The organism is Paraburkholderia sp. UCT2, from assembly GCF_014397665.1.
Classification (GTDB): Bacteria; Pseudomonadota; Gammaproteobacteria; order Burkholderiales; family Burkholderiaceae; genus Paraburkholderia; species Paraburkholderia tuberum.
In genome coordinates this window covers 1-55,793 of the sequence record NZ_VZQO01000049.1, presented here as the reverse complement: position 1 = coordinate 55,793, position 55,793 = coordinate 1, and the positions used below count along the sequence as shown (strand labels likewise).

Annotated in this window: 55 protein-coding genes and 2 pseudogenes; 19 read left to right on the top strand and 38 right to left on the bottom strand. The window is 63.6% G+C overall.

What is annotated here, in order from left to right; translation table 11 throughout:
• Positions 1–101: 101 nt before the first annotated feature.
• Together F6X39_RS29805 and F6X39_RS29800 are read left to right on the top strand one after the other, a co-directional pair.
• On the top strand, positions 102–1,340 hold the full coding sequence (locus F6X39_RS29805) for a hypothetical protein (protein WP_187619208.1): 1,239 nt from the start codon (positions 102–104) through the stop codon (positions 1,338–1,340).
• Between the two features lie 112 nt (positions 1,341–1,452).
• Positions 1,453–1,638, top strand: a complete 186-nt coding sequence (locus F6X39_RS29800; protein WP_187619207.1) for a hypothetical protein — start codon at positions 1,453–1,455, stop codon at positions 1,636–1,638.
• Positions 1,639–1,784: 146 nt separating this feature from the next.
• Here F6X39_RS29800 and F6X39_RS29795 read toward each other — a convergent pair whose 3' ends face one another.
• A complete protein-coding gene (locus tag F6X39_RS29795; RefSeq protein ID WP_187619206.1) occupies positions 1,785–2,771 on the bottom strand; it encodes a site-specific integrase in 987 nt (328 codons plus the stop codon).
• A gap of 171 nt (positions 2,772–2,942) precedes the next feature.
• Positions 2,943–3,713, bottom strand: coding sequence for a hypothetical protein (locus F6X39_RS29790; RefSeq protein WP_262414855.1), 771 nt, complete (start codon positions 3,711–3,713; stop codon positions 2,943–2,945).
• 1,248 nt (positions 3,714–4,961) lie between these two features.
• Here F6X39_RS29790 and F6X39_RS29780 point away from each other — a divergent pair.
• Positions 4,962–5,309: a winged helix-turn-helix domain-containing protein gene (locus tag F6X39_RS29780; protein WP_187619205.1), complete on the top strand. Its 348-nt coding sequence runs from the start codon at positions 4,962–4,964 to the stop codon at positions 5,307–5,309.
• Between the two features lie 493 nt (positions 5,310–5,802).
• On the opposite strand, the gene coaD is transcribed toward F6X39_RS29780, so the two are convergent.
• Both coaD and rsmD read right to left on the bottom strand, forming a co-directional pair.
• Positions 5,803–6,312: a pantetheine-phosphate adenylyltransferase gene (gene coaD, locus F6X39_RS29775; protein WP_187619204.1), complete on the bottom strand. Its 510-nt coding sequence runs from the start codon at positions 6,310–6,312 to the stop codon at positions 5,803–5,805.
• A 100-nt stretch (positions 6,313–6,412) separates the two neighbouring features.
• Positions 6,413–7,027, bottom strand: coding sequence for a 16S rRNA (guanine(966)-N(2))-methyltransferase RsmD (gene rsmD, locus F6X39_RS29770; protein WP_187619203.1), 615 nt, complete (start codon positions 7,025–7,027; stop codon positions 6,413–6,415).
• A 250-nt stretch (positions 7,028–7,277) separates the two neighbouring features.
• On the opposite strand from rsmD, the gene ftsY reads away from it, so the two are divergent.
• Positions 7,278–8,492 carry a signal recognition particle-docking protein FtsY gene (gene ftsY, locus F6X39_RS29765; protein WP_187619202.1) on the top strand — a complete coding sequence of 405 codons (1,215 nt, stop codon included), beginning with the start codon at positions 7,278–7,280 and terminating at the stop codon, positions 8,490–8,492.
• 112 nt (positions 8,493–8,604) lie between these two features.
• Here ftsY and maiA read toward each other — a convergent pair whose 3' ends face one another.
• Together maiA and F6X39_RS29755 are read right to left on the bottom strand one after the other, a co-directional pair.
• Positions 8,605–9,249, bottom strand: coding sequence for a maleylacetoacetate isomerase (maiA, locus tag F6X39_RS29760; protein WP_184062501.1), 645 nt, complete (start codon positions 9,247–9,249; stop codon positions 8,605–8,607).
• Between the two features lie 34 nt (positions 9,250–9,283).
• Positions 9,284–9,982 carry a fumarylacetoacetate hydrolase family protein gene (locus tag F6X39_RS29755; RefSeq protein WP_187619201.1) on the bottom strand — a complete coding sequence of 233 codons (699 nt, stop codon included), beginning with the start codon at positions 9,980–9,982 and terminating at the stop codon, positions 9,284–9,286.
• 222 nt (positions 9,983–10,204) lie between these two features.
• Between F6X39_RS29755 and ybiB the strand changes: the two genes are divergently transcribed.
• Together ybiB and F6X39_RS29745 are read left to right on the top strand one after the other, a co-directional pair.
• On the top strand, positions 10,205–11,176 hold the full coding sequence (ybiB, locus tag F6X39_RS29750; protein ID WP_184026863.1) for a DNA-binding protein YbiB: 972 nt from the start codon (positions 10,205–10,207) through the stop codon (positions 11,174–11,176).
• 381 nt (positions 11,177–11,557) lie between these two features.
• A pseudogene (locus F6X39_RS29745) lies at positions 11,558–12,565 on the top strand (2-isopropylmalate synthase); the annotation flags it as partial.
• Between the two features lie 176 nt (positions 12,566–12,741).
• Here the strand turns inward: F6X39_RS29745 and F6X39_RS29740 are convergent.
• Both F6X39_RS29740 and F6X39_RS29735 read right to left on the bottom strand, forming a co-directional pair.
• Positions 12,742–13,125: a nuclear transport factor 2 family protein gene (locus F6X39_RS29740; RefSeq protein WP_008921685.1), complete on the bottom strand. Its 384-nt coding sequence runs from the start codon at positions 13,123–13,125 to the stop codon at positions 12,742–12,744.
• Positions 13,126–13,166: 41 nt separating this feature from the next.
• Positions 13,167–13,748 carry an acyloxyacyl hydrolase gene (locus F6X39_RS29735; protein ID WP_187619199.1) on the bottom strand — a complete coding sequence of 194 codons (582 nt, stop codon included), beginning with the start codon at positions 13,746–13,748 and terminating at the stop codon, positions 13,167–13,169.
• A 355-nt stretch (positions 13,749–14,103) separates the two neighbouring features.
• Here F6X39_RS29735 and rpoH point away from each other — a divergent pair, with 355 nt between their 5' ends.
• The 5 genes from rpoH to cydX all read left to right on the top strand — a co-directional run bounded on the left by rpoH (position 14,104) and on the right by cydX (position 18,622).
• Positions 14,104–15,039 (top strand): RNA polymerase sigma factor RpoH, encoded by a 936-nt coding sequence (rpoH, locus tag F6X39_RS29730; RefSeq protein ID WP_090802918.1) that lies wholly within the window; start codon positions 14,104–14,106, stop codon positions 15,037–15,039.
• Between the two features lie 416 nt (positions 15,040–15,455).
• Complete coding sequence (gene cydP / locus F6X39_RS29725) at positions 15,456–15,716, top strand: cytochrome oxidase putative small subunit CydP (RefSeq protein ID WP_018419327.1); 261 nt, start codon at positions 15,456–15,458, stop codon at positions 15,714–15,716.
• Positions 15,706–17,298, top strand: a complete 1,593-nt coding sequence (locus F6X39_RS29720; protein ID WP_187619198.1) for a cytochrome ubiquinol oxidase subunit I — start codon at positions 15,706–15,708, stop codon at positions 17,296–17,298. Before cydP ends, F6X39_RS29720 begins: the two co-directional genes overlap by 11 nt.
• A 34-nt stretch (positions 17,299–17,332) precedes the next feature.
• Positions 17,333–18,469, top strand: a complete 1,137-nt coding sequence (cydB, locus tag F6X39_RS29715; protein ID WP_187619197.1) for a cytochrome d ubiquinol oxidase subunit II — start codon at positions 17,333–17,335, stop codon at positions 18,467–18,469.
• A gap of 36 nt (positions 18,470–18,505) precedes the next feature.
• Complete coding sequence (gene cydX, locus F6X39_RS29710; protein WP_187619196.1) at positions 18,506–18,622, top strand: cytochrome bd-I oxidase subunit CydX; 117 nt, start codon at positions 18,506–18,508, stop codon at positions 18,620–18,622.
• 114 nt (positions 18,623–18,736) lie between these two features.
• Here cydX and nagE read toward each other — a convergent pair whose 3' ends face one another.
• The 5 genes from nagE to F6X39_RS29685 all read right to left on the bottom strand — a co-directional run bounded on the left by nagE (position 18,737) and on the right by F6X39_RS29685 (position 26,527).
• Complete coding sequence (gene nagE, locus F6X39_RS29705; RefSeq protein ID WP_187619195.1) at positions 18,737–20,551, bottom strand: N-acetylglucosamine-specific PTS transporter subunit IIBC; 1,815 nt, start codon at positions 20,549–20,551, stop codon at positions 18,737–18,739.
• A 445-nt stretch (positions 20,552–20,996) separates the two neighbouring features.
• Positions 20,997–23,603 (bottom strand): phosphoenolpyruvate--protein phosphotransferase, encoded by a 2,607-nt coding sequence (gene ptsP, locus F6X39_RS29700; protein WP_187619212.1) that lies wholly within the window; start codon positions 23,601–23,603, stop codon positions 20,997–20,999.
• Between the two features lie 11 nt (positions 23,604–23,614).
• A complete protein-coding gene (locus F6X39_RS29695; protein ID WP_187619194.1) occupies positions 23,615–24,631 on the bottom strand; it encodes an SIS domain-containing protein in 1,017 nt (338 codons plus the stop codon).
• A complete protein-coding gene (gene nagA / locus F6X39_RS29690) occupies positions 24,615–25,718 on the bottom strand; it encodes an N-acetylglucosamine-6-phosphate deacetylase (protein WP_090802908.1) in 1,104 nt (367 codons plus the stop codon). Before nagA ends, F6X39_RS29695 begins: the two co-directional genes overlap by 17 nt.
• Before the next feature lie 74 nt (positions 25,719–25,792).
• Positions 25,793–26,527, bottom strand: coding sequence for a GntR family transcriptional regulator (locus tag F6X39_RS29685; RefSeq protein ID WP_090802906.1), 735 nt, complete (start codon positions 26,525–26,527; stop codon positions 25,793–25,795).
• 366 nt (positions 26,528–26,893) lie between these two features.
• On the opposite strand from F6X39_RS29685, the gene F6X39_RS29680 reads away from it, so the two are divergent.
• Entirely contained in the window at positions 26,894–27,820 is a 927-nt protein-coding gene (locus F6X39_RS29680; protein ID WP_187619193.1) for a bifunctional helix-turn-helix transcriptional regulator/GNAT family N-acetyltransferase, read from the top strand.
• Positions 27,821–27,897: 77 nt separating this feature from the next.
• Here F6X39_RS29680 and F6X39_RS29675 read toward each other — a convergent pair whose 3' ends face one another.
• Complete coding sequence (locus tag F6X39_RS29675) at positions 27,898–28,710, bottom strand: MetQ/NlpA family ABC transporter substrate-binding protein (protein WP_187619192.1); 813 nt, start codon at positions 28,708–28,710, stop codon at positions 27,898–27,900.
• Between the two features lie 270 nt (positions 28,711–28,980).
• On the opposite strand from F6X39_RS29675, the gene F6X39_RS29670 reads away from it, so the two are divergent.
• Positions 28,981–29,271 carry a YciI family protein gene (locus F6X39_RS29670; RefSeq protein WP_187619191.1) on the top strand — a complete coding sequence of 97 codons (291 nt, stop codon included), beginning with the start codon at positions 28,981–28,983 and terminating at the stop codon, positions 29,269–29,271.
• Between the two features lie 75 nt (positions 29,272–29,346).
• Here F6X39_RS29670 and F6X39_RS29665 read toward each other — a convergent pair whose 3' ends face one another.
• The 5 genes from F6X39_RS29665 to F6X39_RS29645 are packed head-to-tail and all read right to left on the bottom strand — an operon-like array spanning position 29,347 to position 33,466.
• Complete coding sequence (locus tag F6X39_RS29665; protein WP_187619190.1) at positions 29,347–29,976, bottom strand: SCO family protein; 630 nt, start codon at positions 29,974–29,976, stop codon at positions 29,347–29,349.
• A gap of 4 nt (positions 29,977–29,980) precedes the next feature.
• On the bottom strand, positions 29,981–30,886 hold the full coding sequence (gene cyoE / locus F6X39_RS29660; protein ID WP_187619189.1) for a heme o synthase: 906 nt from the start codon (positions 30,884–30,886) through the stop codon (positions 29,981–29,983).
• A 5-nt stretch (positions 30,887–30,891) separates the two neighbouring features.
• Entirely contained in the window at positions 30,892–32,001 is a 1,110-nt protein-coding gene (locus F6X39_RS29655; protein WP_187619188.1) for a COX15/CtaA family protein, read from the bottom strand.
• Positions 32,002–32,023: 22 nt separating this feature from the next.
• Entirely contained in the window at positions 32,024–32,698 is a 675-nt protein-coding gene (locus tag F6X39_RS29650) for an SCO family protein (RefSeq protein WP_187619187.1), read from the bottom strand.
• 51 nt (positions 32,699–32,749) lie between these two features.
• Positions 32,750–33,466, bottom strand: coding sequence for an SURF1 family protein (locus F6X39_RS29645; RefSeq protein ID WP_187619186.1), 717 nt, complete (start codon positions 33,464–33,466; stop codon positions 32,750–32,752).
• Positions 33,467–33,577: 111 nt separating this feature from the next.
• Between F6X39_RS29645 and F6X39_RS29640 the strand changes: the two genes are divergently transcribed.
• A complete protein-coding gene (locus tag F6X39_RS29640; RefSeq protein WP_008921867.1) occupies positions 33,578–33,787 on the top strand; it encodes a twin transmembrane helix small protein in 210 nt (69 codons plus the stop codon).
• Between the two features lie 159 nt (positions 33,788–33,946).
• Here F6X39_RS29640 and F6X39_RS29635 read toward each other — a convergent pair whose 3' ends face one another.
• The 8 genes from F6X39_RS29635 to F6X39_RS29605 all read right to left on the bottom strand — a co-directional run bounded on the left by F6X39_RS29635 (position 33,947) and on the right by F6X39_RS29605 (position 41,314).
• Positions 33,947–34,804 (bottom strand): cytochrome c oxidase subunit 3, encoded by an 858-nt coding sequence (locus F6X39_RS29635; protein ID WP_187619185.1) that lies wholly within the window; start codon positions 34,802–34,804, stop codon positions 33,947–33,949.
• Positions 34,805–34,916: 112 nt separating this feature from the next.
• Complete coding sequence (locus tag F6X39_RS29630; protein ID WP_018419310.1) at positions 34,917–35,126, bottom strand: DUF2970 domain-containing protein; 210 nt, start codon at positions 35,124–35,126, stop codon at positions 34,917–34,919.
• A gap of 50 nt (positions 35,127–35,176) precedes the next feature.
• Positions 35,177–35,815, bottom strand: a complete 639-nt coding sequence (locus F6X39_RS29625; protein WP_187619184.1) for a cytochrome c oxidase assembly protein — start codon at positions 35,813–35,815, stop codon at positions 35,177–35,179.
• 42 nt (positions 35,816–35,857) lie between these two features.
• A complete protein-coding gene (locus tag F6X39_RS36400; RefSeq protein WP_018419308.1) occupies positions 35,858–35,992 on the bottom strand; it encodes a cytochrome oxidase small assembly protein in 135 nt (44 codons plus the stop codon).
• 109 nt (positions 35,993–36,101) lie between these two features.
• Positions 36,102–37,715 (bottom strand): cytochrome c oxidase subunit I, encoded by a 1,614-nt coding sequence (gene ctaD / locus F6X39_RS29620; RefSeq protein ID WP_184062540.1) that lies wholly within the window; start codon positions 37,713–37,715, stop codon positions 36,102–36,104.
• A gap of 44 nt (positions 37,716–37,759) precedes the next feature.
• A complete protein-coding gene (gene coxB, locus F6X39_RS29615) occupies positions 37,760–39,412 on the bottom strand; it encodes a cytochrome c oxidase subunit II (protein WP_187619183.1) in 1,653 nt (550 codons plus the stop codon).
• A gap of 64 nt (positions 39,413–39,476) precedes the next feature.
• Positions 39,477–39,953 (bottom strand): DUF2244 domain-containing protein, encoded by a 477-nt coding sequence (locus tag F6X39_RS29610; protein ID WP_187619182.1) that lies wholly within the window; start codon positions 39,951–39,953, stop codon positions 39,477–39,479.
• A gap of 395 nt (positions 39,954–40,348) precedes the next feature.
• Positions 40,349–41,314 carry a methyltransferase domain-containing protein gene (locus F6X39_RS29605; RefSeq protein WP_187619181.1) on the bottom strand — a complete coding sequence of 322 codons (966 nt, stop codon included), beginning with the start codon at positions 41,312–41,314 and terminating at the stop codon, positions 40,349–40,351.
• 121 nt (positions 41,315–41,435) lie between these two features.
• Between F6X39_RS29605 and F6X39_RS29600 the strand changes: the two genes are divergently transcribed.
• Together F6X39_RS29600 and trmL are read left to right on the top strand one after the other, a co-directional pair.
• A complete protein-coding gene (locus F6X39_RS29600) occupies positions 41,436–42,182 on the top strand; it encodes a phosphoribosyltransferase family protein (protein ID WP_409340024.1) in 747 nt (248 codons plus the stop codon).
• A gap of 18 nt (positions 42,183–42,200) precedes the next feature.
• Complete coding sequence (gene trmL / locus F6X39_RS29595; RefSeq protein ID WP_090802877.1) at positions 42,201–42,671, top strand: tRNA (uridine(34)/cytosine(34)/5-carboxymethylaminomethyluridine(34)-2'-O)-methyltransferase TrmL; 471 nt, start codon at positions 42,201–42,203, stop codon at positions 42,669–42,671.
• On the opposite strand, the gene F6X39_RS29590 is transcribed toward trmL, so the two are convergent.
• The 5 genes from F6X39_RS29590 to F6X39_RS29570 all read right to left on the bottom strand — a co-directional run bounded on the left by F6X39_RS29590 (position 42,644) and on the right by F6X39_RS29570 (position 45,643).
• Positions 42,644–43,204, bottom strand: coding sequence for an O-acetyl-ADP-ribose deacetylase (locus F6X39_RS29590; RefSeq protein WP_187619180.1), 561 nt, complete (start codon positions 43,202–43,204; stop codon positions 42,644–42,646). The genes trmL and F6X39_RS29590 overlap by 28 nt on opposite strands.
• Positions 43,205–43,315: 111 nt before the next feature.
• Positions 43,316–44,314 (bottom strand): NAD(P)H-dependent glycerol-3-phosphate dehydrogenase, encoded by a 999-nt coding sequence (locus F6X39_RS29585; RefSeq protein ID WP_090802873.1) that lies wholly within the window; start codon positions 44,312–44,314, stop codon positions 43,316–43,318.
• A gap of 22 nt (positions 44,315–44,336) precedes the next feature.
• Positions 44,337–44,813: a protein-export chaperone SecB gene (gene secB / locus F6X39_RS29580; protein ID WP_018419299.1), complete on the bottom strand. Its 477-nt coding sequence runs from the start codon at positions 44,811–44,813 to the stop codon at positions 44,337–44,339.
• Between the two features lie 147 nt (positions 44,814–44,960).
• On the bottom strand, positions 44,961–45,221 hold the full coding sequence (gene grxC / locus F6X39_RS29575; protein WP_090802871.1) for a glutaredoxin 3: 261 nt from the start codon (positions 45,219–45,221) through the stop codon (positions 44,961–44,963).
• Positions 45,218–45,643: a rhodanese-like domain-containing protein gene (locus F6X39_RS29570; RefSeq protein ID WP_187619179.1), complete on the bottom strand. Its 426-nt coding sequence runs from the start codon at positions 45,641–45,643 to the stop codon at positions 45,218–45,220. Before F6X39_RS29570 ends, grxC begins: the two co-directional genes overlap by 4 nt.
• A 137-nt stretch (positions 45,644–45,780) precedes the next feature.
• Here F6X39_RS29570 and gpmA point away from each other — a divergent pair, with 137 nt between their 5' ends.
• The 3 genes from gpmA to F6X39_RS29555 all read left to right on the top strand — a co-directional run bounded on the left by gpmA (position 45,781) and on the right by F6X39_RS29555 (position 49,453).
• Complete coding sequence (gene gpmA / locus F6X39_RS29565) at positions 45,781–46,527, top strand: 2,3-diphosphoglycerate-dependent phosphoglycerate mutase (RefSeq protein WP_184066970.1); 747 nt, start codon at positions 45,781–45,783, stop codon at positions 46,525–46,527.
• Positions 46,528–46,881: 354 nt separating this feature from the next.
• Complete coding sequence (locus F6X39_RS29560) at positions 46,882–48,459, top strand: S41 family peptidase (protein WP_187619178.1); 1,578 nt, start codon at positions 46,882–46,884, stop codon at positions 48,457–48,459.
• A gap of 235 nt (positions 48,460–48,694) precedes the next feature.
• A complete protein-coding gene (locus F6X39_RS29555) occupies positions 48,695–49,453 on the top strand; it encodes a HesA/MoeB/ThiF family protein (protein ID WP_187619177.1) in 759 nt (252 codons plus the stop codon).
• Positions 49,454–49,553: 100 nt separating this feature from the next.
• On the opposite strand, the gene ptsP (F6X39_RS29550) is transcribed toward F6X39_RS29555, so the two are convergent.
• The 6 genes and pseudogenes from ptsP (F6X39_RS29550) to F6X39_RS29525 form a co-directional block, all read right to left on the bottom strand.
• On the bottom strand, positions 49,554–51,296 hold the full coding sequence (gene ptsP, locus F6X39_RS29550) for a phosphoenolpyruvate--protein phosphotransferase (RefSeq protein ID WP_187619176.1): 1,743 nt from the start codon (positions 51,294–51,296) through the stop codon (positions 49,554–49,556).
• Between the two features lie 370 nt (positions 51,297–51,666).
• A complete protein-coding gene (locus F6X39_RS29545; protein ID WP_018419292.1) occupies positions 51,667–51,936 on the bottom strand; it encodes an HPr family phosphocarrier protein in 270 nt (89 codons plus the stop codon).
• A gap of 124 nt (positions 51,937–52,060) precedes the next feature.
• A complete protein-coding gene (locus tag F6X39_RS29540; protein ID WP_187619175.1) occupies positions 52,061–52,588 on the bottom strand; it encodes a PTS sugar transporter subunit IIA in 528 nt (175 codons plus the stop codon).
• A gap of 232 nt (positions 52,589–52,820) precedes the next feature.
• Entirely contained in the window at positions 52,821–53,777 is a 957-nt protein-coding gene (gene gshB / locus F6X39_RS29535) for a glutathione synthase (protein WP_187619174.1), read from the bottom strand.
• A 103-nt stretch (positions 53,778–53,880) separates the two neighbouring features.
• Positions 53,881–55,170: a glutamate--cysteine ligase gene (gshA, locus tag F6X39_RS29530; RefSeq protein ID WP_018434736.1), complete on the bottom strand. Its 1,290-nt coding sequence runs from the start codon at positions 55,168–55,170 to the stop codon at positions 53,881–53,883.
• 252 nt (positions 55,171–55,422) lie between these two features.
• A pseudogene (locus F6X39_RS29525) lies at positions 55,423–55,793 on the bottom strand (ammonium transporter); the annotation flags it as partial.

The following is a 55,793-nucleotide window of genomic DNA, read 5'->3' as shown; positions in this document are numbered from 1 at the left end:
TCTGCCGCCAGATCGTTGACAATGTGGCTGCGGAGCATCACAGGATGCCGCTGAAAATCGCCCACCTACAAGCGCCGAAAAGCGCACCACATTAAAGCATCATGCGCCCATGGGAACGCCGCCTCCGTGATCTCGCCCAGTTGTTGCGCAACTGCGGTGAAGCTTATTTTTCACCAGATCTCTTTCGACTGAATACCAATCAGTTTCTCCAAACATCCCGCACAGTTACCTTTATCATCCAGAAAAACAAAGCGACGATTCCAGACTTCGATACGTGGTACAAGGCAAATGTACTTCAGTCTTGGGCAGACGATCGTGTGATGTGTTGGGCCAAGGACGCAAGAAACGTTATCGAGAAGGAAGGCGACTTAGAAATGCAGAGCACACTGCGAGCAACTGTGCTCTTCTCCTATGTTTCCGACGAGGACATGGTTCTTGAGACTGGTCGAAAAGATTTGCTGAAGGCGGACATCGAGCAGCTGCTTCAGGCGGCGCTCCGCAAGCTGCCGCCCGGAATTGCCGATGCCGCTGTACTCAAGATTCAACGTTTGTGGGTAGCGAACTCACTGCCTGATTGCGAGCTCATCTACGCACTCACGTACGCATACTCTCAACTCCATCGGGTCTGTAGCGATCTTGCTGCACACCTGAATTCCGCGCTAGACGCTTCCATTCCACATCCGACCGAGGTCGATCCTTCGTCGACCGATGTTGCAAGGGTCCGCTGCATGAAATTCGGCAAGCCTGGCATCGGAAAGCATTCCATTGTGCGAATGGACGCAGACCCGGATTACAAGCCACCGCCGGCATTGCTACGGCTAAAGGAAGAATTGGCGGCGGCTCCGAAGCCCACATCGCTTCCCGGGGTTGTGGCGGTGCAAGCCAAGATGGCTCAGTGCACATTCGAGCATCATGGAAATCACATGGCAATGCTTGTTCTTTATGACAAGGATTGGAAGCAAATTGACTTCATGTCGACCGCCTTTGCCGATCAAGCTGACAAGTTTCTCTTTTGGCGAAATGTCGCCGACCGCGCGTTCTATCTCAAGGCTTATGCAATGATCTGGACAAGCGAAACTTGGATACGTGATCTCAGAGAACATAACGACCGCCCGATTCGCGCCCTGCCCATTATTGGGGAACAACTGCATGTAGTCGGGGCGGATGCTTCCGGTGCAACCGAGGTCGTAATGTGGAACATCTCCAGGCCGAATGGAGAAGGCGCCCCAGTGCTTACCCCATTAATGCCAACGGATATGCATGGCAAGCCCGGTCGCATGTTCTTCATCGAACCAGTAATCGCTGCGATGAAAATGGTCCGCGCGAATAGTAAAAAGTAACACTTCTGCTCGATGTTGAATGGCCGCTTACGCAAAACGCGAACGTCCCTTATGTGTCGATCACGGTCTCCGGCCGCATAAATACCGGCATACAACGATGGAGACGATACTCATGAGATACCAAGAAATTCTGGCCCAGCCTAACCTGTCCGAGATCGCAGACCTTGAGAAGCAGCGAATCGACGCGCAAAAGAAAGCGGCCAAGCGCCAGACGGTCGCTGCCAAGCGCGCCGACATCCAACATAAGATGCAGAAGCTGCAACAGCAACTGGCAAAGCTCAACGCTAAGCCAATTTAAATCCGATGGTTTCGCTGTCGCCCTTTGTTTTTTAATGCAAGGTCGGGGAGCGAGGCTTACACAGACAACAACTTCTCGCTTCATTTCCGTTGTTTACGCTGTACACGAACTCATACCGCGAACAACAAGCAGGTCCGGTTTCATTCTCAGCCGAGCTTTTGAGCAAGCTCCCTTGCTGATACGTGATAGTAGCGCTTCAGCATCTGCACATTGGAATGTCCCGTCACCGACGCGAGTTCGATCACGTTCGGCAGTTTCTTTGCAAGGTTGCTCGTTGCCATGTGCCGCAGATCGTGAAAGTGAAAGTCTTCGATTCCGGCACGTCTACATGCTCGCGGCCATGCACACAAAACCACGTTCTGACTTGTCGGGATGACACGCTCGTCAACACGATCCAGACTTTCCAGAATCGCAATCGCTGCGCTGCTCAACGGAACATAGCGATCCTTACCGTTTTTCGTTATCGGCAGATAGGCAGTCCGCTCTTCGAAATCGACGTGCTTCCAATGCAGTGACAGCAACTCGCCTTGTCGCATTGCTGTTTCAAGCGCGAGCTTAACCAGCGGCACAAGCCATTTGCTCCGCAACTCGTGACGCTCTGCGTTGAGTTCATGCAATAGTCGTTCAAGCTCCGCAGGTTTCAACAAGCGGTTTCGACCAGGCGGCAATCGCGGCTTCTTCACAAGCTTTGCCGGATTGTTGATGCTAAGCCCCCACTCGCGCTGCGCATGCGTGATCACGGCACTGATTGTCGCGAGCTCGCGACAGACGCATGAGTTTGAAGCCTCTTTGAGCCGTTGATCGCGATACTCGGCAAGTATGCTGGTCGTGAGATTGCGCATGCTGTACTCGGCAATCTTGTGACGCATAATTTTGCCGATGCGGTATTCCTCACTGCGTCTGCTGCGCTTTGTCTGTGTAACCGACTCTTTGTAGCGCCCCAACAGCTTACTGAATGTAATGTCGGTTGTGCCAGCAGGATCGACCCACGTTCCATCGTCCATTGCCGCTTCAACTGAGCGAGCCCAAACCTGCCCTTCGGCTTTTGTCGAAAACGACTTATATTGCGCAGGAAATCCTTTTCGGCTAATTTTTACTTGCCAACGGCCATTCCGTTGGCTGAAAGTTGCCATTTTTCCCTCTGAGTTGCAATTGAGTTGCAAGAGGGTAATTTCTGGCAATTGGCAAAGCTAGAAGCCTTTATGGACGGTTGGCACAAAAATTGTTTAGCACAGCCAATTGATGCACTCGTCGGTAATCATCAGGGCCATGCCGCCACCAACTTTGCTAGAGAAAACAATACATTATAGCTTTTTCGCCCCCGCACGGCCGTGCAATCCCACGCCAGGATCATGGACGGCTGCGCTTCTCGGCCAGGTAGCCTTCGTCGCAAACTGGTTGGCGTATGCGCTGTTCAACGCCAACTGGATGCTGAACATGCCATTCGACACGCGGGAATTGCCGGGCTGTTTCGGCAACAAGGCCAGCAGTGCCTTCATCACATACAGAATGATTAGCGCGCCGGCCAGATCACCCACAAACATCGTGAAGAAGCTTTCGAACCAGTTCTTCGTCGTACCGGCCAGCGCGAACCACAGGTGGTGAAACAGCGCGTTTGCTCCCGAATAGGCGACGGCCAGAACAAGCAGCCGCTTCGGCGTCAGGTTCGTCAGCGATGCGCGCAGATCGAAATACTCGAGCGCAAACCTGTAGACCAGATACGGTGCCAGTGACCCGAGCAAAGCGCCTGCTATTGCACGCACCGGGTCATGCGGAAACCAGTACAGAAAGTCTGTAATCAGTCCGGCAAGCAGCAGGCCGAGTGCACCATCGAACCCAACCAGCAACGTGCTGAGAAGCCGAACACCAGACGGCAGGAAAATCCAGTTGACGCCTCGCACGAAAGACGTGTGCGTAAACACCTCCTGATTGATCCACAGCGACGCCAGGAACGCGATCAGCGTCCCAGCGATCGACCAAAAATGCAAACGTAAGCTAGACATTGCGGTGAGCCATCCTCGGTTGCTTTTGCCGAATGCATCATAGCGTGCCCGTATGGCGTTCCGCGAGCACAAGCAGCAGGCTTTCGGTCACAGATATCGTGACGCTCACGGAAAAAATTTCGCGAGGCCCTCAAGTTCTGCGCGTGCGTTGCTCGGCTGCGAAACAAGGTTGGGGGCGCTTCCTGACTTCGTCAGGCGCGCTGCTTTGGAAAGGCTGGGTGGCTCCAATTATTCGTGTGTGCCCACTTCAGTACTTGATGAAGTCCGCGCCTCTTACCTGGAACTTCGCAGCACATGCGTCGCAGAAGAAGTACGTCGATACCTGTCTGATACCGAGGACAGTCTGCTGGCGTCACACGAATCGTCGGACGCCCTTGAAACGCTGGCGGCGGGAACGCCGCGGATGCTGGTTCCGCCTGTCGCTCGCCCTCCGTGTCTGCTGAGTTCTGGCAACGGAATGTTTCTCGGGGGCTGGGCGCGGTTTGTTGCGTACTGGTGTCGGAAAGACCCAACGATTCCGCTACTCGCGGTAGATTGGCCGATCCTCTACGAGCACGTAGCGCCCTACAGCCTTCGCCACTTGATCGACGATCCTGGTTTTGCATCGACCGGTTGAATCCGCCTTCGGAAAGCAGCCAATCGTCCTCCACCGACGGCTCGAGTTGATCACCCCCACGAACCTTGCCAACGCGCGACTTTATCGTTATAGTTTTTGTAACGGCCAAACCTGAGAGAAATGGTTCGCGTGGAACGCGCTGTCCGGACCGACCGGTTTTCTGGCTCGCGCCGACCGGTCGGTTACGTTTGATCGGTTGCATAACGGCAAAAGCCCATGCTCAACCTGCTTTTTCCTTTTATACCCGTGCAAAAGAGTACGAGGCCGTACGCTGAGCGCGCCGGACGAATCGCTGCCACACATCAAGAAGAAGCTTTGGCGATACACCGCATACGGCGCCACCGTAGCGACGATTCCGCCGGCGATTGACCGCACAGGGTCTTGAGGGAAGAAATAGAAGAGGTCGACGAGCCAGCTCGCTAATAGCAAGCCGATTGCGCCATCGCCCCCAGAAGCAAGGTGCTCAATAGTCTGACTCCTGACGGCAGGTAGATTCAGTTCTCGCCCCGGACGAACTCGATGTGCGTGAAGACTTCCTGGTTGATCCAGAGCGACAGCGCGAACGCGATGGCCGTGCCCGCGACCGGGAGCAAACCCAAACGTAAGCTGGACATGGAGATAAAATAGGGAAGCCCGGTTGTCGCAGGGCATTAAGGTTCGCTTTCCGCGCTCGGGTGAGCGGCGTTTTCGTTGGAGCGATGGTCATGGGCCGCCCTGCTGATATCTATCTTCGATTTCTTCAATTGACCGAAGCACTGCGAGGTCTTCCCTCACTTCCCGCGCTCGATCCGCTCGAAGAAAAGATCCTGGAGTTCGTTGCTCGCATGAGGCAAAAAAACGAACGCCTGTCGGTTCGAGACATGATGGCCCAAAGTGCGCTGGGGTCGCCGGCTACCTTGCATGCCCGTATCACGTCAATGCGCGAAAAGGGCTGGCTCCTGCTCAACGACACCGAAGACGCTCGCCGCAAACAGGTCGAGCTGACGCCCGCGGCCCTCCGGCACTTCGACAAACTTGCCGAGGCGTTCACGAAAGCCGCGAAGGGAAGCTGACATTCTTCTGCTTCGGTTAAGCCGCCACTATCCGGTTAGGAAAAACGCCTCATTCCTCTTGCAATGCCCGTCTAGTTGCACCGCTCCGGCAATTCCACGTATGCGGCACCTGTCACCCTGTTGAAATCCATCGTACCGTACTGGTGCGCTTCGTCAGTTCATACTCGGCGAATTGGACAAAGGTATATCGATTGCCCACGCCCGTGACGTTTTCCGGATAGGGTCCCGTAGGAACCTGACAAGCCGGCGTGACTATTGATGATCGCCCCGTTTGCGATGAAGAGACAATTCTTTGTTCTTCGCATCATCATTGACATCGCAGCTTGCGCGAACCATCGAATACACCGATGCCCGTGCATAACGACAGGATCGACGTTCGCCGCCAATACGGCTCGCCAACATTACTTAGAACAGCCGACCGATGCACCTGGCGCCGATCACCGAGGCCTGGCCGGTCTTGATCCGTCAAAACCGGCATTCGCGCGACTCAGGCTCAGGTCCCCTGAGCGCCGTCCTGCGGATCCAGCGAAGCGACCTTCTCCTTCAGCCATTTTTCGACGGACGGGAACACGAACTTGCTGACGTCGCCGCCCAATTGCGCGATCTCGCGCACGATCGTGCCCGAGATGAACTGATACTGATCGGACGGCGTCATGAACATCGTCTCGACGTCGGGCAGCAGATAACGGTTCATGCCCGCCATCTGGAACTCGTACTCGAAGTCCGACACCGCGCGCAGCCCCCTGACGATCACCCGCGCGTTGTTGCTCCGCACGAAGTCCTTCAGCAGTCCCTTGAAGCTCATCACCTGGACGTTCGGATAGTGGCCGAGCACCTCATGCGCAATCGCGAGGCGCTCCTGGAGAGTGAAAAACGGCTTCTTGGCACGGCTGTCGGCCACACCCACCACCAGCGTGTCGAAAATGCTCGACGCGCGCCGAACGAGGTCTTCGTGACCGCGCGTCAGCGGGTCGAACGTGCCCGGGTACACGGCGACTACCATGAGACTTCTCCTCTCTTCAGACAAAAGGGCACGTCCGGGCGACGCATTTCGCACCGGCGCGGATGACGATAAACCGCCCGGCCCTTTTTTGGAACGCGCATTATTCCTTATTTTCGCGCTGCAGCAAATGAAAGTGCACAGCGCCCGCTTTGCCCTGCCGCACGAGTTCCCAGCCTGACAGCGGCTCGTGAGCGGCCGGTTCGAGCGCCTCGCCTGCCTCGACATATAGATAGCCGTCGGCGCGCACGAGCGGCACGGCCACCGCGAGCGCCTTGCCGAGCAGGTCGGCATCGAACGGCGGATCGAGGAACACGACGTCGAACGAGCCTGGCGCGAGACTCGCCGCAAGACGCAGGCCGTCCGCCTCGGCGATTTCGATCATGCGTGCATCGAGCCGCTGCTGGTTTGCGCGCAACTGGCCGGCAGCGCGCGCATGGCGCTCCACCATCAGCACGCGAGCGGCGCCGCGCGACGCGGCCTCGAAGCCGAGCGCCCCACTACCAGCGAACAGATCGAGGCAGTGCTGGCCGTCCAGACGCTGGCCGAGCCAGTTGAACAGCGTTTCGCGGACGCGGTCGGGCGTCGGGCGCAAGCCGTCCAGATCGAGCACGGGCAGCGGTGTGCGTTTCCAGTCGCCGCCGATGATGCGAATGGCATGCGGTTTGCCACTTTTGGACGAAGCGCCAGCGGCGCGTGAAGGTGCTAAACGAGGCATCCAGTATCGTGCAGTTTCAGCTAGGTGATGAACACGCCCGCGGCGTCGATGCGCGCGGGCCGGAGCGCTCACGTTACCACAGGGTTGGCGCCCGTCCAGCCTGGCCGAGCGGCCGATACGACGCGCCGCGGCACGCCTGATAAAATGTGCGGCTGCCAGCGCCCCGCCTTTTCGCATCCCGGCGCTGCCCACCGCTTCGCCGGTCCCGTGCCGGCTGCGCGCATCGGCGCGCTCTCCCATACGTCAGATCATGTTCAGCTTTTTCAAACGATTCAAGGGCTCGAAAGAGTCCGATACCGCCGCAGACGAATCGCTGGCGGCGCAAGACGGCGCGGCACCCGAGGCCGAGGCCGCGCCCGTTGCTCCCGCCGAACCCATCGAGCCCATCGAGCCCATCGAGCCCATCGAGCCCATCGAGCCCATCGAGCCCATCGAGCCCATCGAGCCCACCGCGCCCCCCGTTCCTCCTGTGGCCACGACGATCATCGAGCCGCAGCCCGAGCCGCCAGACGCCATGCTCGACACCGTCGAAATCGTCCCGCCGCCCGTGCAGGATGCCGGCGCGAAGCGCTCGTGGCTTACGCGTCTGAAGAGCGGCCTCGCGAAAACCAGTTCGAACCTGACCGGCATTTTCGTCGGCACGAAGATCGACGAGGACCTGTACGAGGAACTCGAAACCGCGCTGCTGATGTCTGATGCCGGCGTCGAGGCGACCGAATTCCTGCTCGAAGCGCTGCGCGAAAAAGTGCGCGGCGAACGCCTGACGGCCCCCCTGCAGGTCAAAACCGCCTTGCGCACACTGCTCGTCGAGTTGCTCAAGCCGCTCGAAAAATCGCTGATGCTCGGCCGCGCGCAGCCGCTCGTGATGATGATCGCCGGCGTCAACGGCGCGGGCAAAACCACGAGCATCGGCAAGCTCGCGAAGCATCTGCAGAGCTTTGACCAATCGGTGCTGCTCGCCGCCGGCGACACGTTCCGCGCCGCCGCGCGCGAGCAACTCGCCGTGTGGGGCCAGCGCAACAACGTGACCGTGGTCGCGCAGGAAAGCGGCGACCCGGCCGCGGTGATCTTCGACGCGGTCGGCGCCGCGCGCGCGCGCAAGATCGACGTGATGATGGCCGACACGGCCGGCCGCCTGCCCACGCAACTGCATCTGATGGAAGAACTGCGCAAGGTGAAGCGCGTGATTGGCAAGGCGCAGGACGGCGCGCCGCACGAAGTGCTGCTCGTGATCGACGCGAACACCGGCCAGAACGCGCTCACACAGGTCAAGGCGTTCGACGACGCGCTCGGGCTCACCGGCCTGATCGTCACCAAGCTCGACGGCACCGCGAAGGGCGGCATCCTCGCGGCGATCGCGCGGCAGCGGCCGATTCCGGTGTATTTCATCGGCGTCGGCGAAAAGGTCGAGGATCTGCAGCCGTTCAGCGCGGAGGAGTTCTCGGACGCGCTACTGGGCGGCTGATCGCGTGATCGTTGCGGCGCTCGGCGCTCGCGGCGAACCAAAGGAAAAGGGCACTCAGCGGAGCGCCCTTTTTTCGTTTCAAGCTACCGTCGACGTGTCAGCGATCCCGGGCTCACTCCGCGTCCGGCTGCACGCCCGGCGCCGCGCGCGCGAACGCGTCGAGTTGCATCGCATGATCGTAGATGCGCTGGATCGTCGGAAACTTTGCGGTGTCGACCTTGAAGCGCTGCGCGTTGAATACCTGCGGAATCAGGCACGCGTCGGCGAGTGTCGGTGCGTCGCCGAAACACAGTTTGCCGGTGCGCGCGTCGCCGGCAAGATGCGTCTCCAGCGTCGCGAAGCCCGCGTCGATCCAGTGCCGGTACCACGCGTCCTTCGCGTCGTCGTCGACTCGCAGCGTGTGCTTCAGATAGCGCAGCACGCGCAGATTGTTCAGGGGATGAATCTCGCACGCGACCTGCAGCGCCACCGAGCGCACATACGCGCGATCGAGCGGTGCCTTCGGTAGCAGCGGCGGCTCGGGATGCGTCTCCTCGAGATACTCGATGATCGCGAGCGACTGCGGCAGCAAATGACTGCCGTCGGCGAGCGTCGGCACGATGCAGTCGGGGTTGATCTTGCGATACGCGGGCTTCAGCTGCTCGCCGCCTTCGCGCACGAGGTGCACGGGTACGTAGTCGTACGACAGGTTCTTCACGTTCAGCGCGATGCGCACGCGATACGACGCCGAGCTACGGAAATAGCTGTAGAGCTTCATGTTGTCTGCCTCCTCCACCTGCACGCAAGCCTTCTCAGACGACGCGCACGCTGAACTCGCCGAGCCCGTCCACGCCGCCCTTCATCAGGTCACCCTTCACGACCGCGCCGACGCCTTCCGGCGTGCCGGTGAAAATCAGGTCGCCAGGCCGCAGCTCGAACAGCGTCGACAGAGACGCGATCGTCTCGGCCACCGACCAGATCAGCTGCGACACATCCGCGCGCTGCTTGTCCTCGCCATTCACCGACAGCCAGATCTCGCCTTTGCCGATGTGACCAACCGTCGAAGCCGGATGGATCGGGCCGAGCGGCGCCGAGTGATCGAAGCCCTTGGCGGTATCCCACGGACGACCCATTTTCTTCGCTTCGCCTTGCAGGTCGCGGCGCGTCATGTCGAGACCGAGCGCGTAGCCGTAAACATGGTCGAGCGCGCGGTCGACGGGGATGTCTTTGCCGCCCTCGCCGATCGCCGCGACCATTTCCATTTCGAAATGGACGTTCCTGGTCTGCGACGGATACGGGAATTCGCCGGTCGCGCCCGGCGCGACGTACACGATCGCATCGGCCGGCTTCGTGAAGAAGAACGGCGGCTCGCGGTCCGGGTCGTGGCCCATTTCACGCGCGTGCGCCTCGTAGTTGCGCCCCACGCAGTAGATGCGGCGCACCGCGAACTGCTCGCCCGACCCCACGACCGGCACCGCGACTTGCGGTGCGGGTGCAAATACGTAACTCATCCCGTTCTCCGTTTTCCGATGTGCGCCGCCGAGGCGGCGAGAGACATCGAGTGTAACCCGCGGCACGGCGCGGGGGCGTGTCAGGCGGCACGTCGCGCGCCACTGCGTGCCCGCTTCGTTGCTGTTCGCCCGCTCGCCATAGATGCGATACTCACACCGAACTGTTCCCCGAATGGCGTAGCGAACCGCCAGGCGCGGCACGCCACCCGCCTCTTGCGCACGATGACCGACTCCACCGATACCACTTCTCCCTTCCCCTGGGCCCGATTCATCAAGGAAATCGGCCGCGGCCCGAATGGCGCCCGCGCGCTGACCGCCGACGACACGCGCTCGCTCTACACCGCGATGCTCGACGGCCGCGTCGACGATCTCGAACTCGGCGCGGTGCTGCTCGCGTATCGCGTGAAAGGCGAAACCGCCGACGAACTCGCCGCGATGCTGGCCGCCGCGCATACGTCGTTCGAGCCGGTGCGGCTGCCGCACGGCGCGTTTCGGCCGGTGTCGATTCCGTCGTACAACGGCGCGCGCAAGCAGCCGAACCTCGTGCCGCTGCTCGCGCTGCTGCTCGCCCGCGAAGGCGTGCCGGTACTGGTACACGGCGTCACCGAGGATCCGGGTCGGGTGACGAGCGCGGAAATCTTCACACATCTGCGCATCGCCCATGCGCAGTCGCACACGCAGATCGAAGCTGGACTTGCGGAGCGCCGCGTCGCGTTCGCCTCGATCGACGTACTGGCTCCCAAGCTCGCGCGCCTGCTCGCGCTGCGCCGGCGCATGGGCGTGCGCAATTCGACGCATACGCTCGTCAAGCTGCTGCAGCCGTTCGCGCCCGCGGGATTGCGGCTCGTGAACTACACGCATCCGCCGTATCGCGACAGTCTCACTCAGCTGTTCGTCACGCATCCCGATGCGGCCGTCGGCGGTGCGCTGCTCGCGCGCGGCACCGAAGGCGAGGCGGTCGCCGATACGCGCCGCCAGGTGCAGGTCGACTGGCTGCATGACGGCATCTGCGAGACGCGGCTGCCGCACGAGCGCTCGTCGCCCGATGCGCCCGAAGTCGAGCTGCCCGAAGCGCGCGACGCGGCGACCACGGCCGCCTGGATCGACGCCGTGCTGCGCGGCGAAGCGCCGGTGCCTGGCGCGCTCGAGCGGCAGGTCGAGCTGATCGTCGATATCGCGAAGACGGCGGCCTGACGGCCGCGGGTTGACAGGCCAACGCACGCCGTCATACATTTGGCCTCATGCGTTCCCTTCCGAACACCCTCCGAATTATCTCCGGCCGCCTGGCGCGGCCCCTATCGCTACGCCTGGCGTAAGTCTCGCGTAGCGCCGCGCGCTGGCAGCTCCGGTTGTCGGCGGCGGTCCTCCCCGTAGTTCCCGCAGTTTCGCTTCACCCCCGTCGTAGTTCTCCACAACCTGTCGTCGTTTGCATTCGTCCGTTTACCGCGCGGACGATGCGAGAGGATCACATGTACGTTGCATGGGCAGCATCCGCAGCGTGCATGCGTGAACAGTCGGCCAACCGCTCGACGTCGCGTCCCTCCGCCGACGACACCACGAATGAGGCACCTCACCATGTTGCGCAATCCCGCTGAAAAGTACCGCCCCTTTCCCGCCGTCCGGCTGACCGGCCGCAAATGGCCGAGTCGCACGGTCGACGCCGCACCCGTCTGGATGAGCACGGACCTGCGCGACGGCAATCAGGCGCTGATCGAACCGATGAACGCCGCGCAGAAGCTCGAGTACTTCGAGATGCTGGTCGCGATCGGTTTCAAGGAAATCGAAGTGGGCTTTCCGGCGGCGTCGCAGACCGATTTCGACTTCGTGCGCAAGCTGATCGACGAGCGGCGCATTCCCGACGACGTCACGATCGAAGTCTTCGTGCCGTCGCGCGCGGAGCTGATCGCACGCACGTTCGACTCGCTCGAAGGCGCGCCGCGCGCGATCGTGCATCTGTACAACGCGATCTGCCCGTCGTTCCGGCGCATCGTGTTCCAGCAGTCGAAGGATGAGATCAAGGCGCTTGCCGTCGAAGGCACGGGCCTCATCAAGGAACACGCGCAGGCGCGGCCGGCCACGCGCTGGACCTTCCAGTACTCGCCCGAGACCTTCAACACGACCGAGCTGCCGTTCGCGCGCGAGGTGTGCGACGCGGTCGCGCAAACGTGGCGGCCCACGCGCGATCACAAGATGATCGTCAACCTGCCGGCAAGCGTCGAAGCGGCCACGCCGAACGTGTTCGCCGACCAGATCGAATGGATGCATCGCAACCTCGGTTACCGCGACAGCATCGTGCTGTCGGTGCATCCGCACAACGATCGCGGCACCGCCGTGGCCGCGGCGCAGCTCGCGCTGCTGGCGGGCGCGGATCGCATCGAAGGCTGTCTGTTCGGCAATGGCGAGCGCACCGGCAACGTCGATCTCGTCACAGTCGCGATGAATCTCGACGCGATGGGTATCGACAGCGGTCTGGATTTCTCGGATCTCGCGACGATCAGGCGCGTGGCGGAACGCTGCACGCGGCTTCCGGTGGCGGCGCGGCATCCGTATGCGGGAGAGCTAGCGATGCGCGGCTCGCGCGAGGCGCGCGACGCGGATGCCGATGTAGACGAGCACGGCGCAAACAGCCGCGACAAAGCTGGCGAATGCGCGACCGCGTGAATTCGCGTTGGGCCTCGAGCCTGCTGCAGCGGAGTGCACACCGGCATTCCGCTGCCGCTGGAGACGCGCTCACGAGACGCGCCCGCCCGATGAGAATCTCACTCGAGCGCGCAACGGGTCGCCTGCCACGCGATCAGTCGCCACTGCCCGTCTTCGTGCGTGTGAATCGCGGTATAGGCAATCGGAAACAGGAGCGCGCCGTTGTTCGCCTCCATCTCGATCAGCGCGCGGCCCGTGACGACGTAGGTCTCGCGCCCGGCCGGCAAGACATCCTGCGACTGCACCTCGATTTGCCGATAACGACGGCGCCCCGCGGTGATCCCGTCGATGAACTGCCGCTTCGTCTCGCGCTTGCCATTCGTATGGACGTAGCTCACGTTGTCCGCGAGCAGCGTGTCGAGCGACTGCCCATCGCCATCGACCATCGCGCGAAAACGCTCTCGCTCGAGCCCGCGAATCGCTTCGATCATCTTTGCCGCCATTGCAGAGCCCCTCGAACACCGCGAGCCGCAGGCGGCCACGGTCAGAAGTGATATTGCAAATATAGCTGGCTGAAATTTATACCAGGATTCGGCTCTTTGATACCGCCATTGGAGACATGCTGGAAGCGGTAGCCGGCGACATACTGCTCACGAGCGCCGAACTGCAGCCCGACGCCCGCCATCTCGGCGAACTGGAACGCGGTGCCCAACGTGAAGTCGGAAGAAATGCGCGGGCTGGTCAGCAGCCGGACGCCGGCACCCACCTCGATGAATGGCCGCACCGAACCCGACGACCTGATGAAGCGGATCACCGGCGTCACGCCGATCTCGCCGATGTTGTCGTGAACGTTTCCTTCATTGGTGTGCCACCACGCGACATGCGCCTCGCCGAGCAGCGCGAAATGCCAGTCGCCGATCTGCCACCAGGTGAGGTTTGGATCCCAGACCATGCCGAGATCGAGCGTCCTGACGTGATGGTCGCCGACGCCGGCGGCCACCTGCACGCCGAACTGCTCAGCTTGGGACGCGCCCGCCGCACCCAACAGCAGAACGAGCAGAACGGCAAACGTGCTTTTTAGAGTAAGTAGAGTAAGTCCACGCACCACAAGATTCTGCCTGTTCATCCGTCCCCCATACTGCCGCGTATTAAGCGAGCGCCCCCTTTATTCCAAGCACGAATTCAGGAGCAAGTATTTCCCAGATAATGCCCATGACCAGCAATTATTCTCTTTAAAAACGGGACGATGTCAGTCAAACATGAGCCTGCAACCGCTCCCGGCGGTACTTTGTACAGGTCCAACGCGCAAGGCAAATAGAGCGTATGATGACTATTAGAAGTCAAAACTCAATAGGATTTTCTGGAACTCGGATGCCCCTGCGACCTCTAAGTATTAGCACTCGGCAGATCTGAGTGCTAACATCCATCGCTGGAGTCGTTTACTGAGTCCGCTATTGTCTGATTCCAAAGGAGCTTCACACGTGAGCCATGCAATGACCCTTCCGAGTACTTTGAGCCCGTCGTCGGCTAAGGCCGCTCCGGCAGGTGCACTGGCGCTCTCGCATTCCTCGCTGCTGTCCGGTCACCTGGGCAACATCGACGCCTACATCCAGGCGGTCAACCGGATTCCGATGCTGACGCCGGCGGAGGAACGCCAGTTCGCCACCGAGTTGCGCGAACACGACAATCTGGAGGCTGCGCGCCGCCTAGTGCTGTCGCACCTGCGACTCGTCGTGTCCATCGCGCGTAACTACCTCGGTTACGGGTTGCCGCACGCCGATCTGATCCAGGAAGGCAACATCGGCCTGATGAAAGCGGTCAAGCGCTTCGATCCCGAGCAAAACGTGCGCCTCGTGTCATACGCGATGCACTGGATCAAGGCCGAGATCCACGAGTACATCCTGCGCAACTGGCGCATGGTGAAGGTCGCCACCACCAAGGCGCAGCGTAAGCTGTTCTTCAACCTGCGCAGCCACAAGCAGGGGCTTGGCGCGTTCACGCCGGACGAGATCGACGGTCTCGCGAAGGAGCTGAACGTGAAGCGCGAAGAGGTCGCGGAGATGGAGACGCGTCTGTCGGGCGGCGATATCGCGCTCGAAGGTCAGGTCGAAGACGGCGAGGAGTCGTACGCGCCAATCGCCTATCTGGCCGACTCGCATAGTGAGCCGACTGCCGTGCTGGCTTCGCGTCAGCGCGACCGGCTGCAAAGCGACGGCATCGCAAGCGCGCTCGACGCGCTCGATCCGCGCAGCCGCCGCATCATCGAAGCGCGCTGGCTGAAGGTGGCCGACGATGGCTCGGGCGGCTCCACGTTGCACGAGCTGGCCGACGAGTTCGGTGTCTCGGCCGAACGTATCCGCCAGATCGAAGCCAGCGCGATGAAGAAGATGCGCGGCGCGCTGACCGAATACGCGTAAAGCGTCGAAGCCATGCGCGCGTCAATTGTGTCCCGCCCATGACATAGGTAAAAACGACACGCGTTAATCGGTCGCGCCATTTAGCGACCATCGCGCTCAAGCCCCGCCCTCGCAAGACGGCGGGGCTTTTTCATTCTTTTCGCCCTTTCTTGCGTCCCCGCGGCCGCGCTTCGCGTCGGCCTATCCGCAAGCCGGCTTGTCGAGGCCGGTAAGCGTTTCTTGACGTATCGCAAGTCCGGTAGCAATACTGCACAGACGCGGCAAGTTTCGCGACGTGTTGCCGCATGGCTAAATCTGAGCGCGCGAGGTTCACCTCCTACAATCGGCATGCATTCGCCAGACTGCCTGACTGCCTGACGGCCAGGGCGGTCTGGATCCAGCCGGACTCACCGGCGTGAAGTCGTCTTCGACCGATCATGACCATAGCCCTGAATCGCAGCAGCACTGTCCGGTCGCGCTTGCGCGGCCGGTTCACCAGGTGGGTGCGCGGTCCAACGCTGGCGCGCGATATCGCCATCATTCTCGCCATCAAGTTCGTGCTACTGATGGCGCTCAAGTACACATTCTTCAATCATCCACAGGCGCAGCACATGATGCTGCCGCCTGAGCAGGTCGCGCAGGCGCTGCTGTCGGTGCCCGCCCCGCATCCGTCTCGAGGTGATCAACATGCCCGTTAGCGAAGTCGTAGAACTGTCGCGGTTCCAGTTCGCCATCACGGCGCTTTATCACTTTCTGTTCGTGCCGCTCACGCTCGGTCTCGCCTGGCTGCTCGTCATCATGGAATCGGTCTACGTGATGACCGGCAAGCAGATCTACAAGGACATGACGCAGTTCTGGGGCAAGCTGTTCGGCATCAACTTTGCAATGGGCGTCGCGACCGGCCTCACGCTCGAGTTTCAGTTCGGCACCAACTGGGCTTATTACGCGCATTACGTCGGCGACATTTTCGGCGTGCCGCTCGCCGTCGAAGGGCTGATGGCGTTCTTCCTCGAATCGACGTTCGTCGGTCTGTTCTTTTTCGGCTGGAACAGATTGTCAAAAATCCAGCATCTGATCGTCACGTTCTGTGTCGCGCTCGGTTCGAACCTGTCGGCGCTGTGGATTCTGATTGCCAACGGCTGGATGAACAATCCGGTCGGCGCGAAGTTCAACTATCAGACGATGCGCATGGAGCTCGACAGCATCGGCTCGGTGATCTTCAACCCGGTTGCACAGGTCAAGTTCGTGCACACGGTATCAGCTGGATACGTGACCGCGGCGATGTTCGTACTCGGCGTGTCGTCGTGGTATCTGTTGAAGCGCCGCGACACCGAGTTCGCGCTGCGCTCGTTCGCGATCGCCGCCGGCTTCGGCCTCGCGTCGGCGCTGTGCGTGATCGTGCTGGGCGACGAATCCGGCTATCGCACCGGTGAAGTCCAGCAGATCAAGCTCGCCGCGATCGAATCCGAATGGGAGACCGCGCCCGCGCCGGCACCGTTCACGATATTTGGCATCCCCAATCAGAAAGAGCAACGCACCGACTATGCGATCCGTGTGCCGTACGCGCTCGGCATTATCGCGACCCGCTCGCTCGACGAACCCGTGGTCGGCCTGCGCGACCTGATCGCCCAAAACGAAGGTCGCATCAAGGACGGCATGCTCGCCTATTCGGCGTTGCAGCGGCTAAAGGGCGGCGACTCCAGCGACGAGGCGCATGCGGAGTTCGACAAGTACAAGGACGATCTCGGCTACGCCCTGCTGCTCAAGCGGTTCACGCCGAGCGTCATCGACGCGACGCCAGACCAGATCGCCGCGGCGGCAAGAAGCACGGTTCCGCCGGTGTTGCCACTGTTCTTCTCGTTCCGCATGATGGTCGGCCTTGGCCTGCTGTTCCTCGCGACCTTCGTGCTCGCCTTCTGGTTCTGCGCGCAGCGCACGTTGCTGCTCGAAAGGCGCCGCTGGTTTCTGCGCTGGGCGGTCATCGCGATTCCGCTGCCGTGGCTCGCCGCCGAGCTCGGCTGGATCGTCGCGGAAATGGGCCGCCAGCCGTGGAGCATCGCGGGCATTCTGCCGACCAACCTGGCCGCGTCGACGCTGACGCCGCGCGATCTGTATCTGAGCATCGGCGGCTTCGTGCTGTTCTACACGGGGCTGTTCGTCATCGAGATCATGCTGATGTTCAAGTACGCGCGGCTCGGCCCTTCGTCGCTGCATACGGGCCGCTATCACCACGAGATCGGACAGCCGGTGACGCAGCCACTGTCGAACACGGCCGCATGACGCACCGCTGCACCGCCCCGGAGGAGAAACCCATATGGACTACGCAGTTCTCAGACTGATCTGGTGGGTGTTGATAGGTGTACTGCTGATCGTCTTCGCGCTCACCGACGGCTTCGACATGGGCGCGGCGATCCTGCTGCCGTTCATCGCCAACACCGACTCCGAGCGACGCATCGTCGTGAACACGGTCGGCGCGACGTGGGAAGGCAACCAGGTCTGGCTCGTGACCGCGGCCGCCGCGATGTTCGCCGCGTGGCCGCTCGCCTACGCGGCATCCTTCTCGGGATTCTACTTCGCGATGCTGCTCGTGCTGTTCGCGCTGTTCTTCCGTCCGGTCGGCTTCGACTATCGCGGCAAGCGCGAGGATCCGCGCTGGCGCAACGCGTGGGACTGGGGCCTCTTTATCGGCGGCTTCGTGCCGGCGCTGGTGTTCGGTGTCGCGTTCGGCAATCTGCTGCAAGGCGTGCCGTTCTCGTTCGATACCGATCTGCGCGTCACCTATCACGGCAGCTTCTTCGGCCTGCTCAATCCGTTCGCGCTGCTGACGGGACTCGTCAGCGTGTCGATGCTGGCCGCGCACGGCGCCGCGTTCGTCAAGTGGAAGACCGATGGGGTGGTTCACGAGCGCGCGTCGAAGGCGCTGCGGCTCGCGGCGCTGTGCACGGTGGTGCTGTTTCTCGTCGCGGGCGCGCTCGTCGCGACGATGATCGGCGGCTATCAGATCGTCGACGCGCCGCCGCTCGACGCCGTCTCCAATCCGTTGATGAAGACCGTGATCGGCGCGCCGGGTTTGTGGCTGAACAACTACGCGCTCTACCCGTGGATGGCGATTGCGCCGCTCGCGGGTCTCCTCGGCGGGGTGCTCGCGGTGCTGCTCGCGCGTTCGCGCTTCGAGGCGACGGCGTTTCTGTCGACGTCGTTGATGATCGTCGGCTTGATCTTGACCGCGGGCTTCTCGATGTTCCCGTTCATCATGCCATCGTCACTCGACGGCCGCAGCAGCCTGACCATGTGGGATTCCACCTCGAGCCGCATGACGCTCGAGATCATGCTGTTCGCCGTCATCGTGTTCCTGCCGATCATCCTGCTCTATACGGGCTGGGTGTATCGCGTGATGCGCGGCAAGGTGACCGCCGCGGCGATCAAGGAAAACCACCATTCGATGTATTGACCGGCGCGACGCTTCAACAGAAAACGGGAGTTGGCGATGTGGTATGTCAGCTGGATTCTCGGCGTTGGCGTCGCGCTGGCGTTCGGTGTCATCAATGTGATGTGGCTCGAATCGCGCGAGGTGGCGCGCTCGGCAAAGCGGGGGACTCGCTAGGCGCCACGCTCTGGTCGTCAACGCGAAAGCGGCACCTTGGGACCAGGTGCCGCTTTTTTATTGGCGTGCTGCGATCGCCGTGCAACTCAACAGCGCTCGACAGCCATCAACCGATCACGCCGGCACCGGCGCCGCGCCCGCGCCGCCGCCTTGCGACGACAGGCGCTCGGCCAGCTTCTGCGCATAGCGCTGCGCGGCCTCGCCGACGACGATATGGAACGTGTCGGTCGACACCCACGCGGTATCGAGCGTCGCGAGGCGCTGACGATCGACCGCCGACGGATCGCGCACGACCACCCGCAGACGCGTCGCCGCCACCGCATCGAGCGATATCACGTTGCCCGCGCCGCCGAGCACGGCGAGCCAGCGCAGCGGATCGGGATCGAGCGGACCGCCTTGCGCGTCATCGGCGCGCCCAGCGTTTCGCGCGACCGGCGCGGCAGCGGTAGCCGCTGCGGCAGCAGCCGGCGCCGATACAGCAACACCTGCCACCTTCACCGCGTCGCCCTGACCCTGCGCGATCGCTGTACGCATCTCATCGGCGATGATGTCCGCCTCCGGTCCGATGATCACCTGCACGTTGTTCGTGCCGCGCTTGAGCACACCGCGCGCACCGATCGACTTCAGTTCGCTTTCCGAGACCTTCTCCGTATCGACGACAGACAGACGCAGACGCGTCGTGCACGCATCCACGACCGACAGATTCGCCGCGCCACCGAGCGCCGCGATATAGCGCTGCGCACGCGGCACGGCCGCACCAGCCGCCGGCGCGACGAAACCGCCCGCCGCGAACGACTCGACCTGCTCGTCGGCAGCGGCGGGCTCACGGCCCGGCGTCGCCATGTTGAACTTACGGATGAAGAAGCGGAACAGACCGTAGTACACGACCGAGTACACGATGCCGAGCGGAATCGCCCACCAGCCCTTCGTCGACAGACCGAAGTTCAGCACGTAGTCGATGAAGCCCGCCGAGAACGTGAAGCCGAGGTGAATCCCGAGCGCCGAGCAGATCGCGAGCGACAGACCCGTCAGAAGCGCGTGGATCGCATACAGCACCGGCGCGAGGAACATGAAGCTGAACTCGATCGGCTCGGTCACACCGGTCAGGAACGACGTGAGCGCCATCGAGAACAGCAGGCCGAACACCATCGCGCGACGCTCTTTCGGCGCCTCGTGATACATCGCGAGACATGCGGCCGGCAGGCCGAACATCATCACCGGGAAGAAGCCGGTCATGAAGGTGCCCGCGGTCGGATCGCCAGCGAAGAAGCGGTGCAGGTCGCCCGTGACGGGCGCACCGCCCACCGGCGTGAAGGTGCCGAACACGAACCACGTTAGCGAGTTGAGGATGTGATGCAGGCCCGTGACGAGCAGCAGCCGGTTCAGCACGCCAAACACGAAGGCGCCGAGCGCGCCGGCCGTCGTGAGCCAGTGGCCGGCCACGTCGATCGCGTTCTGCACCGGCTCCCACACATGCCCGAATACGATGCCTAGCACCACGCAGACCACCCCTGTCACGATCGGCACGAAGCGTTTGCCGCCGAAGAACGCCAGGTAGTCGGGCAGCTTGATGTCCTTGTAGCGGTTGTACAGCAGCCCCGCGACGATGCCCGCGATGATCCCCGACAGCACGCCCATGTTGAGCTTGTCATTGATGTCCTTCATCACCGCGATCTGCACCAGATAGCCGATCGCGCCAGCCAGACCCGCGACGCCGTTGTTGTCTTTCGCGAAGCCGACCGCCACGCCGATCGCGAACAGGAGCGGCAGGTTGTCGAAGATCGCGCCGCCCGCATCGGCGATCATCTTGATGTTGAACACGTCGGGCTGGCCGAGCCGCAGCAACAGGCCGGCCACCGGTAGCACCGCGATCGGCAACATCAGCGCGCGTCCCAGGCGCTGAATCTTCAGAAACGGATTTCCATCCATCGGTATCTCCAATTTTGTCTCGTAGGGGTACGTCTTGGTTGAGTGGTGCAGCTATACGGAGAATCGCGCCGCGCGTGAAGGCAGACGTGCTGCCGGGCGCACGGCGTGCGGGTTCTCAAATTCGCTAGGGTCTGTTTACATATGGAACGCACGTGCGAATGCCCGCTATCGGCCGTCCCCCAAGGGGACTTCCTTCGGGGCGCAGGGCAAGGAGTAAGGAGCGCTGCGTGGCCGCGCCACGTAAGCGACGCGCGACGCCGCCATGCGGCCGATAGCGGGCATTCCCCTGGAATGAAATCCAGGCAATGGGGTTGCCGCGAGAAGGGCCGCTCGCTGCGTCATGCTCCTTGCGAATACGTCGAGTATTCGCGGCGTCGCAGTCCTTGCGAGCGGCCCTTCTCGCGGCAACGCACGTGCGTTCCATATGTAAACAGACCCTAGTGTTTCAATCGAGGGGCCACGTGACGCGGCTTGCGGCTCTGACCGCCTGCGCCGAGTCGAGCGCTAGCGCATCGCGGGCGCGCTGGCGACACAGCTGATAGTCGAGCGTGCGCACGCGTGCCTTGATGCCCGGCACGGAGACCGGATCGACCGACAGCTCGGTCACACCGAGGCCCACCAGCAGCGGCATCGCGAGCGGGTCGCCGGCAAGCGCGCCGCACACGCCGACCCATTTGCCGTGCTTCGCGGCACCTTCGACGGTCGCCGCGATCAGGCGCAGCACCGCCGGATGCAGGCCGTCCGCCTGCGCCGCCAGATCGGGCTGGCAGCGGTCCATCGCGAGCGTGTATTGGGTCAGGTCGTTGGTGCCGATCGACAGGAAATCGGCGTGCTGCGCGAGCTGATCGGCGAGCAATGCAGCCGACGGCACTTCGATCATCACGCCAACTTCGACCGGCTCCGATCTACCCGCTTCGCGTGCAAGCTCGTCGATACGCTTGCGGATGCGGATCAGTTCGCCCGCATCGGTGACCATCGGCAGCAGGATGCGCACGGCGCCGACCGGACGCACCGCGAGCAGGCCACGCAGCTGGTCGTCGAGCAGATCGGGGCGCACCTGCGCGAGGCGCACGCCGCGCAGGCCGAGTGCGGGGTTCGGCTCGGGCGGCAGCGTCAGATAATCGACTTCCTTGTCCGCGCCGACGTCGAGCGTGCGGATGATCGCGGCGCGGCCGCGCAACGCATCGACGATCGCCTGATAGCTGTGGCGATGCTCGTCCGCGCTCGGCGCGGCCGGGCGGTGGATGAACAGCAGCTCGGTGCGCAGCAGGCCGACCGCGTCCGCGCCGTTGTCAACCGCGGCGTTCGCGTCGTCGAGTGTGGCGATGTTGGCGGCCACTTCGATCGCGCGGCCGTCGGAGGTCGCCGCTGCCTGCTGCGACGTGCGGCGATTCGCTTCGCGCACGTCGGCGAGGCGGCTGCGTTCGCGTCGCGCGCGTTCGACGTCGAGTTCGGTCGGCGCGAATTCGAGCCGGCCGGTGCTCGCGTTCACCACCACCTGAGTGCCCTCGGGAATCGCATGCAACGCGTCGCCGAGCGCGACCAGCGCCGGAATGCCCGCCTGACGCGCGAGAATCGCCGCGTGCGAGGTCGCACCGCCACGCGCCATCACAAGCGCGGTCACGCGCGTGCGATCGAGCGACGACAGATCCGACGGCGTGAATTCGTCGGCCGCGAGCACCGCCTCATCCGGCAACGTGCGAGCCGCGCTGCTCGTGTAGCCGAGCGCGCGCTGCACGCGCTTTTCGATGTCGCGCAGATCGGCGGCCCGCTCGGCGAGCAGTGCGTCCTCCACATTACTCAGGATGCCTACTTGCGCGCGGATCGCTTCGCGCCACGCAAAACCGGCGCTCTTGCCGAGGCTGATCAGATCGCGCGCGGCGTCGAGCAGTGTCGGATCTTCGAGCAGCACGCGATGCACCGCGAAAATCCCCGCCTCGCCGACCGAGCCGCGTTGCGACGCATCGCGCACGATCGTGTCGAGATCGGCGTCGACGGTCGCGATCGCCTTGTCGAGCAGACGGCTTTCCGCCGCCGACGTGCCGCTCGCCTGCTCCGGCGGCTCGAGATCCGCGTCGTCCCAGCGCACCAGCTTGCCGAGCGCGATGCCCGGCGCGGCGCACACGCCCGCGAGCGTGTTCGGCGCGAGCGGCTCGCCCGCGGCGGGCGGCGCAACGACTGCCGCCGGTGCGGCCGCTGGCCGCGCCGCTTTCTGTTCGCGCTTCGGTTCGACCTCGCCGTGCGCTTCGCGCGTCAGTTCGTCAGCGATTGCATCGACCGCCGCCTGCGCGTGCGGACCGACGCCGAGCAACTCGACGCTTGCGCCTTCGCCGGCACCGAGTCCAAGCAGACCCACCACGCTTTCGATCGGCGCCTTGCGCCCGTCGTAGCGCACCTCGACCCGTGCGTCGAAGCCGCGCGCCGCTTCGCGCGCCCGCGCCGCGGGCCGCGCATGCAGGCCGCCCGCATGCGTCAGCGTGACCTGCCGGCGCGCTTCGTCCATCACGTGCGCGGCGCTCGCCTCGCGCACCGCGTCGTGGCTGACGCCCTCGCGCGCGCGCAGCACCAGCAGCGTCGTTTCGCCGGCCTTGACATGCCCGTTCGGCGCCCGCTCGATGATCTCGAACGCATCCGAATTCGCAATCGCGATCACCGAGACGAGGCTCGGCGCATTCAGCGCGATCTGATCCAGATCGAACTCGATCAGCACGTCACCGGCGCGCACCTGCGCGCCCTGCTCGACCATCGGCGCAAAACCCTTGCCGTTCAGCCCGACGGTGTCGATACCGATATGCAGCAGAATCTGCGCGCCCTCGGCGCTCTCGAGCGTTACCGCGTGGCCGGTGCGCGCGAGATGCGTGACGACGCCGTCGCATGGCGCGACGAGCCGACCCGCGAGCGGATCGACGCCGATGCCGTCGCCGAACATGCCGCCCGAAAACACCGGGTCCGGCACCTTCGCGAGCGGCACGACCGGGCCGGTCAGCGGTGCAAGCAAAACAATGTGATTCTCGGAATGGCTCATCAGGTTGGACTTCTCGACACGTCGCATCGTCATTCTCATCAGTGAGTTTCGGTGACTTTGTTGAGATGGCGAGGCGCGTCGGGATTGCGCCCGCGCGCGGCGGCAAGATCCGCGGCCATCACGTAAAAGGACAGGATGGCGGCGATCGGATCGAGCGCCGCGTGTGCGGTGGCGACGAGCGGCAGCGAGGCTTGCGCGACGTCATCGGGCGCCGCGAGCAGCACGCGCGCGCCGCGCGCGCTCATGTCGTGCGCGAGTTGCAGCAGACCCGCCTGCTCCGGGCCACGCGGCGCGAACACGAGCAGCGGATAGTCGCGGTCGATCAGCTCCATCGGACCATGACGCACTTCCGCGCTCGAAAACGCTTCGGCCTGGATGCCGGAAGTTTCCTTCAGCTTCAGCGCGGCTTCCTGCGCGATCGCGAGGCCAAGACCGCGGCCAATCACGATCATCCGTTCGATACCGCGCAACTCGTTCACGGCCATCGACCAGTCGAGCCGGCCCGCGCGTTCCAGCGCGTCGGGCAGCGTATTCAGTCCATCGAGCAACTCGGCGTCGTTCTGCCAATGCGCAACCAGCTGCGCGGAGATCGACAGCATGGCGATATAGCTCTTGGTCGCCGCGACGCTCAGCTCGGGACCGGCTACGAGCGGCAGATGCCATTCGCACGCGTCGGCGAGCGGCGAGCTCGGTGCGTTCACGGCGGCGACCGTCAATGCGCCGGCCGCGCGCAACGCGTTCATCGTGCCGACGAGGTCGGGGCTCTTGCCCGATTGCGAAAACGCGAGCGCAAGCTTGTCGCGCACCTGCAGCGGCGCCTGCTGCAGCGTCGCGACCGACATCGGCAGCGACGCGACCGGCACGCCGAGGCGGCTCATCGTCAGGGATGCAAAGTAGCTGGCGGCATGGTCCGAGCTGCCGCGCGCGACGGTCAACGCGACATGGCGCGGCTGCTGCGCGAGCTTCGCGGCGAGCGCCGCGACGCGCGAGGTGTCCTTGAGCTGCTCGGCTACTGTTGCGGCGGACGCGAGCGCTTCCTTAAGCATATTCGACAATGGCTTCTCCTTCGACGTAGGTCGCGCTCAGCGCCAGCTCGCGGTCGAATACGACCACGTCGGCCCACGCACCGCGCGCGATGCGGCCGCGGTCCTCGATGCCGAGATAGTCGGCGGCGTAGCGTGACAAACGGTGGGATACATCGGCGATCGGCAGGCCGATCGAGACGAGATTGCGCAGCGCCTGATCCATCGTCAGCGTGCTGCCCGCGAGCGTGCCGTCGGCCAGACGTACCCCGCCGAGGCACTTGGTTACGTGCTGGCTGCCGAGGCGGTATTCGCCGTCGGGCATGCCGGTAGCCGACGTGCTGTCCGTCACCACATACAGGCGCGGAATCGCGCGCAGCGCGGTGCGGATCGCCCCCGGATGCACGTGCAGCAGGTCGGGAATGATTTCGGCGTATTCGGCGTGCGCAAGCGCAGCGCCGACGAGGCCAGGGTTGCGGTGATGCAGCGGCGACATCGCGTTGAACAGATGCGTGAAGCCGCACGCGCCGTGCTTGAGCGCGGCGACCGCGTCGTCGTAGGTGCCGAGCGAATGGCCGAGCTGCACGCGTACGCCGCGCGCCGCCATCTCGGAGATGATCTCCATGTGGCCGGCGATCTCGGGCGCCAGCGTGACGACGCGGATCGGCGCGATCGACAGATACCTGAGCACCTCGTCCAACACCGCCGATACCGCCGCGTCGGGCTGCGCGCCGAGCTTGCCGGGGTTGATGTACGGCCCTTCCAGATGCACGCCGAGCACGCGCGCGCAACCCGGCGTGCGCACCCGCGTGACGTTGCCGAGCCCGGCGACGACGTTCATCAGCTCGTCGCGCGGCGCGGTCATGGTCGTTGCGAGCAGGCTCGTGGTGCCGTAGCGCGCATGCGTGCGGGTGATCGTTTCGATCGCGTCGCCAGCTTCCATCACGTCGGCGCCGCCGCCGCCATGCACGTGCAGATCGATGAAGCCGGGCAGGATGTACGGTGCGTCGTTCGTCGTCGGATCGACGCGCTCGCCGGACAGCGTCGTGATGCGGCCGTTTTCGTATTCGAGCGTGCCGTGGATCCACCCTTCGGTGGTGAGTATGTTTCCGGTCAGCATGAGTCTCTCTGGTGCGTGATACGTATGCGGCAAATGGCGTCCGCCGGACTTGCGGCCTGCGAGGGCCGCGCAGCTCAGGTGCGCAATTCAGCGACGAAGTCGTAGTAGTCGTCGCGGCAATAGGTGTCGGTCAGCTCGATCGCGCGTTGATCCGCGCAGTAGCCGATCCGGGTGATGACCAGCAGCGCGGTGCGCGGTTCGATGTCCATCAGCGCGGCGATTTCGCTCGACGCGTTGACCGCGCGGAAGTGCTGCAACGCGCGCACGACCGCCGCGCCGCGCTGCTCGAGATAGCTGTACAGCGAGTCGCCGATCACGAGCGGATCAGGCACGATCGCGACCGGCAGCGCCGAATGTTCGACCGCCATCACGATGCCGTCCGCGCGCCGCAGCCGCCGCAGGCTCGTGACGGCCGCGCCGGGTGACAAGCCGAGGCGCAGCAGCTCGTCGCGATTGGCGGCGCGCACGTCGCGTTCGAGCCAGACCGAATCGGGCCGGAAACCGCGCTGCTGCATCTTCTTCGTGAAGCCGGTGAGACGCGACAGCGGATCTTCGACGCGCGGCGTGATGAAGCTGCCCGCGCCGCGCGAGCGCCGGATCAGCCCCTGCTCGACCAGCAGTTCGATCGCCTTGCGCGCGGTGACGCGCGACACGCCGATCGCGTCGGACAGCGTACGCTCGGAAGGCAGCGCCTCGCCGGCCGACCAGACGCCGCAATGGATCGCCGTCGCCAGGTTGCGCGCGAGCTGCAGGTAGAGCGGCGTGACGTTGCGCACGTCAGGCATCAATGCGGACCAGCGAGTTTCCATGGGGCTCCAAGGACGCCGTGAGCAGTACAGCCCGGAAAATTGAGAGCCCATTATATAACCAACATAATACCAGTCAACGGACTGGTTCCATGCCGGCCCGGATCGCCGGAAAGCCTTGCTGAGTGAGGATCACAGCGGGATTCAACGGCTCCGTCGGAGGGATTTGCAGACCAGGGACTTTCCCGGATCGCACGCATTTGACGATACCAGCGAGTCGTTATCGGCTCCTGGTGGTATCAACAGCCCAAATAATCAATACCTATTTAATACCAGTTGGTGTCTCGCGGCGGTGGAGTGGCTTTCTTAATAAGGGTCGTGCCGATATAGTGCGCTGTACCGACCATAAAAAGTCCCGGGGAGCCGCCCTTGACAGATTCCGAGGCGCAGCGGCGCGCTCAGGCCGTCCGCCATTTCAATCGCTTCTATACCCAATGCATCGGTGCCCTGCACGAGCGTCTGGCTCGAAGCGAGTTCTCGCTGACGGAAGTGCGCGTGCTGCACGAGCTATCACGCGCCCGCGCGCAGACCGCGTCGGTGCTCGGGCGCGCGCTCGGGCTCGATAGCGGCTATCTGAGCCGCCTGCTGACCAGTTTCGAGCGACGCAAGCTGATCACCCGCCGTCCATCCGACACCGACGCACGCCAGTCGCTGATCGCGCTCACCGAGCACGGCCACGCGATCTACGCGCCGCTCGACGCCGCCGCCATCCATGAAGCACTCGGCCTGCTCGACAGACTCAGCGCGCTATCGCAGGAGCAACTGATCGGCGCGATGAAGCTGATCGAGCGCCTGCTCAGCGACAAGCCGAAGCACGAGCTCGTGGTGCTGCGTCAGCCGCGCGCCGGCGAATGTGGCTGGCTCGTGCATCGTCAGGCGCAGTGGTTCGCCGCGCAGTACGGCTGGGATCACACGTTCGAGGGCTTGCTCGCGCGCGTCGTCGCCGAGTACGCGCAGCGCAACGATCCGCTGCGCGAGAAGTGCTGGATCGCCGAACAGGAGGGTCTGGTGGTCGGCTCGGTTTGCCTCGTCGGGGTCTCGACGACGGTCGCGGGCGTGCGCCTGCTGTGGGTCGAACCGGACGTGCGGAAGCTCGGCATCGGCACGCAGTTGCTCAGCGAATGCGCGCGCTTCGCGCGGCGCGCGGGCTACACGAAGCTCACGCTGACCACCGCGAGCGCATTGGCGGAGCCACGGCGGCTTTGCGAGCGCGCTGGGTTCGAGTTGGCCGGCAGCGCGGCGCAGCGCCGCTTCGGCCAGGATCTGACGATCGAAAGATGGGAGCTGGAGCTATAAAAAAAGCACGCGCCCGTACGGCGCGTGCCTTTCCTGATGCCATGCGGCTGCGCTTGCGATCGCGCTGAACGCGTCGCTTAGAACGACGGCACCATCGAACCCTTGAACTGCGTCTTGATGGACTGGCGCACGTCTTCCGACTGATATGCCGCGACCAGCTTCTTCACCCATGGCTGATCCTTGTCCTTCGCGCGCACGGCGATCAGGTTCGCGTACGGGCTGTGGATGTCTTCGAGCGCGATCGCGTCCTTGGTCGGCTGCAGGCCGGCGGCCAGCGCGAAGTTCGTATTGATGACGGCAGCGTCGACGTCGGCGAGCGAACGCGGCAGTTGCGCGGCGTCGAGCTCGACGAACCTGATCTTCTTCGGATTGTCGACGACATCGAGCGGCGTCGCGTTGTTGCCGCCCGTGGCCGCGCCGGCCTTCAGCTTGATCAGCCCTTGCGCCTGCAGCAACAGCAGCGCGCGATTTTCGTTCGACGGATCGTTCGGCACCGCGACCTTCGCGCCCTGCGGCAGGTCCTTCAACGACTTCAGCTTCTTCGAGTACGCGCCGAGCGGCGAGATGTACGTGAGGCCCGCGTTGACGAGCTTGTAGCCGCGCTGCTTGATCTGGCTATCGAGGTACGGCTGGTGCTGGAAGCTGTTGGCGTCGAGGTCGCCCGCGTCGAGCGCGGCGTTCGGCTGAATGTAATCGTTGAACTCGACGACCTTCACGTTCAGGCCTTCGCGCTTCGCGACCTTGGTGACGACTTCCCAGATCTGCGCGTCCGGGCCGCCGATCGTGCCGACCTTGATGACCTTGTCGTCGGCGTGCGCGCCGAAGCTGGTCAGGATCGCCGCCCCGGCGACGACTGCGGTGAGGCCTTTGAGGATATTTCTGCGCTGCATGTGATTCTCGCTGTTGCGGTTCGACGTTTGAGTCGATGGCTCCGATCGATGTCGGAGTCGGATGAAATGGGCGGCGCTCCGGTTCGTGCTGGCGCGCCGTCGGCCAAGCCCAAAATTGTTTCATATGGGCGGCAAGTTGGGAAATACCCTTACCGCATATGGTTATGCGGAGCGCAAGCGCAATGGCTAGCGCAACGCAAAACCCGCGGCTGACCGATAATCCAGAGCCGTAGCCGCACACGGCCCACTCACCCGCCCCTAAGAACGACCATGTACGTGATCAACCTGATCTACACCGCCCCTCTCGATCGTATCGACGACGCGCTCGACGCGCATCGCGCGTTTCTCGCGGAGCAGTTCGACGCGGGCATCTTCGTCGCGGCCGGGCCGAAAGTGCCGCGCGACGGCGGCATCATCCTCGCGGTTCGTATCGAGCGCGACAGGCTGAATCGCATTCTCGCGAGCGATCCGTTCGCCCTGCAACAGCTCGCGCGCTACGAGGTGACGGAGTTCAAGACGACGCGTCTCGCGCCGGGGCTGAATTTGCCGATTCCGGTCTGAGCGCGAATTGCGAAGAGGAGGTGGATGCGGGGAGGCGTGAGCGGCGCCGCTTTAAAAAGCCGCCTGCGATGCGCGTCAATCAAGCAGCAGCTTGATGTCATGCACCCATGGTGTCGCGCCTTGGCCATCGCGCGCGAACAGACGCAGCTTGCCGTCCGTGTCGAACACATAGCTCGCGGCCGTGTGGTCCATCGTGTAGCTGTCGGGTGTCTTGCCCGGGACCTTCGCGTAGTACACGCGGAAGTCTTTCGCGACCTTCGCGAGCTGTTCTTCGCTGGCGGGACGCAAGCCCACGAAGCTCGGATTGAACGCCGGCACGTATTGCGCGAGCAACTGCGGCGTATCGCGCTCGGGGTCGACGGTGACGAACAGCACCTGGACGCGCTTCGCGTCCTCCGGACCGAGTTGCTGCAACGCCTGTGACAGCTCGGCCATCGTCGTCGGGCAGACGTCCGGGCAATGCGTATAGCCGAAGAACAGCACGACGACCTTGCCTTTGTAGTCGGCAAGCGTGCGGATCTTGCCGGACGTGTCGGGCAACGAGAAATTGCTGGCGAATTGCGTATTGCCGGTGATGTCGAGATTCGTAAAAGCCGGCGGCTGCTTGCCGCAACCCGTTATCAGCAATGTGCCGCCGAGCGTCGCGCCGAGCGCGCAAGCCATCACAGCGGCGCGCGCGATGCGCGCAAAGCGATTGTTGAGCATGGTGTTACGCGCCTATCACGACGCGCGAGTAGTGGTCGATCAGCAGCGCGGCGAACAGCAGCGACAGATAGACGATCGAATAACGGAAGGTTTTGCGCGCGAGTTCGTCCGAATACTCCCGGTAGATCTTCCACGCATAAGCGAGAAACACGGCGCCGAGCAGCACCGCCGACGCGAGATACACGACACCGCTCATGCCGGAGATGAACGGCATCAGCGTGACCGCGAACAGGATGACCGTGTAGAGAAGGATATGCAGGCGCGTGTACTTTTCGCCGTGCGTGTTCGGCAGCATCGGCAGGCCGGCGTTTTCGTAGTCCTTGCGGCGATACAGCGCGAGCGACCAGAAATGCGGCGGTGTCCACACGAAGATGATCAGCACGAGGATCCACGCGTCGCCGGGCACGTGGCCCGTTACCGCGGCCCAGCCGAGCGCGGGCGGCATCGCGCCCGACGCGCCGCCGATCACGATGTTCTGCGGCGTGACTGGCTTCAGCAGCAGCGTATAGATGACCGCATAACCGACGAACGTGGCGAGCGTGAGCCACATGGTCAGCGCATTGGCGAACGTGTACAGCGTCCACATGCCGAGGCCGCCGAGCACGGCCGAGAACAGCAGGATCTGCGGGGTGGTGATTTCGCCGCGCGCGGACGGACGCCACGACGTGCGGCGCATTTTGGCGTCGATTTGCTGCTCGACAAGGCAGTTGATCGCGAACGCGGCGCCGGCCAGCAGCCAGATGCCGACGGTGCCGCCGATCAGTACGGTCCATGGCACCATGCCCGGCGTCGACAGGAACATGCCGATGACCGCGCAGAACACCGCAAGCTGCGTAACACGCGGCTTGGTCAGTGCGAGATATTGGGAGACCCGGCTGCCGGGCGTTTGGGAGAGTGTTGTGCTGTCCATGTGAGTCACGCTGGCGCGGCTTCGCGCGCAGGGAGCGCGGCGCGGCCGGGACGGCTATAAGCGACCCGAAAGTTTAACATAACGAGCAGCAGCAGCAGGATCGCGGCCCCGCCGTTATGGGCGACCGCAATCGGTAACGGCCATTGCAGCACGATGTTCGACAAGCCGGTGACGAACTGGATCAGCACCACCAGCAGCACGCCGTTGGCGGGTCGCCGCAGTGACTCGAAGCGGCGCATCTTCAACGCGAACCACACCAGATAGGCGATCACAGCGAACGCGAACGTGCGATGCGTCCAGTGAATCGCGACCAGCGCATCCTGCGTGATCACGTCGCCGTCGGCGGTCATGCCGAGCGCGCGCCACAGGTGGAAGCCGTGCGCGAAGTCCATCGGCGGAATCCATTGGCCGTTGCAGGTCGGGAAGTCGGTGCACGCGAGCACCGCGTAGTTCGTGCTGACCCAGCCACCGAGCGCGATTTGCAGTACCAGCAGCGCGAGACCCGCGAGCGCGGCCACGCGCCAGCACGCGGCCTCGGGCTCGTAGGCCGGCAGCGGCGTCAAGCGCGCCGCGAGCCAGCCGAGCGTGCCGAGCAGCGCCAGGCCGAGCAGCAGATGCGTGGTCACGATGATCGGCTGCAGCCTCATGGTCACGGTCCACGCGCCGAACACGCCCTGCACGACGATCAGCAGCAGCAGCGACGTCGGCCACCACGGCGACACATGCAGCGGACGACGCTTGATACGCGCCGTCCAGGCAATGATCGTCTGCGCGATGATCAGCACGCCGATCGCCATCGCGAAGTAGCGATGGATCATTTCGATCCACGCCTTCGTCATGCTGACGGGGCCGCTCGGCATCGCCTGATAGGCCGCGGAGATCGCCGCGTGCGCGATGAACGGCGACGACGTGCCGTAGCAGCCGGGCCAATCCGGGCAGCCGAGGCCCGAATCGGTGAGGCGCGTGAAGCCGCCGAACATCACGAGATCGAGCGTCAGGAAGGTGGTGAGCCAGACCAGCTTGCGGAATTTGTTGTCGTCGGCCTTGACCCACACGTAGGACAACGGCAGCAACGCGATACACAAGCCGATCAGGCCCAGTTGCAATACGAACATCTCATTTACCCAGGTTGCGGCGTCAGCCGATGGTCGACCATTTGAGCAACTTGGTCAGGTCGCCTTTGATCTTGCTCGGGTTCGCGTCTTTCGGAAAACGCATCATCAGATTGCCGTTCGGATCGACCAGGTAGATGTGGTCGGTGATCCGCGTGCCGGTGTCGGCGGGCAGCCACGCGGCGACCTGCGCCGGATCGGCGATCAGCATGTCGGTGTTGGGGTAGGCGGTTTGTATCACGTCCGCGACCTTGTCTGCATCGGTGCGCAGCCATACTTCCATGACGCGCTCGCGTTCCGGGCCCTGAGCTGCGCGGATTTGTCGCATGAAGTAGAGCTTCGTCACGCAGGCTTGGTCGCACGCGCTGTTGTCCACCGAGATCATGAGCCAGCGGCCATGCAGCGAGGCGAGCTTCAGCGGCTTGCCGTTCGCGCCGGTGACCATGAGCGAGTCCGGGATCGGCCGTTGCGGCTCGATCAGCGCGCCGTAGTTCGTGCTGCCGCCGGTCGGCTTCACGACGTAGTACATGAAGTACGAGATCGCGATCGGCGCCGCGCAGATCACCGCGAGCAGCAGCAGCACCCAGCGGCCGCGCCGCCACGAGCCCGGGCCGTTCGGTTGGCCGGGCATCGCTTTGGCTGCGGCGGGTTTGCCGCTGGATTTGCCAGCTTCCGGCGAACGGGGAGTTTGAGTCGACACTACAGAACCTCTTTCAATGTTTGGACGGCGGCGAGCCGTGCCTTGCGTTCCTCACGCGCCCGGCGCGTGCTCTTTTTTGCCCGCGCGGCGCGCCGCATACAGACCGAAGGCGAGCGCGGCGGCGGCCATGCCCCACCACTGCAACATGTAGCCGTAGTTGCGCTCGACGCCGGTGGTCGGTGCGGGCCAGTCGCGCACCAGGCCGTCGCCGGCATCGCCGGTCTGCTGGATCACGAACGATTGCAGCGGCAGCCCGGTCTCCGCGGCGTACGAGCCGACATCGAGATTCTGCCGGATCAGGTGATGCGCGGCCGATCCGCCCTCGCCGAGCTCGAACGCGCGCGACGCGTCGGCACGCGCAATCCCTTCGATCTGGACCTCGCCCGGCGGCGTCGTGTACGGCGCGATGGTCTCGCGATTGCTCAGGTTGCGCGGCAGCCAGCCGCGATTGACGAGCACGTAGCCGCCGTCGGCGAGTTTAAAAGGCATCACGACGTAAAAGCCCGGCTGATCGTTATACGGACGATTATCGAGGTACACGACCTTGTCCGTGACGAAACTGCCGCGCGCTTTCACGCGATGAAACTCGACGTCCTTCAGCGCGAGCGGCGCCGCGCTGACCGGCAACGCGGGCGCGTTCTCGAACTGCGTGATGCGCGCCTCGAGCGCTTCCTTCTGATGCGCGCGATCGCGCTGCCAGAAACCGAGCCGCATCGTCACGACGACGACCAGCAGGATCAGCAGCGCGGGAATCAGGCGAAACTTCATTGCAGGCGCTCCGGCATCGCGCTCAGGGCCGCCGGGAACCTGCGGCAGACGCCCGCTCGCGGTGCGATAATGAATGTCTTGCCACTGCGCTTTCCGCTTTCAGTTGGTTCCATGCACATTATCGTTCCCATCGCCTTTGCTCTCATCATCGCCAGCATGGTGTCGGCGCTGTATTTCATGATGCACGACAAAGGCAAGACCAAGCGGATGGTCTGGTCACTCGCCACGCGGGTGGGCCTGTCGATCTCGCTGTTCCTGTTCATCCTGTTCGCACACTGGATGGGCTGGATTCAGTCAACCGGGATTCCGTACGGGCGCTGACGCTCGCGGGTAGGTCGCCGCCGCATCCCTTCAGCGGCACATTTTCCTCGCCGCCAAACAAAACGCCGCCCTGAGAGGTCGAGGGCGGCGCTGCATTCAGCCTTGCATACTGCTCGTGCGCGCCGCCTGAACGGCATTGCGCGCACGGATCTGGCCGCATTACAGCCAGTACACGACGACGTACAGCCCGAGCCACACGACGTCGACGAAGTGCCAGTACCAGGCCGCGCCTTCGAACGCGAAGTGATGTTCCGGCGTGAAGTGGCCGCGAATCAGGCGCACCAGCACGACGGAGAGCATCGTGCCGCCGAGGAACACGTGAAAGCCGTGGAAGCCGGTCAGCAGGAAGAACGTCGAACCGTAGATGCCCGAAGCCAGCGTCAGGTTCAGCTCGTTGTACGCGTGGAAGTATTCGAAGCCCTGCAGGAACAGGAAGCTCACGCCCAGCACGATTGTCGCCGCGAGCCACGCAATCGCCTTCTTGCGATGGTTGTCGCGCAGCGCGTGGTGCGACACCGTCAGCGTCGCACCCGACGATAGCAGCAGCGCCGTGTTGATGGTCGGCACCGGCCACGGCTGCATCGACTTGTAGGTGCCCACGAGGTCGGCCGGGCCGTTGTTCGGCCACACCGCCGTGAAATCCGGCCAGATCAGTTTGTAGTCGAGGCTGCCGAGTTGATGCAGCGCGATTTCGCGGGCATAGAACAGCGCGCCGAAGAATGCGCCGAAGAACATCACTTCGGAGAATATGAACCAGCTCATGCTCCAGCGGTACGACCGGTCGACGTTCTTGCCGTACATGCCGCCTTCCGACTCGGCGATCGCGTCGCCGAACCAATGCCAGAGCGTAAAGAGCAGCCACAGCAGACCGATGAGCACGCCAAGCGGCGCCCAGGTATGGTCGTTGATCCAGGCCGCAAGCGATCCGAGCATGACCAGCAACCCCGTAGCGGCGCTGATCGGATGCCGCGACGGATGCGGTACGAAATAGTACGGGCTCTCGTTTTGACCGCTCATTCTTGATTCTCCACTTCAGTCCAGTTGTTCCGGAATCTCCGGCTGTATCTTCGGCGGCGCGTCGATACCGCACCGCTTCTCTCTAATTCGTGGGCTCTTCTCTGCTACTGCCTCAACCGACCACGAGGCGCACGACCAGAATCAGCACCCCGATCAGAACCGCCGCGCCGATCAGCGCCGCCACGATCACATGCAGCGGGTTCAGTTGCGTCGCGTCCGCCTCGAGATCGCGGCGCTTGCGCACGCCGAAAAACGACCAGAACACCGCGCGCATCGATTGACCGAAACTGCTCTTGCGCGGACTGCCGCCGTTATCGTTCATGTCGCTTCGTTTTCCTTCGTTCGTCCGCGGCTCGCGCCGTCAAATCTGCTTCAGGCCGGCTGCGCGGGAGTGGCTGCCGCGCTGGTCACTGCATCGTTCACTGCATTCGCCTTCGACGCCACATCATCCGTGCTAGCTGCCGCCGGCGTGTTCAACTCGAAAAACGTGTACGACAGCGTGATCGTCTTCACGTCCTTCGGCAACTTCGGGTCGACGACGAACACCACCGGCATCCGCTTCGTCTCGTTCGCGTTCAACGTCTGCTGCGTGAAGCAGAAGCACTCGATCTTCCTGAAGTACTCGGTCGCCTGCTTCGGCGCGTAGCTCGGAATGGCCTGCGCACGGATCGTGCGCGACTGCTCGTTGCTGACGTCGTACATGACCGTCGTTACTTCGCCCGGATGCACGTCGAGACTGCGCTGCTCCGGCTTGAAACCCAACAGGCCCCGCGCGTTCGCATCGAATTCGATCGAAATCGTGCGGCTCATGTCGACCTGCGTATTCTTCGCCTCGCGCGCTGAAACGTCGCGCTGCACGAGGTTGTTCACGCCGGTGATCTGGCAGATCGCGCGATACATCGGCACCAGCGCGAAACCGAAACCGAACATCATCAACGCGACGACGAACAGCTTGATCAGCATCGAACGGTTGAAAGAGCGGTCGGCCTCGGCCGGCGGTTGCGTCGACATCTGAATCCTCAACAAACCTGCATACGGACTGCGAAGGCGGCGTTAGCTGAACCAGCACTGCTTCAGAATCGCGCTCGCGAAAAACACCGCGGCGATCGCGAACATCACCAACCCTATCCGCCTGTTGCCCGCGCGAATCTGCTCCGGCGTACGTCTTTCCTGTGGATTGCGCGTCATGCTCGACTTTCCGAGTACGGTTCTTGACTGGCGAGGCCGCCGCGCGAAGCGCCCGAGTCCGGTGGCGGCATGTCGCGCCGCCGGAACCCGGCACCTCGCCGGGATAGGCTTACTCGACGGTCGGCGGATGCTCGAACGTGTGGAACGGAGCCGGGCTCGGCACGGTCCACTCGAGGCCCGTTGCGCCGTCCCACGGCTTGTCGCCCGCCTCGACGAGCTCACCACCGCCACGGTAGGCCGGCAGCGCCACCGCGAACAGGAAGTACACCTGTGACAGACCAAAGCCGAACGCGCCGATCGAGATCACCTGGTTCCAGTCGGTGAACTGCGCCGGGTAGTCGGCATAACGACGCGGCATGCCAGCGAGACCGACGAAGTGCATCGGCAGGAACGCGAGGTTGAAGAAGAACATCGACGCCCAGAAGTGGATCTTGCCGCGCGTTTCGTTGTACATCCAGCCGGTCCACTTCGGCGACCAGTAGTACCAGCCGGCGAACAGCGCGAACAGCGACCCCGCCACCAGCACGTAGTGGAAGTGCGCGACCACGAAATAAGTGCCGTGATACTGGATGTCGAGCGGCGCCATGGCGAGCATCAGACCCGACAGGCCACCGAACGTGAACACGATCAGGAAGCCGACCGCGAACAGCATCGGCGTTTCGAAGGACAGCGAACCGCGCCACATCGTCGCGACCCAGTTGAACACTTTCACGCCGGTCGGCACCGCGATCAGCATCGTCGCGTACATGAAGAACAGCTGCCCCGTGACCGGCATGCCGGTCACGAACATGTGGTGCGCCCAGACCATGAACGACAGGATCGCGATCGATGCCGTTGCGTACACCATCGAGCTATAGCCGAACAGCGGCTTGCGCGAGAACGCCGGGATCACCTGCGAGACGATCCCGAACGCCGGCAAGATCATGATGTACACCTCGGGGTGCCCGAAGAACCAGAAGATGTGCTGGTACATGACCGGGTCGCCGCCGCCTGCCGCATTGAAGAACGACGTGCCGAAGTGACGGTCGAACAGCACCATCGTGATCGCGCCCGCCAGAACTGGCATCACGGCGATCAGCAGGTACGCGGTGATCAGCCAGGTCCAGACGAACATCGGCATCTTCATCAGCGTGAGGCCCGGCGCGCGCATGTTCAGGATCGTCACGACGATGTTGATACCGCCCATGATCGACGACGCACCCATCAGGTGGAGCGCGAAAATCGCGAAGTCCATGCCCGGGCCCATCTGCGTGGACAGCGGTGTGTACAGCGTCCAGCCCGCGGCGGTTGCGCCGCCCGGTGCGAAGAACGAGCCGACCAGCAGCACAGCGGCGACCGGCAGCAGCCAGAAGCTGAAGTTGTTCATCCGCGCGAAAGCCATGTCCGATGCGCCGATCTGCAGCGGCACCATCCAGTTCGCGAAGCCGACGAACGCCGGCATGATCGCGCCGAACACCATGATCAGCCCGTGCATGGTGGTCAACTGGTTGAAGAACTCGGGACGCATGATCTGCAGACCCGGCTCGAACAGCTCGGCACGGATCATCAGCGCCATCACGCCCCCGGACAGGAACATGGTGAACGAGAAGATCAGATACAGCGTACCGATGTCCTTGTGGTTGGTTGCGAACAGCCAACGACGCCAGCCATGCGGCGTTTCGTGGGCATGGTCGCCGTGCACGTGCTCGTGGCCCGCGACTACATCGTGTCCGATGCTAGACATGACAATCTCCTAAAGCGAATTCTGCGGTGCTGACCATGAACACGTCAGGCTGCCGGGCTGATCTGAACGCGCCGGGCTTCCTTCGCGTCGGTGCCGCCGGTGATCGTTTCCGGCTTCTTCAAAAGAATATGGTCTTCGGCAATGCCGGCTGCTTTCAGCGCGTCGCGAACGGCTTCGGCACGACTCTTCGCGAGCTTCGCGTTGACGTCGGCGGAGCCGGTTGCGTCGGTGAAGCCCGACAGCGTGAATTTCGCGTCCGGATGCGCCTTCGCGTAGGCCGCGGCCGCGTCGACCGCCGCTTTCGCGTCGGCCGGCAGCGTGCTCTTGCCGGTCTCGAAGTAGATGCTCGCCGGCAGCGCGGCCTCTGCGCTGTTCGAAGCAGCCGCGCTAGCCTCGTTGCCCGATGCGGCCGGTGCGGACACCGCTTCTGCGCCCGACGCTGCTTCCGCGCCCGATGCCGCAACGGCGCCGCTCGCGGCAGCACCGGCGTTGGCCAGATGATCGCCGCCTTCCGGCAGCTTGCCGTTGCGCGCGTCGGCGACCTGCTTCGGCTGCAGGATGTCGCCCGTGTGGTTGCCCCACGAGTTACGTTCGTACGTGATCACCGCGGCGATTTCGACGTCGTTCAGCGTCGGCGCCCACGAAGGCATCGCGTTCTTGCCCTTCAACACGAGGCTCACGTGCTGCCCGATCGGACCGTTGGCGATCTTGCTGCCGTCGAGCGCCGGGAATGCGCCCGCGCCCTTGCCGGTCGGCTGGTGGCAGACCGCGCAGTTCGACGCGTAGACCTTGCCGCCGCGTTCCATCAGCTCGGCCATCGTGTAGGTCTTGTTCGGATCGTCCTGGCCTGCGGCCATTTTCTTCTTCTCCTCGTCGACCCACTTCGCGTAGTCGTCGGCAGACAGCACCTCGACGACGACCGGCATGAACGCGTGTTCCTTGCCGCACAGTTCGGTACAGAAGCCGCGGAACGTGCCGGTGCGGTTGGCCTTGAACCACGTGTCGCGCACGAAGCCGGGAATCGCGTCCTGCTTCACGCCGAAGGCCGGCACGTACCAGGAGTGGACCACGTCGTTCGCGGTGGTGATGATGCGGATTTTCTTGTCGACCGGCACCACGAGCGGGTTGTCGACTTCCTGCAGATACAGCGTGGAGATCGGCTCGCGGCCATCGGTTTGCGCGCGCGGCGTGGCGAGCGTGGACAGGAAGCCGATGCCCTCGCCCGGACCCTTCACGTAGTCGTAGCCCCACTTCCACTGGTAGCCGGTGACCTTGATCGTGAGGTCGGCGTTCGAGGTGTCCTTCATCGCGACGACGGCCTTGGTGGCGGGCAGCGCCATCAGCACGACGATGACGAACGGCACGATTGTCCAGATGATTTCGACGGTGGTGCTTTCGTGGAAATTGGCTGCGTTGTGGCCTTTCGATTTGCGGTGCGCGAAGATCGAATAGAACATCACGCCGAACACACCGATGAAGATCACGGTGCAAAGGCCCAGCATGAACATGTGGAGGCTGAACAGTTCCTCAGCGATTCTCGTTGCAGGCGGCTGGAGATTGATCGCGTTGACGGCGGGGCCGCCCGGAGCATCGCCCACTGCCAGGGCGGCACCGGCGAAAAGCAGTCCGCTCGTCGCCAGCACGCTCATGAGCGCTCGCTTGATTGTTTTCATAGCTTCCTTACCCAAATTTTCCATTCAAACCCCTCGACCCCGCTGGCAGCGTGTCGCGCCCCCTTGAACGCCGCGCGTCCGGCACCATCTAACAACGTGCCAGCCACATACGTAGTTCGCCTGCGAACTGCGCGCGCCGATTCTGCGCGAGGTGTTGCCCGATCATGATCGTCTGCCCGCGCGAGACCAGCTTGATCTGATCGCGCGGCGTTGCGCCCGGCTCTATCCGCACCCAGCGCGGATTGAATTCGAACTGCGTAATCTGCTCGGCGCTGACCTGCTCGATCACGATCCGGTTCGGAAACAACCGGATGCGCTCGTAATCGACAGCATGACGCGCATATATTGCAAACGCGATACCTACGGCCAGCAATTCGACTCCGGTGAACGGCAACACCAGCCAGGCGCCGACCAGAACCAGCATGAATGCAATTGCCAACGAAAACAACGCAAGCGACACGTACAGACAGACGAACTGCCGCGGCGATATCGAACAGTTGCGCTTCATGGTCCAGTCCCTGAGGACAGGTTCTGAATCCGCCAGCAGATGATCTGATGCGCCCATCGCTGCCTCCTGCGAATCGTCGAGTCCGGCCTGCCTTCTTTTACTTCCGGATGCATCTCGCGGCCGCCGTTCGTGTCACTGTTTCCAGCATCACTCGCGAGCGCGCCAACCCCTACCGCATCACTTCATTTTGCAGCCCCGCGCCTCGGGCTTGCCACCCCAAATGTGGGAACCTCGGGTGACAAACTGACGCATTATAGGCGTGATCCATAGCATCGACAAGCAAGCCCCGATCGGCCCACAAGCCAGGCGCGACAAGCCTTCGCGCCATTTTGCCCAGCATTTTGCGGCTCTTTTGAAGGGCAAATCCCAGGCATAACGGATGTCCTCTTTACCGCTTTTGCAACACGTCAACCGCACCGTCGGCAAGCAGTTGATGACAGCACCGCAATCTGCTATCCACGCTTGCCCGGACCTCGTCCGATGTCCTCGAGCCGCACGATGCCATGTCCTTCCGCCGTGGTGCGCGGCACGGCTTTCCATGCGTGGCCGTAGATCACCTCGAAGGTCAGCGCGATCGTGCCGTCGGCGCGCCGGCGCGCTTCGAGCGCGGCGAGCAGGGCTTTGTGCAACCGACGCGTGAGCACGCCGTCACGCGCATCGCGCTCGAACGGGTACGCGCCCCAGCGACGCACGTCCGCGAGCAGCGACTCGGGCGACTTATAGGTGATCGTCAGCGTCTCCTGGTCCATCACCGGAATCTCGAAGCCCGCCTCGACGAGCATGTCGCCGAGGTCGTGCATGTCGACGAAGTCGATCACATGCTTGCGAGACGCGACGCCGTGCGCGGCCTCGATCTCGGCGTAGGCACCGCGCAACTCCTTCAGCGTATCGGGGCCGAGCGTGCTGAACATTAGCAGGCCGTTGACCTTCAGCACGCGCTGCCATTCGGGAAAGACCAGATCGGGCCGCGAGTGCCAGTGCAGCGCGAGGTTGGACCAGATGAATTCGAATGCGCCGGACGTGAACGGCAGCGCGGAGAAATCGGTTTGCGCGAAGCGCGGGCCACGCGCGCCGAGCGCCTTGCCGAGCGAGGCGGGAAGAAAGCGCCGCCAACTGGTGTCGCCGGCATCGTGACGCAGCGCGCGGCGGAGCATGCCGTGCGACAGATCAGCGCCGAACACCGGCGCCTCGGGAAAGCGTTCGCGCAATGCGGGGAGGTCTTCGCCCGCGCCGCAACCGGCGTCGAGCACGCTCGAGGGCGCCACCTTGATGTAATCGAGGCGCTCGCGCATGCGCTGCGCAATCTCTCGCGGCAGGAACGCAACCTCGTCGAAGGTGGCAGCGCGACGGTCGAAAATACGCCTGAGGCGCCGTGAATCGTAGGCCGGACGGCCAGATTGAGCGGATGTTGGGGACATGTGTGTCGTGCTGGCGTGAGCTCGAAGTATACTCGGTCGTTCCCCTCCATTCAGCGAGAACGGCTTTCACCGGCGCTCACTCGTGCGATTCCAGTCATTTTCTTCGTCGTGTCGAAATCAGGTGGCGCGTTTTGCGCGCGGTCTGCATTCGGCATGGCCGCGGGCCTTGAACGCCGCGCTGCCGAACCTGTGCGCGTTGTGCGGCAATTTGTCGCATAAGACGTTGTGCGACGGTTGCGACGCGGCCTACTGGAACGAGAGCCGGCTGCGCTGCACCGTTTGCGCGGTGCCGTTGCCGGCGTCACGCTGGGTCGCTCAGGCGCGGTATCGCTGCGCGGATTGCGTGGCCGAGCCGCCGCCGTTCGACGCGAGCTTCGCGCTCGCCGACTATCGCGCGCCGCTCGATACGCTCGCAGTCGGCCTGAAGTTCCGCGCCCGGCTGATGCTCGCGCGAGACTTCGCGCAACGCCTCGCGCGGCTCGCTGAAGCCAATTGGCACGACGCGGCCGAGCGGCCCGACGTGATCGCGCCAGTGCCGCTCGCCGGTCGCCGTCTGGTCGAGCGCGGCTACAACCAGGCCTGGCAGATCGCGCGGCCGCTCGCCCGGGCGCTCGGCGTGCGCGGCGACCCCACGCTGCTCGAACGAACGCTCGACACCGCGCCGCAATCGCGCCTCGATCTCGATGCGCGCCGGCAGAACGTCGGCCGAGCGTTTCGCGTTGCGCGCCCAGTGCGTGGCCTGCACGTCGGCATCGTCGACGATGTCATGACGAGCGGCGCGACGCTCGAAGCGCTCGCGCATACGCTGAAGGCCGCCGGCGCGCGGCGGGTTACGAACTTCGTCGCGCTGCGCACTCCGAAAAACTAGCTTTTACGTGGTCTTCTTATGTTCAACGTCGTTCTCGTAGAACCCGAAATTCCGCCCAACACCGGCAACGTGATTCGCCTGTGCGCGAACACCGGCGCCCGGCTGCACCTGATCGAGCCGCTCGGCTTCCCTCTCGACGACACCAAGATGCGGCGCGCCGGCCTCGACTATCACGAGTACGCGGAAATGAACGTGCATGCCGATTGGGACGCGTTCATCGCGAAAGAAACGCCCGACGCGTCGCGCATGTTCGCATTCACGACGCGCGGCTCGGGGCGCTTTCACGACCACGCGTTTCAACCGGGCGACTGGTTCGTGTTCGGCGCCGAAACGCGCGGCCTGCCCGGCACGGTGCTCGAGCGCTTTGCGAACGAACAGCGCGTGCGTCTGCCGATGCGTCCCGGCAATCGCAGTCTGAATCTGTCGAATACGGTGGCGATCGTGGTATTCGAAGCGTGGCGTCAGGCCGGCTTCGAAGGCGGCGCCTGACGGCGTTCGAGCTCGGCCTCGTAGCGTGCGAACATCGCGTCGTCGAAGCACGCGAACGTCACGTGCTTCATGTGTGGTGTGCGCGGCAACGTGTCGAGTACGGTCGCGACCGCGATGCTGACCGCAACGTCGGCGGGGAAACGGTAGATACCGCAGCTGATCGCTGGAAACGCGATGCTCGTGCACTGAGTTTCGCGCGCGACTTCGAGTGAGCGCTGATAGCACGATGCGAGCAGGTCGGCCTCGCCATGCGCGCCGCCACGCCACACTGGACCGACCGCGTGAATAACATGCTTCGCGGGCAGACGATAGCCGGCGGTGATTTTGGCGTCGCCGGTCGCGCAGCCGCCGAGCGTTTCGCATTCGCGCAGCAACTCCTTGCCGGCCGCGCGATGAATCGCGCCATCCACACCGCCGCCACCGAGCAGCGAAGTATTCGCGGCATTGACGATCGCATCGACGGCGAGCGTCGTGATATCGACCACGCGCGCTTCGAGCGTGCACGTGCCTCGACTGAGATTGAAGGTGGGCATGGGAACCTCGCTGACCCGAGTCTCGCTAACGAAGTGGACAACCCGAAGTGGACAACCAGACGAGGCAGCCGTTCAACGCGAATTTCCGCTAAACGGCTGATAGAAAAGGCTTTATTCCGCCTTCGAATCGCGCCGCAGGAGCGCGCTAACCGCATCGCGCGGCGCCACGCCGTCGAACAGCACCGCGCAGACCGCCTGCGTGATCGGCATTTCGATTGCATGAGCACGTGCGATCGAGAGTACCGCCCGCGCACAGCGCACGCCTTCAGCCACGTGACCGAGACCGCCGAGGATGTCGTCGAGCGTGCGGCCCGTGGCGAGTTGCAGGCCCACGGTGCGGTTGCGCGACAGATCGCCGGTGGCAGTCAGAATCAGATCACCGAGGCCGGTCAACCCGGTAAAGGTTTCCGCGCGCCCACCGAGCGTCACGCCAAGGCGCGACATTTCGGCGAGGCCGCGGGTGATCAGCGCCGCGCGTGCATTGAGGCCGAGGCCGAGGCCATCGGCGATGCCCGTGGCGATGGCGAGCACGTTTTTCACCGCGCCGCCCACTTCGACGCCGACGACGTCGTCGCCGGTATAGATGCGCATCGCGCCGTGATGGAACGCCGCGACCGTGCGTTCGCGGCACGCCGCCGACGGGCTCGCGATCGTCAACGCAACCGGCAGCCCCTGCCCGACTTCGCGCGCGAAGCTCGGTCCGGACAACACGCCGTTGCTCGCATGCTCGGGCAATTCCGCCGCGACCGCCTGATGCGGCAACAACTGCGAATCCGCTTCGAACCCCTTGCACAGCCACACGATATGCGCGGGCACCTTGCCCGCATCGCGCATCGCGCGCAACAGGCCGCGCAGGCCAGCCACGGGCGTCGCGACCACGCACAGCGCATCGTCGTCGAGCGCGTGATCGAGCGCCACTCCGAGATCCGCTTCAAAGCGAAGCGCGGGCGGCAACGCGACGCCCGCCAGATAGCGGGCGTTTTCATGCGAAGTGGAAAGCTCGGCGATGAGCGCGGACTCGCGCGCCCACAACACCGTGTGGTGCCTTAAGGCCAGATGGCCGGCGAGGGCGGTGCCCCAGGCGCCAGCGCCGAGAACGGCGACTTTCATAGCCGGCACTGCGCGCGGCGCCTTAATGCGTGACGCCTTTTTGCGCCGCGCCGTCCTGCTGCGCCGCGCTCATCTGGGCGAGACGCTGCTCGTACAGCGCCTGGAAGTTGATCTCGGCGAGGTGGATCGGCGGGAAGCCGGCGCGGGTGATCGCATCGGCGATGTTCGAGCGCAGGTACGGGAACAGGATGGTCGGGCAGGCAATGCCGACGAGCGGATCGATCTGCTCGGCAGGAATGTTGCGAATGTCAAAAATGCCGGCCTGTTTCGCTTCGATCAGGAACGCGACCTTGTCCGACACCTTGGCCGTGACCGTGCCCGTCACGAGAATTTCAAACACGGATTCGGCGAGGCGCTCGGCCTTCACGTCGACTTCGACTTCGACCGACGGCATTTCCTGCTCGAGGAAGATGCCCGGCGAATTCGGCTGCTCAAGCGACATGTCCTTCAGATAGATGCGCTGGATGTTGAAGAACGGCTGGTTATTCTCGTCGGACATGATGGTGATTCCTGATAGGTGTGCGTGGCGGCGGCCGATGCACGCATGGGCCGCCAGATTATTGCGCCGGCTCGCCGGCTCCACGAGGAGCGCGTGCGCCGGCTTATCGAGTGGTCCGCCCGCTCGCGCGGCGCGAAACGCGCGAACTCAGGCTGCTTCGAGCAGCGGCGTCAGACCGCCCGCGCGATCGAGCGCGGAAAGGTCATCATAGCCGCCCACATGCGTCTCGCCGATGAACACCTGCGGCACCGTGCGACGACCGGTCCGGGTCATCATCTCCTCACGACGGCCCGGGTCCTTGTCGATCAGTACTTTCTCAACGTGCTCGACGCCGCGCGACTTTAAAAGACGTTCGGCCATCTGGCAATACGGGCACACCTGGGTGCTGTACATGATCACTTTGTTCACTTGGCTGCTCCTTGTTTCACAACCGGCATACCGGCTTTCTGCCAGGCGTCGACGCCGCCCTCGAGAACATGGACTTCCACGTATCCCGCTTCCTGCACGATACGCGCGGCCTTGTTCGACTGCTGGCCGGTCTGGCACACCAGCAGCACCGGGTTGCTCTTATTCTTCGCGAGTTGCGTGACTTTCGCCTGCAACTCTGTGAATTCGAAATGCCGTGCCGAGGGCAGGTGCCCCTTGGCGTAATCGGCGGACGGCCGCAGATCGATGACCGCCGCGTTGCGCCGGTTGATCAGTTGGGTGGCTTCAGCGGCCGACAGGCCGCCACGTCCACGCCGACTGATGGTCGGCCACAGCAGCAACCCACCAGAGATAAGGACGATTGCGATCAGGACAAGGTTTGTGTATTCGGTGAAAAACTTCACGGAGGATCCGCCGGAAAGAGAGAAATCGAAGAGGTCAACCTGACCATTATAAAATAACCGTCTGACGCGATGGCGACGCGCCGCTAGAGGCGCCGCACAGCGCGAGACCGCTTCCTCACTACCGACCGGCAACTCTCATGTACAAACTCGTTCTCATCCGCCACGGCGAATCGACTTGGAACAAGGAAAACCGCTTCACCGGCTGGGTCGACGTCGACCTCACCGAGCAGGGCAACCTCGAGGCGCAGCAGGCGGGCGGGCTGCTCAAGGAATCGGGCTATACGTTCGACATCGCCTACACGTCGGTGCTCAAGCGCGCGATCCGCACGCTGTGGCATGTGCAGGACCAGATGGATCTGATGTACCTGCCCGTCGTGCATTCGTGGCGCCTGAACGAACGCCACTACGGCGCGCTGTCGGGTCTGAACAAGGCCGAAACCGCCGCCAAGTTCGGCGACGAGCAGGTGCTGGTCTGGCGCCGCAGCTACGACACGCCGCCGCCCGCGCTCGAGCCCACCGACGAGCGCGCGCCGTACACCGATCCGCGCTACGCCAAGGTGCCGCGCGAGCAACTGCCGCTGACCGAGTGCCTGAAAGACACGGTCGCGCGCGTGTTGCCGCTGTGGAACGAGTCGATTGCGCCGGCCATCAAGTCGGGGCGCAGCATCCTGATCGCCGCGCACGGCAACTCGATCCGCGCGCTGGTCAAGTATCTCGACAACATCTCGGACAGCGACATCGTCGGCCTCAACATCCCGAACGGCGTGCCGCTCGTCTATGAACTCGACGACAACCTGAAGCCGATCAAGCACTACTATCTCGGCGACCAGGACGCGATCGCCAAGGCGCAAGCCGCGGTCGCGAGCCAGGGCAAGGCGGGCTGATCCGGCATTTCCGGGCGCGGCCCACGCCACGAAAACGCGCGGGGCCGCACGCAGACAACCGGGCCGGCAAGAAATTCTGTATTGCGCCCGGCGGTCAGATTCAGAGGCCCGCTGCAGGGTTCACCGTAGCGGCGAGCGCATCCGCTGGCCTTGCGCGGCAACTCTCGGTTCCGACCCGCCGAGTGCCATGTCGTACGGCTCGCCATCCGCGGCTCGGGTCGCAAGAACCAGGACCTTCCCGTACTGTCGAAGCACGATTGCCTGCACCGCGCCCTGAGCAGGCGGGTGTGCAGTTATACTTGTCCGTCCAATCTTTATCGACGCTGCCACGCGCTTCCGACCGCAACAGACTCTATGCGAAAGAACCTGAAAAATATCGGCCTGATTGCCGCGGGCCTTGCTACCGGTGTCTTTGCCACCCTGCAATACTCCGCCTCGGCCCAGCAACCCGCTAGCGCTGCGGTCGCCCCGCTGCCGCTAGACCAGCTCAGGCTTTTCGCCGAAGTGTTCGGGCAGATCAAGCACGAATACGTCGAACCGGTCGACGACAAGAAGCTGCTCACCGCCGCGATCAAGGGCATGGTGTCCAGCCTCGACCCGCACTCGTCGTACCTCGACAAGACCGACTACGAAGAGCTGCAGGAGCAGACCAAGGGCCGCTTCGCGGGCCTCGGCATCGAAATTTCGTCGGAAGACGGCCTGATCAAGGTAATTTCGCCAATCGAAGACACGCCCGCGTTTCGCGCCGGCATCCGTCCTGGCGACCTGATCACGCGCATCAACGACAAGCCCGTGCGCGGCATGACGCTCGACCAGGCGGTCAAGCAGATGCGCGGCGACCCGGGCACCAAGGTCACGCTGACCATCTTCCGCAAGACCGACGACCGCACGTTCCCGCTCACCGTCACGCGCGCGATCATCAAGGTGCAGTCGGTGAAGGGCAAGATCGTCGCGCCGGGCTTCGCGTACGTGCGCATCACGAGCTTCCAGGAACGCACCACGCCCGACCTCGCGGCCAAGCTGCAGGATCTCGCGCGCCAGGAGCCGAACCTGAAGGGCCTCATCCTCGACCTGCGCAACAACGGCGGCGGTCTGCTGCAAAGCGCGGTCGGCGTCGCGGGCGCGTTCCTGCCGCCGAATTCGGTGGTGGTGTCGACCAACGGCCAGATTCCGGATTCGAAGCAGATCTATCGCGACACCTACGATAACTACCGTCTGCAATCGTTCGACAGCGATCCGCTCAAGGACGTCCCGGCCATCTTCAAGACCGTGCCCATGATCGTGCTGACCAACGCGTATTCGGCGTCGGCGTCGGAAATCGTCGCGGGCGCGCTGCAGGATCAGCACCGCGCGCTGATTCTCGGCAAGACCACGTTCGGCAAGGGTTCGGTGCAAACCGTGCGCCCCATGACGGCCGACACCGCACTGCGCCTGACCACCGCGTATTACTACACGCCGAGCGGCCGTTCGATCCAGAACAAGGGTATCCGCCCCGACCTTCCTGTCGACCAATACGCGGAAGGCGATCCGGACGACGCGCTCGTGACCCGCGAAGTCGACTACTCGAATCACCTTGCGAACACGCAGGACCCGAACGAGAAGAAGGAAGCGGAGCAGCGCGAGCAGGAGCGCATGGACCAACTGCGTCAGCTCGAAGAACAGAACGACAAGAAGACGCCGGAACAGCGCCAGAAGGAGCGCGAACGCAAGCCGGTCGAGTTCGGTTCGGCCGACGACTTCATGCTGCAACAGGCGGTCGACAAGCTCGAAGGCAAACCGGTTCAGGAATCGAAGTCGCTGATGGAACGCCGTCTCGCGCAGAACAAGCCGGGCACGTCGGCCTCCGCGCCGGTCGCGGTGAAGCCGACGCAACCGGTGCCGGGCGCATCGGGACCGGCGCCGGCTTCGGCACCGGCTCCCGCTGGCAAGTAAGCTGGCCAACAGGCAGCGAACCCCGCGCGTGTCTTCGCAGCACGATAGTCTGCGAAGACACGCCGCAACAGTTTCAGCAAAAGCCGCCGCCTAACCGGTGGCGCATCACGGCAAGCCGCAACCGCCACCCTCCCCGCGCGATTAAAATAACAGCCACGAATGCGCGCCGCGGCCCCTCAGCCTGCCTCTCCTTGCGCGACACAGCGACATAGCGACACATCCCACGCGCCCCGCCATGAATGACGATCAACTCCTTCGCTACTCCCGCCACATCCTCGTCGACGAAATCGGCATCGAGGCGCAGCAGCGTTTTATCGACGCCCACGCGATCATCGTCGGCGCTGGCGGGCTCGGTTCGCCAGCCGCGCTGTATCTCGCGGCGGCGGGCGTCGGCCGTCTGACGCTCGTCGATGCCGATACCGTCGACCTGACTAATCTGCAGCGGCAGATCCTGCACGTGAGCGCGTCGGTTGGACGTAGGAAGGTCGAGTCCGGTCGCGACATGCTCGCGCGGATCAATCCCGAGGTCGTCGTCACCGCGGTGGCCGAGCGCGTCGACGATGCGTGGCTCGACCGCGAGGTGCCGCACGCGAGTGTCGTGCTCGATTGCACCGACAACTTCGCGACGCGTCACGCGATCAACCGCGCGTGCGTCAAGCATCGCGTGCCGCTCGTGTCGGGCGCGGCGCTGCGCTTCGACGGCCAGATCAGCACTTTCGATTTCCGCGATGAAGCGTCGCCGTGCTACGCGTGCGTGTTTCCCGAAGACCAGCCGTTCGAAGAAGTCGCATGCTCGACGATGGGCGTGTTCGCGCCGACGGTCGGCATCATCGGTTCGATGCAGGCTGCCGAAGCGCTGAAGGTGATCGGCGCAATCGGCACGCCGCTCGTGGGCCGCCTGACGATGCTCGATTCGCTGCGGATGGAATGGAGCACGATGCGCATCGGACGTCAGCCGGATTGTCCGGTGTGCGGCCACGCGCACGGGTCTTGAGGCGGTCCTGCACTGCCCGTTCGCGTGACGCCGAAATAGCAGAACGCCGCACATGTGCGGCGTTTTTTCGTTCAACGAGGCAAGACGATGCGCGTCAGATTCAAACCAGCGCGACCCGCTTGAGCGCCGCCTGCACCTCCTCCGGCTCGAACGAAGCCAGCACGTCGGCAACGGGCTTTTCGAGCGTCTTCAGATGCGAGCGCAGCACTTCCTGCTTGACCTCGAGGAGTTGGCTCGGATGCATCGAAAACTCGGTCAGGCCCATGCCGAGCAGCAGACGCGTCAACGCCGGATCGCCCGCCATCTCACCGCACACCGACACGGGCACGCCCGCGCGTTTCGCCTCGCGCAGCGTGAACGCGATCAGATGCAGCACGGCCGGATGCAGCGGGTCGTACAGATGCGCGACCGCGTTGTCCGCGCGATCGATCGCGAGCGTGTACTGAATCAGATCGTTGGTGCCGATCGACAGGAAATCGAGCCGCTTCAGAAACAGCGGCAACGCGATCGCGGCGGCCGGGATCTCGATCATCGCGCCCACCTGCACGTTCGGATCGTAAGCGATACCCGCGTCGTCGAGTTGACGCTTTGCTTCGCGGATCAGATCGAGCGTCTGGTCGATTTCCTGCGCGTGCGCGAGCATCGGGATCAGGATCTTCACCCTGCCGAACGCCGACGCGCGCAGGATCGCGCGCAACTGCGTGAGGAACATCTGCGGCTCGGACAGGCTCCAGCGAATCGCGCGCAAACCGAGCGCCGGATTCGCGGCGGTCTCGTAGCCGTCGCCGCCCATCGAATCGAGCGGCTTGTCGGCGCCGACGTCGATCGTGCGGATCGTGACCGGCAAGCCGTTCATCAGTTCGACCGCGCGACGATACGCGCTGAACTGCGCCTCCTCTTCGGGCATCCGGTGCTTGTGATTCATGAACAGAAACTCGGTGCGGAACAGACCCACGCCGGTCGCGCCCGATTCGACCGCCGCGAGCGCGTCGTCCGGCAACTCGATGTTCGCGCACAGTTCGATGCGCGTGCCGCACAGCGTTTGCGTCGGCGAGAACTTGAGCCGTTGCAGCTTGCGCTGCTCGAGTTCCTTCTCGCTTTGCCGGTACGAGTATTCCTCGAGCACGATCGGCGCGGGATCGACGATCACGATGCCGTGGTCGCCATCGACGATGATCAGATCGTCCTGGCGGATCAGCGCGCTCGCATGCTGCACGCCGACCGCGGCCGGAATGCCGAGGCTGCGCGCGACGATCGCGGTATGCGACGTGCGCCCGCCGAGATCGGTGACGAAGCCCTGGAACGTCTGCGTCTTGAACTGCATCATGTCGGCCGGCGCGATGTCATGCGCGACCACGATCATCTCGTCGCACGCGCCATGCACGTTGCCGACGATGCCCGGCGCGCCCGCGAGCGCCTTCAGCACGCGCTCGACGACCTGCTCGATATCGGCCTTGCGCTCGCGCAGGTATTCGTCTTCGATAGTGTCGAAATGGCGCGACAGTCTTTCGAGCTGTTCGGTCAGCGCCCATTCCACGTTGTAGCGGCGCGTGCGGATCAGGTCGATGGTTTCCTGAACGAGCATGACGTCGTTCAGGATCATCGTGTGAACGTCGATGAACGCGCCCATTTCGCTCGGGGCATCCGCGGCAAGATCGGCGCGCAATACGTTGAGTTCTTCATGCACGCGTTGCTGAGCCGCGCGAAAACGCCCGACCTCCCCTTCGATCTGGGGCGGTTCGATCAGATAGTGGTCTACGTCGAGTGCTGCCGGGGCGATCAGATAGGCCCGCCCGATGGCGATACCGCGTGACACGGGAATTCCATGCAGCGTGAATGACACGCGCACCTCCTCTAGTTGTGTAATGCCGCGGCAAACCGCTGCAATGCTCTCAGACTGTACTGGGCATTATAAATTCCGCGCCTTTTTGAAGTGTGTCAGCGGTGTGTGCAGCGCAGCACGGATTATCGCAACGAGGTGCCCTCGTACCCGGCGAAGCTTCGCTTTATACACGTCGCGCAAAACATATGGTTTAAACATTGAAAACGCACGTCGTCTTACGCACTCTTCCCGATGGCTTTCGCGCCGCTTCTAGATCCCTTTAATGTCGATTAACGGCGCGCCTCTTCTGATATTCAGATGTCGGCGGCGAAAAAAAACCGCGGACTGAGCCGCGGCATTTTCGGGTTTGTCGAACGCAAAGCGCGCGGCTTTATTGACCTTCGCCAAATTTATCGGCGATCAGTTTCAAGAGCGCGTCCATCGCGTCCTGTTCGTCGGTGCCTTCCGTTTCGATCAGCACGGTACTGCCGATGCCCGCGGCCAGCATCATCACGCCCATGATGCTCTTCGCGTTGATACGACGGCCATTGCGGCTCATCCAGATTTCCGCCTGGTAGTTGCCCGCGAGTTGCGTCAACTTGGCCGACGCGCGCGCGTGCAGCCCCAGCTTGTTCACAATTGTCGTTTCCTGTTGCAGCATGTGATGGTCCGAAGCGCGGGTGAATGAAATGGTGAAAAGTGTTAGTGCAAAGCGGCTCCAATGCGATCGGCACCGTTGTGAAACCGCTTGAATCCGTTGAAGCTTGCCTGCGAACCAGCCCGGCTTACAGGCCGGGCGCGTCCGTCTTTTGCGTCAGATCGGCGTCGGCCGGCAAAGCGGGAACACAGTCGGCGGCCGCCGCGTCAGGCGGCAGCGCCGGCAGGCACTCGGCAGCGTACGCTGGCGGCGTGACCGGTGTCGGCATCGCCGGTCCGATCGCGTGCACGCCCTTGGTCGCGCCGGCGAGCGCCTTGTCGACGAGCGTGTCGAGCGGCGTCGCGCGATAGCAGACCGCGCGCACCAGCATCGGCAGATTGACGCCGCACAGCACACGCACGTCCGGCACGGTGGCGAGCCGGCCCGCGATGTTGGCCGGCGTCGCGCCGAACATGTCGGTCAGCACGAGCGCGCCGTTCTCTTCCTTCAGCCGCACGACTTCCGAATTCGCGAACGCGACGACCTGCGCAGGATCGCAATCCGGCGACACGTCGATCACGCCGATACGCGCCGGCAAACCGCCATAGATGTGGGAAATGCAATCGCGCAACGCGGTGGCGAATGGAGCGTGCGCAATGATCAGAATGCCTGCCATATCAGCCTTACTGCAAAAGAACGGCCCCAAACCGTGGACCGGGACTCAAGCCCGGTTCGCCATCGCCCCGGACCGGCCGTGGGTCGCGAGGGCGGGAATGCATCGTCGGGCGAGCGGGCATTGTAGCAGCCTCATTTTCGCGCCAATCCCGACGCCACGCCTGATGCGGATTTACTACACAGATTGGGGGTGCAGCCGGGCAATCAAGGCCACTGCGTCGGCGCGCCACGCGTCAGCCGACCGCGCGCTCCAGCGCGTCGACGAACATCGCGGCGACGTCGAAGCCGGTCTGGTCCATGATCTCGCGGAAACACGTCGGGCTCGTGACGTTGACTTCGGTGAGCCAGTCGCCGATCGCATCGAGTCCGACCAGCAGCAGGCCGCGCGCCGCCAGCACCGGCGCGAGCGTATCGGCGATCTTGCGATCCTGCTCGCTGAGCGGCCGCGCGACGCCCAGTCCGCCGGCCGCCAGATTGCCGCGCACCTCATTACCCTGAGGAATGCGCGCGAGCGAGTACGGCACCGCTTCGCCGCCGATCAGCAGGATGCGCTTGTCACCTTCCTTGATCTCGGGGATGAATTTCTGCGCCATCACCGAGCGCGCGCCGTCGTGGCTCAGCATTTCGACGATCGAGCCGAGGTTCATGCCGTCCGCCTTCACGCGGAATACGCCCATGCCGCCCATGCCGTCGAGCGGCTTCAGGATCACGTCGCCGTGCTGTTCGTGGAACGCGCGCAGACGCGCCGGGTCGCGAGTGACCAGCGTCGGCGCGACGAACTGCGCGAACTCGCCGATTGCGAGCTTCTCCGAATGATCGCGGATCGCCTGCGGTTTGTTGAAGATGCGTGCGCCGCCACGCTCGGCCAGTTCGAGCAGCCAGGTCGACGTCACGTATTCCATGTCGAACGGCGGGTCCTTGCGCATCACGACCGCGCCGAAGCTCGCGAGCGCGCGCGGCGTGGCGGCATCGGCGGCAAACCAGACATCACGATGCAGATCCGTGGTATCGCCGACGATCGCAATGCGCTGCACGTTCGCCTCGACATCGCCGCCCGTCCACGCCAGATGCTTCGGCTCGCAGGTGTACACCGTGTGACCGCGCCGCGCCGCTTCGGCCATCATCGCGTAGGTCGTGTCTTTGTAGATCTTGAAATGGCTGAGCGGATCGGCGATGAAAAGAATGTCCATGAAAGTCCCGGTGCGCCCTGAGGGGCGTGACATTGTTCGTCAATATAGTCTTTGAAGACGGCGATGGCGGCACGCATGCCGCCATCCTGCCGCGCGAGGTGGCTTAGACCTGGATCGCTTCAGGATCGGTCTTTTCGAGTTCGACCGATGCGGCCAGCAACCCGAGCCGCGCCACGACGCCATACATATAGAAGCGGTTCGGCGGCGCCGCGCCGGGCTTCGCGTGCGCATCGGGCAGCGCCGTGTGTTCGAAGCCGAGCGGCACGAAGTGCATGCCCGGCGCGTTCAGGTTCTGGTCGCGCTCGCGGCTGCCGTGCACGCGATAGAAGCCGCCCACCACATAGCGGTCGATCATGTAGACGACCGGCTCGGCGACTTCCTCGCCGATGCGCTCGAACGTGTAGACGCCTTCCTGCACGATCACGTCGTGCACTTCGAGGCCGTCTTTGGTCGCGGCCATGCGCGTGCGTTCGCGCTTCGTCAGCGCGGCGACTTCCGACGCGTCGTGCACGGTCATCACGCCCATGCCGTAGGTGCCCGCATCGGACTTGATCACGACATACGGTTTTTCGGAGATGCCGTACTCGCGATACTTGCGCGCGATCTTCTTCAGCACGCCGTCGATCGCATCGGCAAGGGCTTCCTCGCCGGTGCGCTGCTGGAAGTCGACGCCCTCGACGTGCGCGAAATACGGATTGATCATCCACGGATCGATCTCGACCATCTTCGCGAACTTCTTCGCGACGTCGTCATAGCACGAGAAATGCGTCGACTTGCGACGCACCGCCCAGCCCGCATGCAGCGGCGGCAGCAGGTACTGCTCGTGCAGGTTTTCGAGCACGGGCGGAATACCGCCGGACAGATCGTTGTTCAGCAGGATCGAGCACGGGTCGAAGTTCTTCAGACCAAGGCGCCGCTGCGAGCGCTCGAGCGGTTCGAGCACCAGCTTCTGGCCGTCCGACAGCGCAATCGTGACCGGGCCGTTGATGGTTTCGTCGAGCGTGCCGAAGCGTACGTTCAGACCCGCCTGGCGCATGATCGACGCAAGCCGGGCGACGTTTTCGAGGTAGAACGCGTTGCGGGTGTGACGCTCGGGAATGACGAGCAGATTCTTCGCGTCCGGGCAGATCTTTTCGATCGAGGCCATCGCGGCCTGCACCGCGAGCGGCAGCACTTCCTGCGGCAGATTGTTGAACGCGCCGGGAAACAGATTGGTGTCGACCGGCGCGAGCTTGAAGCCCGCGTTACGCAGATCGACGGAACAGTAGAACGGTGGCGTGTGCTCCTGCCATTCGAGCCGGAACCAGCGTTCGATAGCGGGCGTGGCGTCGAGGATCTTCCGCTCGAGGTCGAGCAGCGGGCCGTTTAACGCCGTAACTAGGTGCGGAACCATTGATCACTCGCAGACTGGAGAAAAAAGATTGTAGAGCAAATGCTTTGTCCATTTGGGGACGGTTTCTCCATTCGCAAGCAGACTCGAATGCATTCTCCCTATCTCGATGATAGGCGCGGAAAATCACCGTTCGCAACCCGATCAGCAAGAAAAAAGCCCGCCATGAAGGCGGGCGAAATTGCTGCGCTTGCTTAACCATTTTTTCTTACTGACTGGCCCGGGAGCGCGGGCCGAACCGGGACAGGTTCTCCGTTATTCGACTTTCTCGCCGTGCAGGCTCACGTCGAGGCCTTCGCGCTCCTGCTCTTCGGTCACGCGGATGCCCATCACCAGGTCGATGATCTTCAGCAGCACGAAGCTCACCACGCCGCTGTAGATCAGCGTCGTCAGCACGCCCTTCGCCTGCAGGATCACGCTGCCGTCCGAGCCGCCGATGTCCTTGACCGCGAACACGCCGGTCAGCAGCGCACCGATGATCCCGCCGATGCAGTGCACGCCGAACGCGTCGAGCGAATCGTCGTACCCGAACTTGTGCTTGAGCCACGTGGCCGCCCAGAAGCAGACCACACCCGCGACGATACCGATCACGAGCGCGCCGACCGTGCCGACGAAGCCCGACGCCG

What these genes read in the sequence shown, in the direction of transcription:
- F6X39_RS29605 (WP_187619181.1), bottom strand. Translation starts at nt 41,314, where the DNA reads ATGTCCCCAACATCCGCTCAATCTGGCCGTCCGGCCTACGATTCACGG.
- gshA (WP_018434736.1), bottom strand. Translation starts at nt 55,170, where the DNA reads ATGGTTCCGCACCTAGTTACGGCGTTAAACGGCCCGCTGCTCGACCTC.
- maiA (WP_184062501.1), bottom strand. Translation starts at nt 9,249, where the DNA reads ATGAAGCTCTACAGCTATTTCCGTAGCTCGGCGTCGTATCGCGTGCGC.
- F6X39_RS29735 (WP_187619199.1), bottom strand. Translation starts at nt 13,748, where the DNA reads ATGAACAGGCAGAATCTTGTGGTGCGTGGACTTACTCTACTTACTCTA.
- F6X39_RS29645 (WP_187619186.1), bottom strand. Translation starts at nt 33,466, where the DNA reads ATGAAGTTTCGCCTGATTCCCGCGCTGCTGATCCTGCTGGTCGTCGTC.
- F6X39_RS29795 (WP_187619206.1), bottom strand. Translation starts at nt 2,771, where the DNA reads ATGGCAACTTTCAGCCAACGGAATGGCCGTTGGCAAGTAAAAATTAGC.
- F6X39_RS29655 (WP_187619188.1), bottom strand. Translation starts at nt 32,001, where the DNA reads ATGTTCGTATTGCAACTGGGCCTGATCGGCTTGTGTATCGCGTTGCTG.
- F6X39_RS29560 (WP_187619178.1), top strand. Translation starts at nt 46,882, where the DNA reads ATGCGAAAGAACCTGAAAAATATCGGCCTGATTGCCGCGGGCCTTGCT.
- coaD (WP_187619204.1), bottom strand. Translation starts at nt 6,312, where the DNA reads ATGGTAGTCGCCGTGTACCCGGGCACGTTCGACCCGCTGACGCGCGGT.
- F6X39_RS29640 (WP_008921867.1), top strand. Translation starts at nt 33,578, where the DNA reads ATGCACATTATCGTTCCCATCGCCTTTGCTCTCATCATCGCCAGCATG.
- cydP (WP_018419327.1), top strand. Translation starts at nt 15,456, where the DNA reads ATGACCATAGCCCTGAATCGCAGCAGCACTGTCCGGTCGCGCTTGCGC.
- trmL (WP_090802877.1), top strand. Translation starts at nt 42,201, where the DNA reads ATGTTCAACGTCGTTCTCGTAGAACCCGAAATTCCGCCCAACACCGGC.
- rsmD (WP_187619203.1), bottom strand. Translation starts at nt 7,027, where the DNA reads ATGCCTCGTTTAGCACCTTCACGCGCCGCTGGCGCTTCGTCCAAAAGT.
- nagA (WP_090802908.1), bottom strand. Translation starts at nt 25,718, where the DNA reads ATGCTGACCGGAAACATACTCACCACCGAAGGGTGGATCCACGGCACG.
- ftsY (WP_187619202.1), top strand. Translation starts at nt 7,278, where the DNA reads ATGTTCAGCTTTTTCAAACGATTCAAGGGCTCGAAAGAGTCCGATACC.
- F6X39_RS29740 (WP_008921685.1), bottom strand. Translation starts at nt 13,125, where the DNA reads ATGGCGGCAAAGATGATCGAAGCGATTCGCGGGCTCGAGCGAGAGCGT.
- F6X39_RS29585 (WP_090802873.1), bottom strand. Translation starts at nt 44,314, where the DNA reads ATGAAAGTCGCCGTTCTCGGCGCTGGCGCCTGGGGCACCGCCCTCGCC.
- gshB (WP_187619174.1), bottom strand. Translation starts at nt 53,777, where the DNA reads ATGGACATTCTTTTCATCGCCGATCCGCTCAGCCATTTCAAGATCTAC.
- F6X39_RS29630 (WP_018419310.1), bottom strand. Translation starts at nt 35,126, where the DNA reads ATGAACGATAACGGCGGCAGTCCGCGCAAGAGCAGTTTCGGTCAATCG.
- F6X39_RS29665 (WP_187619190.1), bottom strand. Translation starts at nt 29,976, where the DNA reads ATGCTCAACAATCGCTTTGCGCGCATCGCGCGCGCCGCTGTGATGGCT.
- ctaD (WP_184062540.1), bottom strand. Translation starts at nt 37,715, where the DNA reads ATGTCTAGCATCGGACACGATGTAGTCGCGGGCCACGAGCACGTGCAC.
- F6X39_RS29555 (WP_187619177.1), top strand. Translation starts at nt 48,695, where the DNA reads ATGAATGACGATCAACTCCTTCGCTACTCCCGCCACATCCTCGTCGAC.
- ptsP (WP_187619212.1), bottom strand. Translation starts at nt 23,603, where the DNA reads ATGCGACGTGTCGAGAAGTCCAACCTGATGAGCCATTCCGAGAATCAC.
- F6X39_RS29805 (WP_187619208.1), top strand. Translation starts at nt 102, where the DNA reads ATGCGCCCATGGGAACGCCGCCTCCGTGATCTCGCCCAGTTGTTGCGC.
- F6X39_RS36400 (WP_018419308.1), bottom strand. Translation starts at nt 35,992, where the DNA reads ATGACGCGCAATCCACAGGAAAGACGTACGCCGGAGCAGATTCGCGCG.
- F6X39_RS29755 (WP_187619201.1), bottom strand. Translation starts at nt 9,982, where the DNA reads ATGAGTTACGTATTTGCACCCGCACCGCAAGTCGCGGTGCCGGTCGTG.
- gpmA (WP_184066970.1), top strand. Translation starts at nt 45,781, where the DNA reads ATGTACAAACTCGTTCTCATCCGCCACGGCGAATCGACTTGGAACAAG.
- F6X39_RS29610 (WP_187619182.1), bottom strand. Translation starts at nt 39,953, where the DNA reads ATGGGCGCATCAGATCATCTGCTGGCGGATTCAGAACCTGTCCTCAGG.
- F6X39_RS29635 (WP_187619185.1), bottom strand. Translation starts at nt 34,804, where the DNA reads ATGAGCGGTCAAAACGAGAGCCCGTACTATTTCGTACCGCATCCGTCG.
- F6X39_RS29675 (WP_187619192.1), bottom strand. Translation starts at nt 28,710, where the DNA reads ATGCAGCGCAGAAATATCCTCAAAGGCCTCACCGCAGTCGTCGCCGGG.
- F6X39_RS29800 (WP_187619207.1), top strand. Translation starts at nt 1,453, where the DNA reads ATGAGATACCAAGAAATTCTGGCCCAGCCTAACCTGTCCGAGATCGCA.
- secB (WP_018419299.1), bottom strand. Translation starts at nt 44,813, where the DNA reads ATGTCCGACGAGAATAACCAGCCGTTCTTCAACATCCAGCGCATCTAT.
- F6X39_RS29720 (WP_187619198.1), top strand. Translation starts at nt 15,706, where the DNA reads ATGCCCGTTAGCGAAGTCGTAGAACTGTCGCGGTTCCAGTTCGCCATC.
- F6X39_RS29625 (WP_187619184.1), bottom strand. Translation starts at nt 35,815, where the DNA reads ATGTCGACGCAACCGCCGGCCGAGGCCGACCGCTCTTTCAACCGTTCG.
- cydB (WP_187619197.1), top strand. Translation starts at nt 17,333, where the DNA reads ATGGACTACGCAGTTCTCAGACTGATCTGGTGGGTGTTGATAGGTGTA.
- cydX (WP_187619196.1), top strand. Translation starts at nt 18,506, where the DNA reads ATGTGGTATGTCAGCTGGATTCTCGGCGTTGGCGTCGCGCTGGCGTTC.
- F6X39_RS29780 (WP_187619205.1), top strand. Translation starts at nt 4,962, where the DNA reads ATGGGCCGCCCTGCTGATATCTATCTTCGATTTCTTCAATTGACCGAA.
- ybiB (WP_184026863.1), top strand. Translation starts at nt 10,205, where the DNA reads ATGACCGACTCCACCGATACCACTTCTCCCTTCCCCTGGGCCCGATTC.
- F6X39_RS29540 (WP_187619175.1), bottom strand. Translation starts at nt 52,588, where the DNA reads ATGGCAGGCATTCTGATCATTGCGCACGCTCCATTCGCCACCGCGTTG.
- cyoE (WP_187619189.1), bottom strand. Translation starts at nt 30,886, where the DNA reads ATGGACAGCACAACACTCTCCCAAACGCCCGGCAGCCGGGTCTCCCAA.
- F6X39_RS29590 (WP_187619180.1), bottom strand. Translation starts at nt 43,204, where the DNA reads ATGCCCACCTTCAATCTCAGTCGAGGCACGTGCACGCTCGAAGCGCGC.
- coxB (WP_187619183.1), bottom strand. Translation starts at nt 39,412, where the DNA reads ATGGAAAATTTGGGTAAGGAAGCTATGAAAACAATCAAGCGAGCGCTC.
- nagE (WP_187619195.1), bottom strand. Translation starts at nt 20,551, where the DNA reads ATGGATGGAAATCCGTTTCTGAAGATTCAGCGCCTGGGACGCGCGCTG.
- F6X39_RS29670 (WP_187619191.1), top strand. Translation starts at nt 28,981, where the DNA reads ATGTACGTGATCAACCTGATCTACACCGCCCCTCTCGATCGTATCGAC.
- F6X39_RS29545 (WP_018419292.1), bottom strand. Translation starts at nt 51,936, where the DNA reads ATGCTGCAACAGGAAACGACAATTGTGAACAAGCTGGGGCTGCACGCG.
- F6X39_RS29685 (WP_090802906.1), bottom strand. Translation starts at nt 26,527, where the DNA reads ATGGAAACTCGCTGGTCCGCATTGATGCCTGACGTGCGCAACGTCACG.